This is a genomic window from Micromonospora sp. NPDC051006 (assembly GCF_044456245.1).
Lineage (GTDB): Bacteria > Actinomycetota > Actinomycetes > Mycobacteriales > Micromonosporaceae > Micromonospora.
In genome coordinates, this window is record NZ_JBITFP010000035.1 from 1 (window position 1) to 57,671 (window position 57,671).

General features: G+C 73.3%; 43 protein-coding genes (1 of these 43 running past the window's edge). 20 read left to right on the forward strand and 23 right to left on the reverse strand.

Annotated elements, in window-relative coordinates; all coding sequences use genetic code 11:
* Positions 1–553 precede the first annotated feature (553 nt).
* The 4 genes from ACIBBA_RS31810 to ACIBBA_RS31825 all read right to left on the reverse strand — a co-directional run bounded on the left by ACIBBA_RS31810 (position 554) and on the right by ACIBBA_RS31825 (position 7,253).
* Entirely contained in the window at positions 554–1,261 is a 708-nt protein-coding gene (locus ACIBBA_RS31810; protein ID WP_396702344.1) for a restriction endonuclease, read from the reverse strand.
* Between the two features lie 178 nt (positions 1,262–1,439).
* Positions 1,440–4,544: an NACHT domain-containing protein gene (locus tag ACIBBA_RS31815; RefSeq protein WP_396702346.1), complete on the reverse strand. Its 3,105-nt coding sequence runs from the start codon at positions 4,542–4,544 to the stop codon at positions 1,440–1,442.
* Positions 4,545–4,677: 133 nt separating this feature from the next.
* Positions 4,678–6,303, reverse strand: a complete 1,626-nt coding sequence (locus tag ACIBBA_RS31820) for an ABC transporter permease (protein WP_396702348.1) — start codon at positions 6,301–6,303, stop codon at positions 4,678–4,680.
* Complete coding sequence (locus ACIBBA_RS31825) at positions 6,300–7,253, reverse strand: ATP-binding cassette domain-containing protein (RefSeq protein ID WP_396702350.1); 954 nt, start codon at positions 7,251–7,253, stop codon at positions 6,300–6,302. Before ACIBBA_RS31825 ends, ACIBBA_RS31820 begins: the two co-directional genes overlap by 4 nt.
* Before the next feature lie 112 nt (positions 7,254–7,365).
* Between ACIBBA_RS31825 and ACIBBA_RS31830 the strand changes: the two genes are divergently transcribed.
* Entirely contained in the window at positions 7,366–8,121 is a 756-nt protein-coding gene (locus tag ACIBBA_RS31830) for a TetR family transcriptional regulator (RefSeq protein WP_396702352.1), read from the forward strand.
* 93 nt (positions 8,122–8,214) lie between these two features.
* Here ACIBBA_RS31830 and ACIBBA_RS31835 read toward each other — a convergent pair whose 3' ends face one another.
* Positions 8,215–8,679: a MarR family winged helix-turn-helix transcriptional regulator gene (locus tag ACIBBA_RS31835; RefSeq protein ID WP_396702354.1), complete on the reverse strand. Its 465-nt coding sequence runs from the start codon at positions 8,677–8,679 to the stop codon at positions 8,215–8,217.
* 131 nt (positions 8,680–8,810) lie between these two features.
* Between ACIBBA_RS31835 and ACIBBA_RS31840 the strand changes: the two genes are divergently transcribed.
* Positions 8,811–9,371, forward strand: a complete 561-nt coding sequence (locus tag ACIBBA_RS31840) for an NADPH-dependent FMN reductase (RefSeq protein WP_396702356.1) — start codon at positions 8,811–8,813, stop codon at positions 9,369–9,371.
* Positions 9,372–9,508: 137 nt separating this feature from the next.
* Here the strand turns inward: ACIBBA_RS31840 and ACIBBA_RS31845 are convergent, their stop codons facing one another.
* Entirely contained in the window at positions 9,509–11,302 is a 1,794-nt protein-coding gene (locus ACIBBA_RS31845; RefSeq protein ID WP_396702358.1) for an ABC transporter ATP-binding protein, read from the reverse strand.
* An 84-nt stretch (positions 11,303–11,386) separates the two neighbouring features.
* On the opposite strand from ACIBBA_RS31845, the gene ACIBBA_RS31850 reads away from it, so the two are divergent.
* Both ACIBBA_RS31850 and ACIBBA_RS31855 read left to right on the forward strand, forming a co-directional pair.
* Entirely contained in the window at positions 11,387–11,809 is a 423-nt protein-coding gene (locus ACIBBA_RS31850) for a MarR family winged helix-turn-helix transcriptional regulator (RefSeq protein WP_396702360.1), read from the forward strand.
* A gap of 151 nt (positions 11,810–11,960) precedes the next feature.
* Positions 11,961–13,745, forward strand: a complete 1,785-nt coding sequence (locus ACIBBA_RS31855) for an N-acetylglutaminylglutamine amidotransferase (RefSeq protein ID WP_396702362.1) — start codon at positions 11,961–11,963, stop codon at positions 13,743–13,745.
* Between the two features lie 36 nt (positions 13,746–13,781).
* Here ACIBBA_RS31855 and ACIBBA_RS31860 read toward each other — a convergent pair whose 3' ends face one another.
* The 3 genes from ACIBBA_RS31860 to ACIBBA_RS31870 form a co-directional block, all read right to left on the reverse strand.
* On the reverse strand, positions 13,782–14,912 hold the full coding sequence (locus ACIBBA_RS31860) for a glutamate--cysteine ligase (RefSeq protein WP_396702364.1): 1,131 nt from the start codon (positions 14,910–14,912) through the stop codon (positions 13,782–13,784).
* 110 nt (positions 14,913–15,022) lie between these two features.
* Positions 15,023–16,240, reverse strand: a complete 1,218-nt coding sequence (locus tag ACIBBA_RS31865; protein WP_396702366.1) for an RNA polymerase sigma factor — start codon at positions 16,238–16,240, stop codon at positions 15,023–15,025.
* A gap of 3 nt (positions 16,241–16,243) precedes the next feature.
* Positions 16,244–16,588: a YciI family protein gene (locus tag ACIBBA_RS31870; protein WP_396702368.1), complete on the reverse strand. Its 345-nt coding sequence runs from the start codon at positions 16,586–16,588 to the stop codon at positions 16,244–16,246.
* Positions 16,589–16,849: 261 nt separating this feature from the next.
* Here ACIBBA_RS31870 and fxsA point away from each other — a divergent pair, with 261 nt between their 5' ends.
* From fxsA to ACIBBA_RS31885, 3 genes are read left to right on the forward strand one after another with little or no spacing between them, the layout of a single operon-like run.
* Positions 16,850–17,056: an FxSxx-COOH cyclophane-containing RiPP peptide gene (fxsA, locus tag ACIBBA_RS31875; protein ID WP_396702370.1), complete on the forward strand. Its 207-nt coding sequence runs from the start codon at positions 16,850–16,852 to the stop codon at positions 17,054–17,056.
* 2 nt (positions 17,057–17,058) lie between these two features.
* Complete coding sequence (locus tag ACIBBA_RS31880; protein ID WP_396702372.1) at positions 17,059–18,450, forward strand: FxsB family cyclophane-forming radical SAM/SPASM peptide maturase; 1,392 nt, start codon at positions 17,059–17,061, stop codon at positions 18,448–18,450.
* A 3-nt stretch (positions 18,451–18,453) separates the two neighbouring features.
* Entirely contained in the window at positions 18,454–20,193 is a 1,740-nt protein-coding gene (locus ACIBBA_RS31885; RefSeq protein WP_396702374.1) for an aKG-HExxH-type peptide beta-hydroxylase, read from the forward strand.
* A 37-nt stretch (positions 20,194–20,230) separates the two neighbouring features.
* On the opposite strand, the gene fxsT is transcribed toward ACIBBA_RS31885, so the two are convergent.
* The 4 genes from fxsT to ACIBBA_RS31905 all read right to left on the reverse strand — a co-directional run bounded on the left by fxsT (position 20,231) and on the right by ACIBBA_RS31905 (position 29,942).
* Positions 20,231–24,142 (reverse strand): FxSxx-COOH system tetratricopeptide repeat protein, encoded by a 3,912-nt coding sequence (gene fxsT, locus ACIBBA_RS31890; protein WP_396702376.1) that lies wholly within the window; start codon positions 24,140–24,142, stop codon positions 20,231–20,233.
* Between the two features lie 12 nt (positions 24,143–24,154).
* Complete coding sequence (locus ACIBBA_RS31895; protein WP_396702378.1) at positions 24,155–25,393, reverse strand: TIR-like protein FxsC; 1,239 nt, start codon at positions 25,391–25,393, stop codon at positions 24,155–24,157.
* 225 nt (positions 25,394–25,618) lie between these two features.
* Entirely contained in the window at positions 25,619–28,255 is a 2,637-nt protein-coding gene (locus ACIBBA_RS31900; RefSeq protein WP_396702380.1) for a discoidin domain-containing protein, read from the reverse strand.
* Between the two features lie 487 nt (positions 28,256–28,742).
* Positions 28,743–29,942, reverse strand: a complete 1,200-nt coding sequence (locus ACIBBA_RS31905; protein WP_396702382.1) for an ROK family protein — start codon at positions 29,940–29,942, stop codon at positions 28,743–28,745.
* A gap of 239 nt (positions 29,943–30,181) precedes the next feature.
* On the opposite strand from ACIBBA_RS31905, the gene ACIBBA_RS31910 reads away from it, so the two are divergent.
* From ACIBBA_RS31910 to ACIBBA_RS31925, 4 genes are all read left to right on the forward strand, one after another.
* Positions 30,182–31,480 carry an ABC transporter substrate-binding protein gene (locus ACIBBA_RS31910; RefSeq protein WP_396702384.1) on the forward strand — a complete coding sequence of 433 codons (1,299 nt, stop codon included), beginning with the start codon at positions 30,182–30,184 and terminating at the stop codon, positions 31,478–31,480.
* Between the two features lie 73 nt (positions 31,481–31,553).
* Complete coding sequence (locus tag ACIBBA_RS31915) at positions 31,554–32,543, forward strand: sugar ABC transporter permease (protein ID WP_350870042.1); 990 nt, start codon at positions 31,554–31,556, stop codon at positions 32,541–32,543.
* Positions 32,536–33,375 (forward strand): carbohydrate ABC transporter permease, encoded by an 840-nt coding sequence (locus ACIBBA_RS31920; RefSeq protein ID WP_396702386.1) that lies wholly within the window; start codon positions 32,536–32,538, stop codon positions 33,373–33,375. The genes ACIBBA_RS31915 and ACIBBA_RS31920 overlap by 8 nt, the downstream gene beginning before the upstream one ends.
* 29 nt (positions 33,376–33,404) lie before the next feature.
* Complete coding sequence (locus ACIBBA_RS31925; RefSeq protein WP_396702388.1) at positions 33,405–34,781, forward strand: GH1 family beta-glucosidase; 1,377 nt, start codon at positions 33,405–33,407, stop codon at positions 34,779–34,781.
* A 78-nt stretch (positions 34,782–34,859) separates the two neighbouring features.
* Here the strand turns inward: ACIBBA_RS31925 and ACIBBA_RS31930 are convergent, their stop codons facing one another.
* From ACIBBA_RS31930 to ACIBBA_RS31940, 3 genes are all read right to left on the reverse strand, one after another.
* Positions 34,860–37,244: an FtsX-like permease family protein gene (locus ACIBBA_RS31930; RefSeq protein WP_396702390.1), complete on the reverse strand. Its 2,385-nt coding sequence runs from the start codon at positions 37,242–37,244 to the stop codon at positions 34,860–34,862.
* 71 nt (positions 37,245–37,315) lie between these two features.
* Positions 37,316–38,041: an ABC transporter ATP-binding protein gene (locus ACIBBA_RS31935; protein WP_396702392.1), complete on the reverse strand. Its 726-nt coding sequence runs from the start codon at positions 38,039–38,041 to the stop codon at positions 37,316–37,318.
* A complete protein-coding gene (locus ACIBBA_RS31940; RefSeq protein ID WP_396702394.1) occupies positions 38,038–38,667 on the reverse strand; it encodes a PadR family transcriptional regulator in 630 nt (209 codons plus the stop codon). The genes ACIBBA_RS31935 and ACIBBA_RS31940 overlap by 4 nt, the downstream gene beginning before the upstream one ends.
* Before the next feature lie 146 nt (positions 38,668–38,813).
* Here ACIBBA_RS31940 and ACIBBA_RS31945 point away from each other — a divergent pair, with 146 nt between their 5' ends.
* Positions 38,814–39,500, forward strand: coding sequence for a TMEM175 family protein (locus tag ACIBBA_RS31945; protein WP_396702396.1), 687 nt, complete (start codon positions 38,814–38,816; stop codon positions 39,498–39,500).
* A 166-nt stretch (positions 39,501–39,666) separates the two neighbouring features.
* Positions 39,667–40,899, forward strand: a complete 1,233-nt coding sequence (locus ACIBBA_RS31950) for a family 16 glycosylhydrolase (protein ID WP_396702398.1) — start codon at positions 39,667–39,669, stop codon at positions 40,897–40,899.
* A gap of 49 nt (positions 40,900–40,948) precedes the next feature.
* Here ACIBBA_RS31950 and ACIBBA_RS31955 read toward each other — a convergent pair whose 3' ends face one another.
* Entirely contained in the window at positions 40,949–41,575 is a 627-nt protein-coding gene (locus tag ACIBBA_RS31955) for an NTP transferase domain-containing protein (RefSeq protein ID WP_396702400.1), read from the reverse strand.
* A 71-nt stretch (positions 41,576–41,646) separates the two neighbouring features.
* Here ACIBBA_RS31955 and ACIBBA_RS31960 point away from each other — a divergent pair, with 71 nt between their 5' ends.
* The 6 genes from ACIBBA_RS31960 (at position 41,647) to ACIBBA_RS31985 (ending at position 47,071) form a co-directional block, all read left to right on the forward strand.
* Positions 41,647–42,198: a 2Fe-2S iron-sulfur cluster-binding protein gene (locus ACIBBA_RS31960; RefSeq protein ID WP_396702403.1), complete on the forward strand. Its 552-nt coding sequence runs from the start codon at positions 41,647–41,649 to the stop codon at positions 42,196–42,198.
* Positions 42,195–43,184 carry an FAD binding domain-containing protein gene (locus ACIBBA_RS31965; RefSeq protein WP_396702405.1) on the forward strand — a complete coding sequence of 330 codons (990 nt, stop codon included), beginning with the start codon at positions 42,195–42,197 and terminating at the stop codon, positions 43,182–43,184. The genes ACIBBA_RS31960 and ACIBBA_RS31965 overlap by 4 nt, the downstream gene beginning before the upstream one ends.
* A complete protein-coding gene (locus tag ACIBBA_RS31970; RefSeq protein ID WP_396702407.1) occupies positions 43,181–45,277 on the forward strand; it encodes a xanthine dehydrogenase family protein molybdopterin-binding subunit in 2,097 nt (698 codons plus the stop codon). Before ACIBBA_RS31965 ends, ACIBBA_RS31970 begins: the two co-directional genes overlap by 4 nt.
* Positions 45,278–45,305: 28 nt before the next feature.
* Positions 45,306–45,677 (forward strand): metalloregulator ArsR/SmtB family transcription factor, encoded by a 372-nt coding sequence (locus tag ACIBBA_RS31975; protein ID WP_350870064.1) that lies wholly within the window; start codon positions 45,306–45,308, stop codon positions 45,675–45,677.
* A complete protein-coding gene (locus ACIBBA_RS31980; protein WP_396702425.1) occupies positions 45,677–46,315 on the forward strand; it encodes an SRPBCC family protein in 639 nt (212 codons plus the stop codon). Before ACIBBA_RS31975 ends, ACIBBA_RS31980 begins: the two co-directional genes overlap by 1 nt.
* A gap of 240 nt (positions 46,316–46,555) precedes the next feature.
* Positions 46,556–47,071 (forward strand): NUDIX domain-containing protein, encoded by a 516-nt coding sequence (locus tag ACIBBA_RS31985; protein ID WP_396702410.1) that lies wholly within the window; start codon positions 46,556–46,558, stop codon positions 47,069–47,071.
* A gap of 92 nt (positions 47,072–47,163) precedes the next feature.
* Here the strand turns inward: ACIBBA_RS31985 and ACIBBA_RS31990 are convergent, their stop codons facing one another.
* The 6 genes from ACIBBA_RS31990 to ACIBBA_RS32015 all read right to left on the reverse strand — a co-directional run bounded on the left by ACIBBA_RS31990 (position 47,164) and on the right by ACIBBA_RS32015 (position 55,344).
* Positions 47,164–48,459, reverse strand: coding sequence for a putative sulfate exporter family transporter (locus ACIBBA_RS31990; RefSeq protein WP_396702412.1), 1,296 nt, complete (start codon positions 48,457–48,459; stop codon positions 47,164–47,166).
* On the reverse strand, positions 48,459–48,605 hold the full coding sequence (locus tag ACIBBA_RS31995; protein ID WP_396702414.1) for a hypothetical protein: 147 nt from the start codon (positions 48,603–48,605) through the stop codon (positions 48,459–48,461). Before ACIBBA_RS31995 ends, ACIBBA_RS31990 begins: the two co-directional genes overlap by 1 nt.
* Before the next feature lie 411 nt (positions 48,606–49,016).
* Positions 49,017–50,066: an aldo/keto reductase gene (locus ACIBBA_RS32000; protein WP_396702416.1), complete on the reverse strand. Its 1,050-nt coding sequence runs from the start codon at positions 50,064–50,066 to the stop codon at positions 49,017–49,019.
* A 114-nt stretch (positions 50,067–50,180) separates the two neighbouring features.
* Positions 50,181–52,136, reverse strand: a complete 1,956-nt coding sequence (locus tag ACIBBA_RS32005) for an ABC transporter ATP-binding protein (protein WP_396702427.1) — start codon at positions 52,134–52,136, stop codon at positions 50,181–50,183.
* Positions 52,137–52,249: 113 nt separating this feature from the next.
* Positions 52,250–53,689: an ATP-binding protein gene (locus tag ACIBBA_RS32010; protein WP_396702418.1), complete on the reverse strand. Its 1,440-nt coding sequence runs from the start codon at positions 53,687–53,689 to the stop codon at positions 52,250–52,252.
* Positions 53,686–55,344: an FAD-dependent oxidoreductase gene (locus ACIBBA_RS32015; RefSeq protein ID WP_396702420.1), complete on the reverse strand. Its 1,659-nt coding sequence runs from the start codon at positions 55,342–55,344 to the stop codon at positions 53,686–53,688. Before ACIBBA_RS32015 ends, ACIBBA_RS32010 begins: the two co-directional genes overlap by 4 nt.
* A 180-nt stretch (positions 55,345–55,524) precedes the next feature.
* Between ACIBBA_RS32015 and ACIBBA_RS32020 the strand changes: the two genes are divergently transcribed.
* On the forward strand, positions 55,525–57,671 hold the 5' portion of the coding sequence (locus ACIBBA_RS32020) for a hypothetical protein (RefSeq protein ID WP_396702422.1). Its footprint extends 85 nt past the window's final position; 2,147 of the gene's 2,232 nt are visible here — the first part of the coding sequence; it begins with the start codon at positions 55,525–55,527; its stop codon lies off the right edge, out of view.

Sequence of the window (57,671 nt, forward strand, 5' to 3'; positions counted from 1 at the left end):
CGGGTAGTCAACCAACCCGAGCGGCCGGTCATTCCCGGCGGGGTTGGTCCCCGGGGCCGGCGGCGAGGCCGCGCGGCACACCATGTTCAACGACCGGGCCCCGCCCATGATTCCGCCCCCCGGGTGGTCCCGACCACGGGACAGCGCGCGCCGAACCCGGAGACCGCACCCAACCGGGCAGTCCACGAACCGGGCACCCGGCGCAATCGGGATCCGGGCGACGACCGGGCGACCTGGTGGGCGTCAGGATGACCGACTCCAAGACGCCGAAACGGGGGTATCCGGCTCGCGGCGATACCGCCATGTCAGCGAACTGGAGTCGATCATCCGGCCCGCCCCTCACCCGCCACCCCTTGATCGACTCGGGCTCGTCGAAGTCGCGGTATCCGGGCACCGGGACACCCCGACACCACGGAACCCGAGTGGATCAGCCGCCGGCACGGGCGCGAAAGTCGGACATATCTTCCGGCAGGTCAAGGTCTACGGTCGGGTGACGTGGGCCGGCACCGGTAACGGTGGAGGCGGGGCCCGGTGGACCGTTCCCCCTTGTCCGCTAGGGCGAACCCGTCGGCGGGCGCCGGGTCCATGCCCAGGTCTCCAGCGCGGTCCGGTCAACCAGCGTAATGTCCAGTTGCCGGGCGATCCGGACGCCGTCGCCCGCCGTGAAATGGCTGTTCGTCACCAGCATGCAGATCTCGCCGCCGTGGATGTCCCGGCAGGTACCGGCGAACCGCTGGATCGCGGCACTCCCGACCCGATTGTTGAGGCTCTGCCGCTTGCACTGGACGACGACCCGGCGGCCGTCGGGAGCGATCGCCGTGATGTCGGCTCCCCGGTCGCCGGAGCCGCCGCGCACCCGCACACCTCGGAAACCCGACGCGGCCAGGAGCCGGGCGAACCACTGCTCGAACTCCGGCCCACTCATTCCGTCGGTGACCGCGATCAGCCGATCCCGCTGGGCCTGCTCGGCCCGCTGGCGGGCCCGCTGCTTCGACACCGTGATGAGCACGGCGACAGCCGCCGCCCCGACGACGAGTGCCAGCCCGCCGACAAGGTACGGGTGCCGCCGTACGAAGTCCACGACCACGCTGACCAGCACCAGGACAACCACCACTGCCAGCGCGATCCCCCAGCCGTTGGCCGAGTCGCGGCTGGCCCCGCCCCGGCGCGTCGATCTCCAGACGACGCGGCGGCGACGCTTCCGGAAGTGCGCCCGCACCCGGGCACCGTTCTTCCTGGTGTGCGACCGCACGTACGGCATCAGCCACCTCCGCAGACCGAGGAAGCCTCAGTGTGGCGTTCGCATCCGACACGGAACCGCGACAACGACCGATGCTGTCGGCTTCCCGTCACCAGTGGACATCGGCCGGACATGCAGTGATCTGCACAGTCCCGCAGCTGAGGCCGTACTTCTGGCGGCACTTCAACCGCCGCGGTCGCTAGCCGGCGTGCCACATCGGCGCGCTGCGGTTGGCCGTCTTGACGACGACGGCCGGCTCGGCGAGGGCGGCGGCGAGCCGCCGGGAGGCGGCCACCGCGAGCGGGCCCAGTGTCGGGTGGCCGATCACGGCGTGGCACGCCTGCAATCCGATCTCGGCCAGCTCGCGCCGGTTCAGCTCGATCCGCCAAGGGTGGTCCCGCCGCTCGGCTGCCGCGGCACGGATTCGACGGTGCAGTTCGGCCTGCTCGTCGCTGGTCTGCCGCATCGCCTCCACCGACCAGCGCCAGGCCTCGGCGAAGACGAGCAGGTCGGTCCGGTCGGGCGGCTGGTCGAGGAGCAGCAGCTCCTCGTGGCAGACGCGCAGGGCGGCGGCCGGCTCCCCGCCGTCGAGGAGCAGCCGGGCGAGCAGTCCCGCGCCGATCGTCGCCGGTTCGCCGAGGTCCTGCGCGGCGGCCGCCCGCAGTCGGTCCAGCCGGGCTCGCGCCCGGCCGGTGTCGCCGCATGCGTGATCGAGCACGGCCAGGAACTCCTCGATGCCGGGCTGCGCCCGCCCGGGCCCGGTGCCAAGCCCTGAAGCGCGAGCGGCCGCGCCGACGCCGTCCGCCAGGCGGCGCAGTTCCTCAGCGGCGGCACGCAGCTGCGTCATCGGCGCGCCGGCCGCGATCAGCCGAGCGACGACGTCCCGCTGCTCGGCCAGCGATGCCGGCACGACGGGCGGCGGGAGCGGGGCCAGCAGGTTCGCCAGGCGACGCCACTCGCCGGCGGCAGCGCCGGCCAGCAGCGCGCGACGCAGCGCCGCCACGGTGAGGTCGTCGGCGTACCCGATGCTCGACGCCCGGGTCTGCGTGACGTCGGCGAAGATGCCAAGCGCCTCCGTCCAGTAGCCGGCCCGGGCCAGTTCGACACCGAACTCCTCCCGCAGCCGGCTTCCCCGCCGCCCGGCCGCCGACCCCGCGGCGAGCCGGCTCTGCATCCGGCTGTGCCGGAACCGGTAGGCGCCGGCGGCGTCGCGCAGCAGTCCGACCGTTTCGGCGTACGCCAGGAAGCCGAGCAGCCGGTGCGGCGTGTGGCCACGGATCGCGAGGGTGGCCCGGGTCAGGGCGAAGCGCAGCCACGCCCCGCCGCCACGCCGGTGCAGCCACCAGCCGAGCCCGAGCCCCGTTCCGGCATAGACCAGTGCCGGCAGCGGTGGCACGGCGGGCAGCACCCCGGTGAGCCGCAGCGCCGCGACGACGACGAGCAGCCGGAGGAGGGCATTGGCGACGCTGGACAGCGCGGAGGCGACGCTGGCGGCGCGATCCGCGTCGACGGTTTCGACCACGCTGGTGGCACCGAGTTCGGCCGCGGGCGCGGCGACGTCGACCCGCAGCCCGGCCCGGACCGCGTCGTAGGCCCACCACAGCAGCCCGACCAGCACGGCAGCCCGGACCGGGTCGGACCACGAGGGCAGTCCCGGAACCCGGTCGAGCAGCGCGACGAGCTGCGCGGAGGGGGTGACCGTCGAGAACAGGGCGAGCGTCACGAAGGCCCAGAACGCGCCGCCGACCAGGCCGGTGAGCAGCCCGGTGCGCAGCGCCCGGAGCCCGCCGACGAACGCCACCCGGCGTGGCATCTCCCGGCCGGCCCGGCCCGCGCCGCGCACCAGCGACACCGCAGTGGCCAGTAGGAACGCCATGACGGTGAAGCCGACCGTCTCGTGGGCCAGACCCTCGAGGAGGTCCCGGGTCGCCGGATCGGTGACCTGGGCGGCGGTCGCGGTGAGGGCGTCGCGGGAGAGCGTCAGCGCCAGGCACACCGCCACCGCGGTTCGCAGGCCGGCGGCGAGCGCCCAGAACGGGCCCGGCTGTGCGGTCGCCAACTGCCACCAGCGGAACTCCCGGGCGTCCAGCGACTCCAGGTGCGCGGCGAGGAAGGCGAGGTACCGCCGCGCGGTCTCCGGCTCCCAGCGCCACAACCCCTGCCCACCGCCGCGGGACCGCAGGGCGGCGTCCACGGCCCTGGTGAGCAGGTCGTCCTCGACCGAGCGGCGTCCCCGCTCCCGGGCCAGCGGCACGAGGTCGCGAGGGTCGGTGCCCGGCTGGTCGAAGGCGCTGCGGGCCAATGCCACCATCAGCGGCGTGGCGAGCGCGGCGGTCAGCTCCGGGTCGTCACCGAGCGTGGTGGCGACGGTGGACCAGTTGCCCACTTGGTGCAGCGGAGCGGCATCGACCAGGTAGTCGGCGACCTCGGTGGGCGAGGGGGGTTCGAGCACCACCACGGCGGCGCCGCGCAGCTTCTCCCCCTGGCTCAGGTAGCGCTCGTAGACGGTGGTCCGGCAGGTGAGGACGAAGCGCTGCGTCGGCAGCGCGTTGAGTTCGTCGAGGCAGGCGATCAGGCGCTCCTCGGGCACCTCGTCCAGCCCGTCGAGGACCGGGACGACCAGATCGGTCACGACCAGGTCGCGCAGCACGGCGTCGCGGCTCGGGTGGTCGGCCGCGAGCTGCGGATACCGCCGGCCGATCCGGTCGACGAGCCAGTCGCGGAAGCCCTCCCGGTCGGGGTCCCAAGAGTCCGCCGGCACCAGCACCGGGATCGGCGCGTCCGGCTCGCGGTGCAGGGGCAGCTCCCGGGCCAGCCGCAGCGCGATGATCGACTTTCCGGAGCCGGCCGGCCCCAACAGCAGCAGCCGCCCGGAGGGTACGGCCTGGTAGCAGCTCCACAGTGTTCCGTCGCGGCCGGCTAGGTCCAACGGAACGGCGTCGCTGGACCGGCCGATGGCTCGCCACGAGGGGAGGAACCGGTCGGGGGCGTTGCGCCACCGCACCGGCAGCGGGTACGGCTCGTCGACGGCGCGCAGCAGCGCCTCGTCGGTCGGGTCGCGACGGATCAGCTCGGCCAGCTCGTCGGCGGCCGCCCGCCGGTGCGCGGCCGCCGCGGCGAGGCTGGCCGGCCCGGCGTGGAAGACCTGATCCAGCAGGACGTAGACGGCGATGACCCCGGCCACCACGCCCCAGGTCCAGTTGACCTTCTCGAAGTCGTACCGCAGCCACACCCACGCGGTGCCGCCCGCGGCCAGCGCGGCCACGACGGCCAGCAGTCCCCACTTCCACACTCGACGCCGCACCGCACGATTGTGATCGACTCCGGCGGCGAGGGACACCCCGCAGGAAGTCGCGCAGCTTCAGGGAAGTAGTGGCCTCGGCGGGCCGGGAAGGGGACTACTTCCCTGAAGTTGCGGCAACCACAGCCCCCGAGCTTCAGCTCGGGACGTCGCGGTGGCGGAAGGCGGCAACGCCGGCGGTGAGGAACGCCGCCGCGACCCCGACGAGCAGCACCAGCGGCAGGACCGCCGGGTCGACCGCGGGCACGGGCGGGACGTGCGTGTACGGCGAGAGGTTCAGCGCGGCCTGCGGCAGCTCCAGCACCGCGCCGAGCTGCCCGAGGAGCAGGAAGACCAGCAGCGCCGTCCAGGAGAGCACCACCGACCACCGGGGCAGCAGGCCGAAGAGGGCGGTCACCACCCCGGCCACCACGAGCAGGGCCGGCAGGCGCAGCAGGGCGGCGCCGGCCAGTGCGACGGCCTCGCCGAGCGGGTCACCGGTGACCAGGCCGTAGCCGAGCCCGGTGGTCAGCCCGGCGAGCAGCAGCAGGGCGAGCGCGCCGATCGTCGCCGCGAGCACCTGGGTGCCGAGCCAGCGGCTCCGGCTCACCGCGGTGGCCAGGGCGGCCTCCAGCACCCCGTCGGACTCGTCGCCGCGCACCCGCAGCAGGGCCTGCACCACGTACGCCCCGATGGTCAGCGCGAAGAGCCCGAGCATCGCGGTCAGGTACGCGTCGATCAGGTTGGCGCCGCCGCCCATCGCGTTGATCGCCTCGGCGGCGGCCGGGTTCTGCTCCATCATGGCGTTGAACTCGTCGCCGGCGACGCCCATGGAGAGGCCGAGCACGGCCACCCCGACGGCCCAGCCGAGCAGCGTGCCGCGCTGCATGCGCCAGGCCAGGCCGGCGGGGCTGAGCAGCCGCGCGGTGGCGCTCGCCGGGCCGCGGCGGGGGGCGACCAGCCCGGCGCCCTGGTCCCGCCGCTCGGCGAGGGCGTACGCCGTGGCCACGCCGGCGATCAGCAGCGCGACGGGCAGAGCGAGCACCCACCACCGTTCTCCTTCGAAGGCGCGTACCTGGTTGCCCCAGCCGAGCGGGGAGAGCCAGGACGGCCAGGCGCTCGCCACCCGGGTGCCGTCGGCGCTCTGCTCGCCGAGCACGTCGCCGGCGGCGCGCAGCACGAAGGCGAGGCCGACGGCGGCGGCGGCGAGCGCGTTGGCGCCCCGGGAGGTGACCGAGAGCTGCGCGGTGACTGCGGCGATCGCCGTGAAGGCCACCCCGACGCCACCGACGGCGGCGGCCGCCGCGACGGAGCCGGCCAGCGGCAGGCCGGCGCCGGCGAAGGCGAGCGCCAGCAGCGCCGCCGCCAGGACGTTCGCGGCGACGACGACCAGCAGCGCGGCGGTCAGCGGCGCGTACCGGCCGACCACCGACGCGCCGAGCAGCTCCGCCCGGCCGGTCTCCTCGTCCTGGCGGGTGTGCCGGGTGACCGCGAAGGTGCTCAGCAGCGCGACGATCAGGGCCAGCGTCACGTACGTCTCGGCGACCACCACCGCGCCGAGGTCGGTGCCGGCGATCGGGCCGTTGAAGGCGCGGGCGACCAGGCTGGACGCGGACGTGGTGGCGTAACCCTGCCGGGCCGCCTCGTCGGGGTAGACGCCGGCCACGCTGCCGGCGAGGGCGTAGCCGAGCAGCGGGGTGCCGAGGATCCAGATCGCGAGGCGGACCCGGTCGCGGCGCAGCACGAGCCGGGCCAGCCGGCGGGTGCCGGTGAGCGCGGTCATCGGACGCCGGCCCGCGACGCTTCGGCCGGCCGGCCGCCGTCGGCGCCGTGCTGGTCGCTGCCGGCGGCGTGCTGGTCGCCGTAGTGGCGCAGGAACAGCTGCTCCAGGGTGGGCGGTGTGCTGGTCAGCGCGCGGACGCCGAAGCGGATGAGCTGGCCGAGCAGTTCGTCGAGGTGCGCCGGCTCGACCTCCAGGTGGGTGCGCCCGTCGACCTCGCGTACGTCGTGCACGCCGGGCAGCGTCTCCAGACCGGTGACCGGGCGGGCCGTCTCGACGGTCACCGCGGTGCGGGTGAGATGGCGCAGCTCGGCGAGGCTGCCGGACTCGACGGTGCGGCCCTCGCGGATGATGCTGACCCGGTCGCAGAGCGCCTCGACCTCGGCGAGCACGTGGCTGGAGAGCAGCACGGTGGCGCCGGCCTGCTTGATCCGCCGGACCTCGTCCTGGAACACCGCCTCCATCAGCGGGTCGAGGCCGGAGGTCGGCTCGTCGAGCACGTACAGCTCGACGCCGGAGGAGAAGGCGGCGACGATGGCGACCTTCTGCCGGTTGCCCTTGGAGTAGGTGCGGCACCTGCGGGTGGGGTCGAGGTCGAAGCGTTCGAGCAGTTCGTCGCGGCGGCGCCGGTCGAGACCGCCGCGCAGCTCGCCGAGCAGGTCGATCGCCTCGCCGCCGGTGAGGTTCGGCCAGAGGTTGACGTCGCCCGGCACGTACGCCAGCCGGCGGTGCAGGCGCACCGCGTCGCGCCACGGGTCGGCGCCGAGCACCTGCGCCGTGCCGGAGTCGCGGCGCAGCAGCCCGAGCAGGACGCGGATGGTGGTGGACTTCCCGGCCCCGTTGGGCCCGAGGAAGCCGTGCACCTCCCCCGCCTCGACCCACAGGTCGAGCCCGTCGAGTGCCCGGATGGTGCCGAAGGTCTTGACCAGGTTGTCGATCGAGATGACGGGCATGTGCCCCTCCTGCCGTGTGAACGCTTCGACCGTCCCCACTGTACTGACCGATGGAAAGTCGGCTCAACGGTGATTCCGCCCACCGGTCAGGACGGCGGTTAGGCTGGCCGGCATGACCGCCGAGCCCGCGGACGACACCCGCACCCGGATCCTGCGCGCCGCGCTCGACCTCTTCGCCGAGCACGGCTACCAGCGCACCTCGCTGCGCCAGATCGGCGAGCGGCTGCGGCTGACCAAGGCGGCGGTTCTCTACCACTTCCCGGCCAAGGAGCACCTGCTCTCGGCGCTGGTCGAGCCGCTGCTGGCCGACCTGGAAGCGCTGCTGGACGTGGCGGGAGAGCAGCCGACCGAGCAGGCCCGCTGGACGGTGCTGGAGGGCTGGGTGGACACCATGCTGGCCCACCGTCGCCCGCTCGGCATGCTCTTCCACGACATCGCCCTGATCACCCGCGGCGACACGTACCACCGGCTGATGGGTATCGCGATGCGGGCGAACGACCTGATCGCCGGGCCGAACGCCGGGCGGCGGGAGCGGGTCCGGGCGGTGCAGGCGGTCGCCACGTGCAGCGACCCGGTGGTCTTCTTCAACGACGTCCCCGACGAGGTGCTCCGCGCCGACATGCTCGACGGCGTACGCCGGCTGCTGACGGCGCCGGGGCCGGGCGCGGGCGTCGGGGCCGGGGTCGGTGACGTCGGCGCGGACGCCGGGCCGGCGGAGCGGCGGCGGCCCGGCCGGCCGCGGGCGCTGGGGCGCGAGCAGGTCGATGCGGCCCGGCGGATGCACGCGGCCGGCACGCACTCGGTGGACGCCATCGCCGCGACGCTGGGCGTCTCGCGGGCTACCGTCTACCGGCACCTCGAGCCGTGATTAATGAGACGGTTTTAGCGACAGTTTCGAGACGGTTTGTGTGACGACCGCGGGCCTCCGGACGCCCGCTCGGCACGGGTGGGTGCCGTCGGCTCAGTCGGCCTTGCCGACCCGCTCGAACGCGCGGGCCAGCTGGACGAGGTCGATGCCCTCGAAGTGGTCGAGGAACCGCCGCCGCACCGCGGCCAGGTGACTCGGCCAGGACTCCTCCACCCGGGCGAAGCCGGCGTCGGTGAGTACGGCGTTCCAGCCGCGGGCGTCCTGTTCGCTGCGGACCCGCTCGACCAGGCCCTGCGTCTCCAGTCGGATGACGGTGCGGGTCATGCCGCTGAGCGACAGCTGGCAGGCCGCCGCCAGCTCGCTCATCCGCAGCTGGCGATCGGGGGCCTCGGAGAGCACCCGCAGGGCGGTGTACTCGGTGAGGGGCAGCTGGCGGTCGCCCACCATGTCGGCGTCGATGAGCCGGGGCAGGGCGTACATCACCTGACCCAGGGCGCGGACGAGCTTCTCCTCGTCGGGGTTGAGGGGCCGCAGCGGTTCCGCGGTGGGGCTGGACATGCATCCATCCTAGTTGCTTGAGCGATCAACTGTGTGACCCCAAACATACCCCCGAAATTTGTTTGACCAAGCAAGGTGTGGCTAGCTTCGACGGGCCAGGCAAGGGACTTCTCTGGAAGGGCACCACACACATGACCAGGATCGGGATCATCCTCGGCAGCACCCGCCCGGGGCGTAACGGCGAGGCCGTCGCCCGCTGGGTTCTCGAGATCGCCAAGCAGCGCTCGGACGCCGAGTTCGAGCTGATCGACCTGCTCGACTACCAGCTGCCGCACCTCGACGAGGCGTACCCGCCCTCGATGGGCCAGTACACCCAGCCGCACACGCTGCGCTGGGCCAACACCATCGCGTCGTTCGACGGGTTCGTGATGGTCACCCCCGAGTACAACCACTCGACCTCGGGCGCCCTCAAGAACGCCATCGACTTCCTCTACGCCGAGTGGAACAACAAGGCCGTCGGCTTCGTCAGCTACGGCTCGGTCGGTGGCGCCCGGGCGGTCGAGCACCTGCGCCTGATCTCCGGCGAGCTCCAGATGGCCGACGTGCGGTCCCAGGTCGCGCTGTCGCTCTTCACCGACTTCGAGAACTTCAGCGTCTTCAAGCCGGGCCCGTTCCAGCAGGACGCGCTGAACACCACGCTCGACCAGGTCGTGGCCTGGAGCACCGCGCTCGCCCCGCTGCGCAACCGCTGAGGCGCAACCCCGAACTGAGCGGAATGATGGCCGCGGGGCTTCCCCGCGGCCATCATTCATTCCGGCGTCCGAGCCCGGCGGGCGGTCGAGTCGTGGTGCTCCACGCCGTCGAGGCAGCCGGGGCGGCGCCACGAAGCTCAGGCGGCCAGGGTCGCGTAGCGACCGTTGCGGTCGATCAGGTTGTCGTGGGTGCCGCACTCGGCGATCCGGCCGTGGTCGAGCACCGCGATCTGGTCGGCGCCGCGCACGGTGGAGAGCCGGTGCGCGATGGTGACGGTGGTCCGCCCCTCGGCGAGCGCGTCGAACGCCCGCTGCACGGCCCGTTCGGTCTCGGTGTCCAGGGCGCTGGTCGCCTCGTCGAGGATCAGCACCCGCGGATCGCGCAGCAGCGTACGGGCGATGGCCAACCGCTGCTGCTCGCCGCCGGAGAACCGGTGCCCGCGCGAGCCGACCATCGTGTCGTAGCCGTCGGGCAGACCGGCGATCAGGTCGTGGATCTGCGCGGCGCGCGCGGCGGCCTCGATCTCGGCGTCGGTGGCGTCCGGCCGGGCGTAGCGCAGATTCTCTCGCACGGTGGTGTGCAGCAGGTAGGTCTCCTGACTGACCACGCCGACGATCGCGGCCAGGTCGGCCAGGGACAGGTCGCGCAGGTCGACTCCGTCGACGGTGATCCGGCCACTGTCCGGATCGTGCAGCCGGCTGACCAGCGCGGCGAGGGTGCTCTTGCCGGAGCCGGTCTCGCCGACCAGGGCCAGGCTGCTGCCGGCGGGCACGTCCAGGCTCACCCCGGCGACCGCGGCGGTGTCACTGCCCGGGTAGCTGAAGGTGACCTCCTCCAGGCGCAGGTGGCCGCGCACGCGGCGGGGGTCGAGCCGGACCGGGTCGCTCGGGTCGGCCACCTCGATCGGCAGGTCCAGGTACTCGAAGATCCGGGCGAAGAGCGCGAGCGAGGCGGTCAGCGAGACGCCCACGTTGAGCAGGCCCATCAGCGGACGGAACAGCCCGTTCTGCAGGGCGGTGAAGGCGACCAGGGTGCCGATGCTGAGCGTGCCGGCGGTGCCGGGCAGGCCGGCGCTGAGGTAGATGACCGCCGGAATGGCGGCGAAGAGGATGCTCATCGAGGCCATCCGCCAGCGTCCGGCCAGCTCGCTGCGCAGCTCCAGGTCGACCAGGCGGGCGGAGGAGCTGGTGAACCGCTCGATCAGGGCCGGACCGGTGCCCAACGTCTTGGCCAGCCGTACGCCGCTGATCGACAGTCCCTCCTCCACGGTGACGTTGAGGTCGGCGAGTTCGCGCTGGCGTCGGGCGGTGATGTCCCGGCGCAGGCGGGCCACCCGGCGGGTCAGCCAGATCGCCGGCGGCAGGATGACCAGGGAGACCAGGGAGAGCCGCCAGGACAGCGCCACCATGGCGGCGGCGGTCGCGACCACCGTGGTCAGGTTGGCCGCGACGGCGGTGGCGGTGGAGGTGACCACCGACTGCATGCCGCCGATGTCGTTGGTGATGCGGGACTGCACCTCGCCGGTGCGGGTGCGGGTGAAGAAGCCCAGCGACTGGCGCTGGAGGTGGGTGAAGACGTCGGTGCGCAGCCGGTGCATGACCTCTTGGCCGACCCGGGTCGAGATCCAGGTCTGCACCACGCCGAGCACGGCGGTCACCGCCGCCACCGCGACCATGCCGAGGACCAGCCAGACCAGCAGGGTCACGTCACGCGCCGGCAGGGCCTGGTCGATCACGTGCCGGAGCAGGAACGGCGAGGCCATCGCGACGATCGAGGAGGCCACGATGATCGCGGTGACCGCGCCCAGCGCGCCTCGGTGCGGGGAGAACAGCCCGGCCACGCGACGCAGCGAGACCTGCCGGGCCTGCGCCTTCTCGTCGGCACTGACGGTACGGGGGCCGCGGTCGCGGCCGTGGGGGGTGGGCTCCAAGAGGGGTACCTGCCTTCGTCGGGGGCATTGCTGAGGTTACCTCATCATGAGGGAACAACCGTATCTGCTGCTACGGTATTCCCCGTGATCGAGGCGGACGGCGACGACGAGACCCTGGCCGAAGCCTTCTGGGGGGTGGCCCGCCGACTGCGCCACCGCACCCGGGAGTCGCTGGAGCCGTGGGACGTCACCCCCAGCCAGGCCCGCGCGCTCGGCGTCCTGGCCCGGCACGGCGTGCTGCGGCCCGGCTCGCTCGCCGAGCACCTGCGCATCGCTGCCCGCTCGGCCACCGAGGTGGTCGACGACCTGCAGGCCCGGGGTCTGGTGGAGCGCCGACCCGATCCGAACGACCGGCGCGCCACCCTGGTCGCGCTCACCGCAGAGGGCGCCCGGACGGCCTCGGCCATCCGGGACGCCCGGCATGCCGAGGCGGACCGGTTCTTCGCCGACCTCGACCCGGCCGACCGGGAACAGCTCGCCCGGATCCTGCGTACTCTGCGCGGCTGAGCCGCCGCGGCACCGACCCGCACGCCGCGGCGTCGGGTTTGCGCAACCCCGCTGCGGGTAGCCGAGCCGCCCGTCCGATCGACGGGACCGGTGCGTGACGGGAGGGAACCGCGGTGCCTGTGCTGACCCCTGTGACCCACCGGCGGCGCTGATGTGCGGCGTCACCGGCGAGGCCCGGTTCGACGGGTCGACCCCGGACGCCGCGGCGGTGACCCGGATGACCGAGGCGATGCGATCGCGGGGCCCGGACGGCGAAGGGCTGTGGAATGACGGCTGGATCACCCTCGGGCACCGCCGGCTGACCATCATCGACCTCTCCGAGGCCGGCGCCCAGCCGATGGTCCGCGCGGACCTGGGGCTCGCGCTGGTCTTCAACGGCTGCATCTACAACTACCCGCAGCTGCGCGAGGAGCTACGGGAGGCCGGCTACACCTTCCACTCCACCAGCGACACCGAGGTGATCCTGGTGGCCTACGCCGAGTGGGGTGAACGCTTCGTCGACCACCTGGTCGGCATGTTCGCGTTCGCGCTGGTCGACCAGGCCCGGCGGCGGCTGGTGCTGGCCCGGGACCGGCTCGGCATCAAGCCGCTCTACCTCGCCGAGTCCCCCGGCCGGCTCCGGTTCGCCTCCAGCCTGCCGGCGCTGCTGCGCGCCGGTGACGTGGACACCGGCATCGACCCGGTGGCCCTGCACCACTACCTCTCCTGGCACTCGATCGTGCCGGCGCCCCAGACCATCCTGCGTGGGATACGCAAGCTGCCGCCCGCCACGATGCGGATCGTCGGGGCCGACGGGCGCAGCCGCGACGAGGTGTACTGGCAGCCGGAGTACGTCCGGGAGCCGGCCCACGCCGGCCGGGACGCCCGCGAATGGCAGGCGGCCGTCGGGGACGCGCTGCGCACCGCCGTACGCCGACGGCTGGTCGCCGACGTCCCGGTCGGCGTGCTGCTCTCCGGCGGGCTGGACTCCAGCCTGATCGTGGCGCTGCTCGCCGAGGCCGGGCAGCGGCACCTGCGCACGTTCAGCATCGGCTTCGACAGCCGCGGCGACGAGTCCGGCGACGAGTTCCACTACTCGGACCTCGTCGCGCGGGCCTTCGACACCGACCACCAACGCATCCGGCTGGCCGACGACGACCTGGTGCCGGCGGTACGCCGGACCGTGCTGGCCATGACCGAGCCGATGGGCAGCCACGACGTGGTCGCCTTCCACCTGCTCTCCGAGCAGGTGGCCCAGCACGTCAAGGTGGCCCAGTCCGGGCAGGGCGCCGACGAGGTCTTCGCCGGCTACGGCTACCACCAGCCGCTGGCCCGGGTGGCCCGCGAGGCCGCCGCGGCGGAGTTCGCCGACGCGTTCTTCGACCGGGACCACGCCGAGCTGAACCAGGTCGTCGGCCCGGCGTACGCGCTGGAGCACGACGCCAGCCGGGAGCTGCTCGACGCGCACCTGGCCGCCCCGGGAGCGCAGACCGCGCTCGACGCGGTGCTGCGGCTGGACACCCACCTGATGCTCCCCGACGACCCGGTCAAGCGGGTGGACAGCATGAGCATGGCCTGGGGGTTGGAGGTGCGCACCCCCTTCCTGGACCAGGACCTGGTGGCCCTGGCCGCGCAGTGCCCGCCGGAGCACAAGGTGAGCCAGGGCGGCAAGGGGGTGCTCAAGGAGGTGGCCCGGGAGGTGCTGCCGGCCGAGGTGATCGACCGGCGAAAGGGCTACTTCCCGGTGCCGGCGCTGCGCAACGTGGACGGTCCAGTGCGCGAGCTGGTCGCCGAGGCGTTGCAGGCGCCGGCGGCCCGCGAGCGTGGCCTGTTCCGCCAGGAGTACGTCGCGCACCTGCTCGCCGAGCCGGACCGGGCCGCGGCGGCGGCCGGTAGCAACAAACTCTGGCAGCTCGGCCTGCTGGAGATCTGGCTCCAGGCACACGGCATCCGCTGACTGACCGGCCGGCGTGCCGGGGCGACGAGGCGTGCGTCAGCCGCGGGTCTGGGCGGCGAGGTCGGCGAGGACGGCGCGCAGGTCGCCGGTGCGCTCGAGGATGCGGCGTTGCCGGGTCGCGCCGGTGCCCTCGTCCCGCAGCCGGGCCAGCTGGGCGACCACGTACACCAGGTCGCCGTGGCGGACCAGCGCGGGGGTGACGGTGGCGAAGAGCTCGTCGACCAGCGCCCAGGCCGGCCGGGCGCCGCCGGCGCGCAGGTCGATCAGGTCACCGTCCAGGCCGTCGTGGGCGGCCCGCCAGTGCGCGGCGGAGACCAGGCAGTCGCGCACGGGCGGGGCGAGGATCCCGGCCCGCACGTCGTCGAGCACCGTGGCGACCAGCGCGCGCACCAGCGCGGCGACGAGCACGGTGTCGTCGACGGTCGGGCAGACGTCACCGACCCGGATCTCCACCGTCGGATAGGCCGCGGACGGCCGGGCGTACCAGTAGACCATCGCGGCGTCGAGCATGATGCCGGCGGCGATCAGCTCGTCCACCGTGCGGTCGTAGTCGGTGGCGGAGGCGAAGTACGGGGTGGGGCCGATGCTCGGCCAGCGCTCGAGCTGCATCCCCCGCCAGCTGGCGTGCCCGGTGTCGGCGCCGTCGTGCAGCGGCGAGTTGGTGGTGATCGCCTGCACCACCGGCAGCCAGGGCCGCAGGTGGTTGCAGACCTGCACGGCCAGTTCGCGGTCGGGCACTCCGACGTGCACGTGACAGCCGCAGACCGCGGGGTCGTGCGCCACGGGCCCGTATCGGCGGGACATGGCGTGGTACCGCGGTTTGTCCGGCACCGTCCGGTGCGGCTCGCGCAGCGGCGTCGCGCCGACCGCGACCAGCCGGGCCCCGGCCGCCTCGGCCGCGTCGGCGGCGGAGCGGCGCAGGGCCACCAGCTGGGCGCGCAGTTCGGCCAGGTCGGCGGTGACCGGGGTGACCATCTCGACCATGCTGTGCCGGAACTCCTGCCGGCTCTGGTCCCGGGCCGGGCCGGGCAGCGCGGTCAGCACCCGGTCGGCGACCGGCAGGTTCTCGCCCGTCTCGGGGTCGAGCAGCAGGAACTCCTCCTCCACGCCGAGGGTCAGCGTGGTCAGGTCGGGCACCGCGGTGGCGACTGTCGGCCGGTAGGTCATCTGCGTCGGCGTCCGTTTCGTCGGGCGGCGCCCCGGGCGCCGCACTCCGGCGCCACCCGCGTTCCCGCCGCCCCGACCGGCAAACGCCGCCGCGATCGGGCCGGGCCGGATCAGCCCAGCCGCCGCGCCCGGGCCGTCAGGAAGGCCCGCTCGGCCGCGTTCAGCGTCGCGGCGGCGGCCGTCCGGTACGCGGCGGCGGCCTCCGCGAACCGACCGAGCCGGACCAGCAGGTCGGCGCGGACCGCGTGGAACACGTGATAGTCGGCCAGGTCCAGCGGCTCCACGGCGGCCAGCGCCGCCGCCGGGCCGGCCACCTCGGCCAGCGCCACCGCCCGGTTCAGCGCCACCACCGGCCCGGCGTCGAGCGCCGTCAACTGGTCGTACAGCTGGAGGATCTGACCCCAGTCGGTCTCCGCGAGCCGCGCCGCGTCGCTGTGCACCGCGGCGATCGCGGCCTGGATCTGGTACGGGCCGGGCCGGTCGCGCCGCAGACAGCGGCGGACCAGTGCCTGCCCCTCGACGACCAGCTCGCGGTCCCAGCGGCCGCGGTCCTGCTCCGGCAGCGGCACCAGGTTGCCCTCGTCGGTGGTACGCGCGCCGCGCCGCGCCTCGGTCAGCAGCATCAGGGCGAGCAGCCCGAGCGCCTCGGGCTCGTCCGGCATCAGCTCGACCAGCAGCCGGGCCAGCCGGATCGCCTCCGCGCACAGCTCGTCGCGAACCAGCCGCCGCCCCGAGCTGGCGGTGTGCCCCTCGGTGAAGATCAGATAGAGCACGGCGAGCACGGTGTGCAGCCGCTCCGGCAGGTCGGCGTCGCGCGGCACCCGGTACGGGATCCGGGCCGCCCGGATCTTGGCCTTGGCCCGGACCAGGCGCTGCGCCATGGTGGACTCGGGCACCAGGAAGGCGCGGGCGATCTCGGCGGTGCTCAACCCGCCGAGCAGCCGCAGGGTCAACGCCACCCGGGCCGCCGGGGCGAGCGCCGGGTGGCAGCAGGTGAAGATCAGACGCAGCCGGTCGTCGCGCACCGGTCCCTCCTCGACGGGCGTGGTCGGGGCGTGCAGGAGGGCCGCCTGGGTGTGCCGTTCGGCCCGGGACGCCTCCCGGCGCAGCCGGTCGATGGCCCGGTTGCGGGCCGTGGTGATGATCCAGCCCGCCGGGCTGGGCGGCAGCCCGGTCCGCGGCCACCGCCGCACCGCCACGGTGAACGCCTCCTGGACCGCCTCCTCGGCGAGGTCGAGGTCGCCGAGGAGGCGGGTCAGCACGGCGACCGCCCGGCCGTACTCGGCGCGGAACACCGCCGCCACGTCCGCCGGCTCGCGGTCACCCACAGCTCAGCCCTGGAACGGGCGCACCTCGATGGGCAGGGTGGTGGCCCGCGCGTACCGCCGGCCCCACTCCAGCGCCGCGTCGAGATCCGGCACGTCGATGATGGTGAACCCGCCGAGGTACTCCTTGCCCTCGACGAACGGCCCGTCCGTGACGAACACCTCGCCGCCGCGCGGGCGAAGCACGGTGGCCGTCTCCGGCGCGTGCAGGCCCTGACCGAAAACCCACGACCCGGCGGCCGCCAGCTCCTCACGGATCACCCCGAGCTCGCGCATCACCCCGTCCAGGAACTCCGGGTCGGGCAGCCCGTCGCCCACGGGCTCGTAGATGCTGAGCAGGTACTGCGCCATGTCTTCCTCCTCGCACGGCGGCCGGCCCTCGCCGACCTCTCATCCTCCACACGAACGCCGCCGGCCGGAATCGACAGGCCCGGCCCGGGAATTTCCGGCCGTTGGTGAGATCGACACCGCGGCGGGCCGGCCGCGCCGGCACAGCGGATGACCGTGCGGGCGCGGGTCGGTGGGGCTGCGGTGTCGAGCCGTCCGGGCCGGCTCCGATGGTGTAGAAAGGCGGAGTGAGCGCAGCGCTGACCCAGGTGCGGAGCACCGACCGTGGAACGGTCCACGGTGGCTGACCACGACCAGCTGCCCGCGCCGGTGAGCCCCGGCACCGCGCTGGTGCAGCTCGGCGACGTGCCCCTCGCCGATCTGCTGGCCGGTGCCGGTGACGGCGTGCTCGCCCACGTGCTGGGCACCCTCGTCACCGGTGACGACCCGGGCCGACCCGGCGACGTGTCGGCGTTCGAGTCGAGCTTCTGACCATGCCCGCCGACGCGCTGCCGTCGGCCACCCGGCCCGGCCCTGACCGTGCCGCCCACACGCCGGCAGGCTCCGACGTGGGCCCGGCGCCCCGGGTACGCCAGCTCGTGCTCAAGCTGCACAGCCGCTGCAACCTCGCGTGCGACCACTGCTACGTCTACCGCAACGCCGACCAGGGGTGGCGGGAACGACCCCGGGTGATCGGGCCGGGCACCGTCGACCGGGTCGCCGACCGGCTGGCCGCGCACGTCGCGCGGCACCGCACCGAGCGGGTCCGGGTCGTGCTGCACGGCGGGGAGCCGCTGCTGGCCGGGCCGACGGTGATCGACCGGACGGTACGGACGTTGCGCACCGCGATGCCCGCCGGCACCAGCCTGGACGTCGGGGTGCAGACCAACGGGCTGTTGCTCGACGAGACCTTCCTCGACCTCTTCCGCACCCACCGGGTCGACGTCGGGGTGAGCCTGGACGGCGATCCGGCCGCCAACGACCGGCACCGCCGGCACGCCGACGGGCGGGGCAGTCACGCCGAGGTGGCGACGGCGCTGCGGCTGCTGGCCCGCCCCGAGCATCGAGCCCGCTACGCGGGGCTGCTCTGCACGGTCGACCTGGCCAACGATCCGGTCCGGGTCTACGAGGCGCTGCTGGAGTTCGCCCCGCCCCGGCTGGACCTGCTGCTGCCGCACGGCAACTGGTCGCAGCCCCCACCGGGGCGCCGCCCGGGCGGCACGGACGCCCCGTACGGCGAGTGGCTGATCGCCGTCTTCGACCGCTGGTACCGCGAGACGCCCCGGCGCACCGGCATTCGGCTGTTCGAGTCGCTGATCGCGCTGGTGCTCGGCGGTCGCAGCGGTACGCAGGCGCTCGGCGGGGCGGAGCCGGACGTCATGACGATCGAGACCGACGGCACCATCGAGGGCACCGACACGCTGAAGACCACCGCCGAGGAGTCGATGCGCACCGGCTACGACGTCTTCCGGCACTCCTTCGACGAGGCGCTGCGGCATCCGTCGCTGGCCGGCCGACCGACCGGCCCGGCCGCGCTCGCCGCGACCTGCCGGGCCTGCCCGGTGGTCAGCGCCTGCGGCGGCGGCCTCTACGCGCACCGCTTCCGCGCCGGCGCCGGCTTCGCCCACCCGTCGGTCTACTGCCCGGACCTGTACCGGCTGATCCGGCACGTGCGCTCCGTGGTCGCCGCCGACGTCGACGCGCTGCACCGGCGGATCGCGCCGCCCGTCCTCACCCCGGCGAGCGGCGCGGCGGGCAATGGCCCGCCGACGGCCGGCGGCACGTCGGGCAGGGCGCGGCCGGACGGCGGCACGCCGGGCAGGGCGCAGACGCCCGGTGGCACGCCGGACACTGCGCGGCCGGCGCGGGTGCCGGCCGGGCGGTAGCCGGTGGCCGTGCTCTCGCCCGGGCAGCTGGCCGGGCTGGCCGCCGGCCACGGCGACACGACCACCCTCGACGTGCTGCGCGGTGGGCAGCTCGGCCGGCGCCGGCTGCTGACCGTCGCCGCCGCCCGGGCCGCCGTCGACCAGCCGCTGGTCAGGCTGAGCCTGGCCCTGCTCACCCAGGCCGAAGAGACCGACCCGGCCGCGGTGGCCGAGGTGCTGGCCCACCCGCCGGCCGCCGGCTGGGCCCGCGCGGCGCTCGGCGGCAGCGCGGACGCCGGCTACCTGGCCACGCTCTCCGCCGCGGCAGCCGTCCGGGCCGGGCTGACCTTCGAACTGGCCCTGTCCTGCCCGGACGGCACACTGCTGCTGCCCACCCTCGGCGCGGCGGCCGGCCTCGTCCCCGGCGTCGTGTGCCTCCGCGGCACGGCGGACAGCCTGTCGGTCCGCGCCGACGCCGCAACCCGAGCCGAACGCGACCCGGTTCGCGACGTCGAGCTGGTCGCGGCGGCCGGCAGCCGGAGCGTCCGGGTCGACGTGGACGGCGAGTGGTCGCCCGCCCGGCGGATTCCCCTCGGCGGGGCACGCGAGGTGCTCCTCGACGACCAGGATCCGTGGCGGCAGCAGTACCACCGGCCGTCGGCGTCCCGACTGGACGACGCGGCGGCGGGCCGGCTGACCCGGTTGACCGGCCAGGCGTGGGAGTGGATCAGTGCCCACCTGCCCGAGCACGCCGACGGGCTCGGCATCCTGCTGCGCTCGCTGGTGCCGCTGGAGCCCCCGCCGTCGGGCAACCCGGTCAGCGCCACCAGCCGGAACGCGCTGGGCGCCATCGCGCTCTCCGTGCCGGCCGACCCGCAGACCCTGGCGCTGCTGCTGGTGCACGAACTCCAGCACACCAAGCTCGGTGCGCTGCTCGACCTGTTGTCGTTGCACGGCACCGGCGGGCCGCCCCGCTACCGGGCACCGTGGCGGCTCGACCCGCGCCCGGTCGGCGCTCTGCTCCAGGGCGCGTACGCGCACCTGGGGGTCGCCGAGGTGTGGCGCTGCCGCCGGCACGAGGGGGTCAGCGCCGCGTTCGAGTACGCGTACTGGCGGGAGCAGACCGCCCGGGCGGTCGGGCAGTTGACCGGCTGCGCCGAGCTGACCGGGGCGGGGCGGGCCTTCGTCGCCGGCATGGCCGCCACCCTGCGCCGGTGGCAGGACCCGGGTGACTCCCCGGTGGACGCTCGGGTCGAGGCGGCCGTGCAGGACGTGGCCGACGGCGGCGCCCTGCGCTGGGGCCTGACCAACCTGACCCCGGACCCCGACGACGTGCACCGGCTGGCCGAGGCCTGGCGGCGGGGCCGCCCCCGGCCGGCGGGCCGGTCGACGGCGACGGTGACGCCCGCTGCCGCCCGGCCGGCGCTGACCACCGGCAGCGGCCCGGAGGCAGCGGTCCGGCGTCGGCTGCTCGGCCCGTCCGGCGATCCGTCCGAGTCGGACCCGACCGACCAGGCGTACGCCGCGGGCCAGCCGGCGGACGCGCTGCCCGGCTACCGCAAACGGTTGACCGCCGACCCCGGGGACGTGGACGCCTGGGTGGGGCTGGCCCTTGCCGCCCGGCGCGGCGGGCAGCCGGCAGCGGCCCGGGCCCTGACCAGCCGGCCCGATCTGGTCCGCGCGCTCTGCCGGGCGCTGCCCGACGCCGACCCGCTCGCCCTGGCCGCCTGGCTAGCCGGAACCACCGTGCCCGACGCCGGTTGACCGCAGTTCCCCGGCACGCCCGACGTGGCAACCCGGGTCAGAGCAGGGCCGGTTCGATGTAGGCGTTGGAGCGCTCACGCTGCCGGGCCTGCACCACCCGCGGATTGTCCCCGCCGAAGGCCTGCACCAACTGCCCGTACGCGTCGTCGTAGAGGGCCCGGCCGGCGTCCGCCTCGCTCTCACTGGCCAGCCGGCTCAGCGCCAGGTTGACCGAGGCGGAGAGGGTGTCCGGGTGGTCGGCGCCGAGCGCCCGGGTCAGCTCCACGTAGGCGGTGGTGTCGAGCAACAGGGCGGACTCCCGGTCGCCGAGGGCGAACAGGTCGTTGGCCAGGTTGAGGGTGGCCAGCAGGGTGTGCGGGTGCCGCTCGCCGAGGCTGGCCAGCAGCTCGTCGCGGACCCGCTCGGCGAGCTCCCGGGCCTGGAGGTGGTCGCCCTGCTTGCGCAGCAGGACAGCGAGGTTGTTCAGGCAGGCGAGGGTGATCGCGTGTGTCTCGCCGAGCACCTCGTTGTAGCCGTCGCGCAGCCGCCGGGCCATCCGCACGGCGGTCTGGTTGTCACCCACCGCCGACCAGGTGGTGGACAGCGCCATCTCCGCGGACAGGGTGTCGGCGTGGTCACCGCCGAGGGTGCGCTGGTAGCGCACCACCGTCCGCTCGATCAGCCGGTGCGCGTCGGCGAACCGGCCGAGCTGGCGCAGGGTGAGCGCCAGGTCCTTGGCGGTACGCAGGGTCTCCGGATGGTCGGGGCCGATGACCTTCTGCTGGACGGCGTAGGTGCGGTGCAGCACGGAGTGCGAGCGCCACAACTCGCCGGTGTCCCGCAGCCCTCGGCCGTAGTTGCTGGCCGAGGCGAGGGTGGACGGGTCCTCCTCGCCGAACCGGTCCCGCCGGCGCTCGTGGATGTGCTGGTCGAGCTGTACGGCGCCGCGGAAGTCCCCGACCAGCCGCAGCGACACCGCCAGGTTGTTCTCCGCGGTGAGGGTGCGGCCGCTGTCCTCGCCGAAGCTGCGGATGCTCAGCTCGAGCGTGAGCCGGTCCCGCGCCTCCGCGTCGTGGTAGCGACCCTGGGCGCGCAGGTCCGCGCCGAGGCTGCGGGCGGTCATCAGGGTGTAGAGGTGGTCCTCGCCGAAGATCCGCCGCTGCCGCTCGTAGACGTCCTGGTCGATGGCGTACGCCAGGTCGAAGTGGCTCTGCGCGCGCAGCACGTTGGCCAGGTGGAACCGCATCCGCAGGGTGGTCGGATCGTCCTCGTCGGTGTCGCGCCAGTGGGCCAGCGCGTCCTCGGCGAGCGCCCGGCTGGTCTCGTAGTCGCCGCGGCGGTAGAGGTAGCGCACGGTGTCGGCGACCAGTTGGCGGGCCTCGTCGGCGGTCGAGGCGTGCAGCCCGGACGGGCGGACGTGCGGCCACAGCTCGGCGTACCGCTGCCAGTTCGCCGGCTTGTCCGGGTCGCGCGGGCTGGCCGCGGCGAGCAGCAGCTGGGCCTGCAACCGGGCCTCCTCCGGGTCGTCGAGCTGGTCCTGGATGACCAACTGGACCAGCCGGTGGATGCGCACGGTGTTGTTCTCCGCGTCAACCTGGGCCAGCCCGTAGCGGCCCAGCTCGCCGGTGACCAGGCCCTGCAGGATCGGGTCGGTCAGTGTCGGGTCGAACGGCGCCATGAAGGCGGCGAACCGTTCGCCGGTGAGCATGGCGACCGGGATCGGCTCCGGCGCGTAGAAGGAGCAGAGTTCCAGCAGGCGCGCGGCGGCCGGCTTCTCCTGTCGCAGCTGCCCGAGGGTGACCAGCCAGGTCGCGGCCAGCGCCTTGGAGTAACCGGCGGACTGTCGCCCCTCCAGGATGCGCAGCAGGCCGGGGGTGTCCAGCGAGGCGAGGTACTGCTCGACCGGCAGCGCGGTGGCCCGCAGGTACGCCGCGCCCTGCTCGACCGCGAGCGGCAGGTCGCCGAGCTTCTCGGCCACCTGGGTGGCCTCGTCGTCGGTGAGGCCGCGTACCCGGTCGCGCAGCAGCTGCACGCTCTCCGCCCGGTCGAAGACGGTCAGCTCGGTCGCGGTGGCGTGCTCGCTCCAGCTCTGGTCGCGGGTGGTGAGCAGCACGTGCCCCGGGCCCTGCGGGATCAGCGCGCGGGTGGCCCGGGTCGGTTCGTCGGCATTGTCGAGCACAATCAGCCAGCGCCGGTCGGCGCCGCCCCGGCGCAGCGCGTCGAGCACCCGCCGGACCGCCTCGCCCCCACCGCCCACGCTCAGGCCCATCGCCTCGGCGAGGTCGGCCAGGCCGCCACGGATCCGCTCCTCGCTGTCGGCCGGGATCCACCAGACCAGGTCGTAGTCGCGGGCGAAGCGCAGCGCGTACTCGGCGGCGAGCTGGGTCTTGCCGACCCCGCCGAGACCGTGGATGACCTGCATGCCGGCGTCGGGCGACGCGGTCAACCGGTCGCGCAGCGCCTCGAGCTGCCCGGACCGGCCGACGAACGGGGTGCCGTGCTGGCGGACGTTCCACACCGGGGGGAACACCACCGGGAAGCGCCCGACCGGGCGACCGCCGCCGGCGACCACCGGCGCGCCGGCCACCTCCAGCAGCCGGGCCCGCGCCGTCGCGGGGTCCACGTCGGTCAGGTCGACCGGCGCCCGATCGCTGTACGGCGCGGCCAGCCGCGCCTCGTCCACCCGCAGCGGCACCAGCACCCCACCGCCGGTGATCTGATCCCGGCTGGCGGCGAGTTTCCAGGTGTCGGCGGCGAGTGGGGTGGCGGCGAAGTGCCGGGTGAGCACGGCGAGCACCCGACTGGCGGCGCCGACCGCGCGGTCCAGCTCGGCCCGGCCGCCGGCACCCAGCGGCACGTCCAGCGCGCGCCGGTCGACTCGCAGCCCGGCCTCCTCCAACTGGTCGCCGATCCACTCCGCCCAGAGCCGGTCGGCCGCGGCGTAGCCGACCAGCACGCTCTGCTCGGCGCTGAGCCGGGAGCGTTCGAACTCGGCCAGCTGGCGGCGCCGGTCCTCCTCCGGCATCGGCTCCAGCCGGGTCACCCGCCCGCTGGTGACCACCGAGGTGAGCTGCTCGTACGCGGCGAGCAGGGTGCCGCCCTGCTCGGGGCGGTCACCGAACGCGGCGAGGATCTCCTCGTAGGCGTAGAAGGTCCGGTAGGGCACCTCGATGGTGTTCCAGTAGCGTGCGGCGGCGGCGTCGGAGAGGTGGTCGAGGAACGACGCGAACTCGGCCCGGAGCAGGTCGCGCCCGGTCTCCAGCTTGCGCAGCTCGGCGTCCTCCACCCGCATCGGCACCGGCAGCAGCAGCGGCGGATCCTCCGGCCGTTGCGACCGGATCGAGCGGGCCACCGCCGCCGCGCCGCGGATGCTCTGGGTGGACATGGTGAAGCAGTTGACCACGATGTCGGGCAGCTGCACGGTGCAGATGCCGGCCACGTCGCTCAGCCCGGTGCGGCTGTCGACCAGGACGACGTCGTACTCGGTGCGCATCTGGGCGCGGACGGCGTCGATGAAGGCCGCGCCGCCCTGCCGCTCGTAGAAGTTGGCCCAGTCGAAGGTGCTCACCAGCCGCGAGTACGCCGAGTCCTGCTGGCCGGCGGCCACGAAGTCGATCACACCGCCGTGGCTGAACTCCCAGTTCAGCGAGACCGCCCGCCGCTGGATCTTCGCGTGCCCGGCGAGCAGCTCCTGGGAGTCCTCGTCCCGGTTGCGCTGCATGGTGGCGACCGAGTAATCCCAGATCATCTCGATCACACCGGGGGTGGCCCGCAGCTCCTTGTCCCTCAGGAACGGGTGGAAGTAGCGGTGCAGACCGGGCGACTCGAGATCCCAGTCGACCACCAGCACCTGCAGACCCTGACTGGCCAGGATCCAGGCCATGTTGGCCAGCGCCATCGTCCGCCCGGTGCCACCCTTGTACGAGTAGAACGTGACGATCTGGCCGCGTGCCGCCTCGTTTCCCGCCATGGCCTGCCTCCCCTAGGGACCTTCGAGGATCGGGCGTTGCCCGGGGCCGTCGGAGGGCGGCTCCTGGTAGACCGTGCCCGTGCGGTAGATCCGGCCCTGCGCCACCACCAGCACGTCCTCCAGCTCCTCCTGGAACCGCGCCGAGCTGGGGATCTCCGTGCGCCACACCTCCCGGTCGTTGCGCAGCACGTGGTGCGGCAGGATCCGGGCCAGGGTGTCCCACATCCGCCGGTTGCCACCGGCGGCGTCGTCGTCGGCCGCCGTCCAGGGCACCAGCACCGGCGCGACCGAGTCGACCTCGCGGTCGTGGCTCATCAGGGTGAGCTGGTAGCGGGGCAGGTCGGCGGACCAGACGTCTACCACGAGCACGACGATCTGGTTGTGCTCACGGGCCCACTCCCGCACCGCGGCGAGGTCGGTGGCGTCCTCGACCGTCCAGCCGTAGCGTTTGGTGGTGGCGATGGCGCCGGCCCAGCTGCCGATCGGCACCGGGAGCTCCGGTTGGTAGGGCCGCCAGTCCCGGGCCACCGCGCCGTAGCGGTCCTCCGCGCCGGGACGGGTGCCGACCAGCTCCGCCGAGCTGCCGGCGGCGAGCACGAAGTGGACGTGCCGGACGCTCGTCGCCCGCGGGGTGTGGCTGGCCGGGAGCGGGCCGGCCTCCGCCCGGGGCTGCGCCGGCTCGTCGAAGGCGCTGGTCACCTTCGCCAGCACCGGTCGCTGCGCGGGCCGGTGCAGGGTGTGCGCCCTGGCGGTACGCACGATGTGCTTGGCCAGCGCGTCGACGAAGTCGTGGTATTTGTCGTGGTGACGGTGGCGCTGCTTGAGGGTGAGCAGGCCGTCCTCGGCATAGACGGAGTCGGCCAGGAAGTTGCGGTACTGGAAGCCGGTGATCACCCGCGGCAGGCGGTCGCAGGGGATCCAGCGGATCGGCACCAGCGCCGGTGGGCGTACCTCGAACTGCCGCTCGTGCTCGTCGATGCGGTCGGCGAAGACCCGGAACTCCCGTCCACAGTAGTCGCTGACCACGTAGTGCGGTGAGGTGAGCGCGATCAGGCAGGCGCTGCTGGAGAGCGCGTCGGCCAGCTCCTGCGACCAGGTGGTGCCGAGCGGCATCTGACCGTCGATGAACCCGGCCTCGTCCCAACCGACGCCGGCCAGGCCGGCGACGGCGTCGCGGAGGTGGTTGAAGAAGTCCTGCACGTGACCGTTGCGGTTGTCGTCTTGGGCGTAGCTCAGGAAGAAGAGTGGCACGCCCGCCTCCGCTCACGGGTTCCACGACCGGTACGCACAGTATAGGACCGTCGATGCCCGCACACCTGCCTGGCGATCATCGTCGGCGCACCGGCGCAGTCGCGTACCCGACGCTTGCCGGCCGAGCGGCGCGGCCGGCCGGCCCTGCGTCGGGCCGGGCGCCGGACGCACGGCCGACGGGCCCGGCCGCGACGCCCGGCCGGACCCGTCGGTTCGGTGCGCTGGTTACGGGTAGGTGGTCAGATACACCTGCTGGTTGGCGGCGTTCGCCGTCCCGCCGGTGTTGTTGATCACCCGGTTGATGGTGCCGACACCGCCGAGCGACACGGTCACCATGTTGGTGAACCGCACGTTCGGATTGGTCGGCACCTCGAAGGCCCGGTCGGCGACCACCGCCGGGTTGACGTTGAAGTAGCAGTAGCTGCCGGTGCCCCAGGCCTGGTGACTGGTCACCCCGTCGGCCACCTTGTACGCGGCGTAGCCCCGGGTCGCGCCGTTCATCCAGGCCGCCTGGTTCGGCGGGTCGTACGGCATCTCGTTCTGGTAGAAGTACGTCCGGCCGCCGTTGCCGTTCCAGACGGTCTGGTACTTCTGGTAGTGCTCGACGAAGAGGCCGTACATGGTCACGTTGTCGCCGTTGACGGTCAGGCCGGTGTCGGCGGTGTTCAGCGTCCACCCGGTGGGTACGCCGGCGGCGGCGTGGTCGGCCCGCCACAGCCACATGTGGTCGCCGATCACGTTGTCGCTGTTGACGGTCAGCGTGTTGGTGGCCTTGCCGACGTGCGGCCCGCCGATGCGGAAGAACACGTCGTGCAGCGAGGTCGGGTTCGCGGCGTGGCTCGCCGCCGAGCCGGCCGGGCCGACCTCCATCAGCACCGGCGAGTTCGTCGTACCGGCCTCGAACATAATGCCGGCCACCTTCACTCCGTCCACGTCGGCCACCCGCATGCCCACGCTGCCGTTGTCGGCCTGGATGGTGGCCAGGCCGAGGCCGAGGATCACGGTGTCGGGGCGGTTGACCTGGATCGGCTCGGTGACGCGGTGCACGCCGGGGGTGAAGAGCAGGTGCTTGCCCTGGGCCAGGGCCGCGTTGATGGTGGCCGCGCTGGTGCCCTGCTGCACCACGTAGAACTGTGACAGCGAGATGGACGAGCCGGCCGGGGTCTTGCCGTACCAGCTGGTGCCGGTGGAGTTGGTGCGCAGCGCGGGTACGAAGACCCGGTACTCACCGGTGCCGTCGACGTAGAGGAATGGCTTCTCCCGCACCTGCGGGGTCTGCGCGATGACGGTGTGCGACGGGTTGGGGAAGCTCGGTGGCGGCGCACCGGTCACGCCCTGGAAGACCATGTTCCACACCGAGCCGGTCCAGCCGTTGCCGAACTCGCTGTTGCGCGAGTACCACTGCTGCTGCGAGCCGGAGACGACCAGGCCGTCGATGCGGGTGTCGGCCATCAGGCCGCCGCTGGACCAGCCGTCGCCGCCGTTCCAGAGCTGGATCTGGTTCTGCGCACCGCGCAGGTGCATCCGGCGGTACGGCGCGGCCTGCGACACCGCCCACCGCTCCACGCTCACCCCGGCGGGCAGGGTGACCGACAGGTTCTCGGCGGCGCGCCAGAAGTTCTGGGTGGCGTTGCCGCCCATCCAGAACGCCTCGACCCGGACGTGCCCGTTGAGGTTCACGTCGTCCGGGCTCATGCCGAGCCCGGCGACCTGGGTGAAGAAGCCGAGGTTGACGTCGGCGGTGTAGGTGCCCGGCTTGAAGAGCACCGCGTAGCGCTGCGGGCCGAACTGGTTCTGCTCCTGCTGGGCGAAGAGGGTGTTCAGCCGGCTCTGGATGGTCGACGTCGGGGTGCTCGGGTCGAAGACGAAGGTGTTCGGCCCGAGGTTCGGGTTGCGCGGGTCGGTCGGTGGCACCGGGTCCACGGTCCCGCCGCCGGTGGTGTTCACCTGAAACTCCCAGAGCGAGTAGCCGTACGCGGTGCCCCGGGCCGTGCCGTTCATCCGGATGTACCGGCCGCTGCCGCTGACGTCGAGGGTCTGCGTGCCGCCGGTGCCGGTGGTGGTGCTGTAGATCGTCGTCCAGGCGGAGCCGTCGGCGGAGGTCTGCACCTGGAACGCGCGGGCGTAGGCGGCCTCCCAGTTCAGCACCACCCGGCAGATCGACTGGGTGCTGCCCAGGTCGACCCGGAGCCACTGCGGGTCGCTGGCCACGCTGGCCCAGCGGGTGCCGGTGTTGCCGTCCACCGCCGCCGAGGCCGCCAGCGCGGCGCTCTCGGTGGAGGAGGCGGTGGCAGGCCGGCCCTGGGCGGCGTTGGTGCTGCCGCAGGTCGGGGTGGTGCCGCCGGTCTCGCCGTAGACCTGGAACTCCCAGAGCGAGTAGCCGTAGGCGCTGCCCCGGGCGGTGCCGTTCATCCGCACGTAGCGGCCGGCGCCGGTGACGCTGATGTTCTGCGTGCCGCCGACGCCGGTGGTGGTCGACCAGATGGTGGTCCAGCTGGCCCCGTCGTCGGAGGTCTGCAGCTGGAACGCGCGGGCGTAGGCGCCCTCCCAGACCAGGGTCACCTGGCTGAGGGTGGCCCGGGCGCCCAGGTCGACCTGGAGCCACTGCGGGTCACTGAACGCGCTGGACCAGCGGGTGCCGGTGTTGCCGTCCACCGCGGCGGCGGCCGGGGTGCCGGCGTTCTCGGTGGACGACGCGGTGGCCGGGCGGCCCTGCGACAGCAGCGTCGGGGCGGCCTGTGCCGGCGCCGCGACGGCCGGGCTGAGCGCAGCGACCAGGGCCACGGTCAACCCGATGAGCAGGCGCCGGACCGCGGGGCGTCGGCGCCTTGCCGAGCGTACGGATATTGCGGGTGATGTCATGACTTTGCCTGTCGATAGGGGGCTGCGGACGCCGGGCGCGACGGGAAGGGGTTCGAGCACGACCACGGGGCGCCGGGTGGTGCCGCCGGGGGCGGTGCCGCGGGTCGGAGAGCGCTCTCGTAGGAGTGTTACGGCGGGGTTGCGGCGTCGTCAAGACATCGATCTATAACACTGTTATTTATCCCGAAGGTCGGTCATGGACGGTCCGTCCCGTCGTACCGCGCCTTCCACCGGCGGGCGACCTCGCGGGACCACGGGGTCGCCGGAGCTGTCGAACTGCTCCAGATATCCTGCCCCTGCCCCTGCCCCCTGCCCGTCCGCTCCCGCTTCCTCCGACGCACGGCAACGAACACCACCGCGGCCGAGCTCGCCGACCTCACCGGCGCGGTGGGCGAAGAGGCAGGCGGGGATGTTCATATCTGGAGCAGTTCGACAGCGGGCGACGACGCCCTCGCCCACCTCGGACCCGACGGCGATGACACCGCGGTCAGCGGCGCACGCCGCCGTCGCCGAGGAACCGGGCGATGGGCAGGGTGGCTGCGCCGAGCGCGACCGCGTCCACGCCGAGCCGGCACAACTCGATCGAGGCCTGCTCGTACGGCTGGCGCAGCGCCTGCCGGCCGGCGGCCTCGCGGACCGCGGGCAGCAGCTCACCGAGAGCCATCGCCGTCCAGCCGCCCAGCACCACCCGCTCCGGGTTGAACAGGTTGATCAGGTTGGCCACCCCGGCGCCCAGGTAGGCGGCCGTCTCGTCGAGCACCCGACGGGCGGTGGCCGACGTCGCCGCGGCGTCGAGCAGGGCGGCCACCTGGGACTCCTCGTCCTCGCCGGGCACCGGGCGGCCCCGGCGCGCCTCCCGGTAACGCTCGATGATCGCCTCCGCGCCGACGTACGCCTCCAGGCAGCCACGGGCGCCGCACCGGCACGGTCGGCCGCCGTAGACCAGGGTGGTGTGCCCCCACTCCCCCGCGCTGCTGGACGCGCCCCGGTAGGTGACGCCGCCGGCCACCACGGCCGCCCCGACCCCCGAGCCGACCAGGGCGAAGACCGCGTGCCGGGTGCCCCGGCCGGCACCGAACCACATCTCGGCCTGGCCGAGCGTCTTGGCGCCGTTGTCGATGTGCAGCGGCAGGTCGGTCCCGGCGCTGATCAACCGCTCCAGCGGCACCCGGTCCCAGCCGAGGGCCTGCGCGTGCACCACCGCCTGCGCGCCCTGCTCGACCACTCCGGAGACCCCGATCCCGACGCCGAGCACGTCGGCCGGGGCGACACCGGCCTCGCCGGTCACCGCGTCGATCCCGGCCAGCACGTGCCCGGCGACCACGGCCGGCTCGGTCCGGGCCGGGTCGAGCGGGTACTCCACGCTGGCCAACAGGGTCATCACGAAGTCGAAGAGCTCGACCCGGACCCGGGTCTCCCCCACGTCCACCCCGATCACGAACGCGAACCGGGGCGCGACCCGCAGCATCATGCTGGGCCGACCGCCATCGGATTCGGCGGCGCCGGCCTCGACGACCAGCCCCTCCTCGATCAGGTCGCCCACCACGTTGCTCACGGCCGGCTGGCTCAGGCCCGTGCTGCGGACCAGGTCCTGCCGGGTCAGCGGACCGTCGAGGAAGAGCTTGGTCAGCAGGGCGGACCGGTTGCGCAGCCGGACGCTCCGGTTGGTGGCTCGCGCCAGCTCCACTCGTCACCTCGATCCCGTCGGTCGTCCGAGGCACTGTAACCGCCCCGTGCTTGACGACCCACTGGACAACTACTTTAATGACGACATTCATTAAGCCGTGATATAACTCCCGGGAAACGCCGGTGGACTCCCGCCGACGCCACCCGGAACTCCGTCCGCCCCGGCCGGCCACCCCGTCGCCCCCACCCCTTCGACGGCAGCGCCGGCGGACCTCCACCACTGCACCGGAAGGGCTGATCGTGTCGACGAGACGACACCTCGGGATATTCGCCGCCGCCGTCCTGGCGGCCACCACGCTGAGCGCGTGCGGCGGCTCCGGCGACGACGCCGGCTCCGCCAAGACGCTTACCTACTGGGCCAGCAACCAGGGCGCCAGCCTGGAGGCCGACAAGGCCACCCTCCAGCCGGAGCTGGACAAGTTCGAGAAGCAGACCGGCATCAAGGTCAACCTTGAGGTGGTCCCCTGGTCGGACCTGCTCAACCGGCTGCTCGCCGCCGCCACCTCGGGCCAGGGCCCGGACGTGGTGAACATCGGCAACACCTGGTCGGCATCGCTGCAGGCCACCGGCGCGCTGGTCGAGTTCGACGACGCCACCCTGCAGGCCGTCGGTGGCAAGGACCGGATCGTGCCCGCCGCGCTCGCCGCCGCCGGTGCCCCCGGCAAGCCGCCGGCCGCCGTGCCGCTCTACAGCATGGCGTACAGCCTGTACTACAACAAGAAGGCGTTCGCCGACGCCGGCATCACGGCGCCGCCGACCACCTGGGAGCAGCTCGCCGAGTACGGCAAGAAGCTGACCACCGGCGGCAAGTGGGGCCTGGCGATCGAGGGGGCCAACCCGTCGGAGAACGCCCACCACGCGTTCACCTTCAGCCAGCAGTACGGCGGTGAGTGGTTCGACTCGGCCGGCAAGCCGACCTTCGACACCCCGCAGAACGTCGCGGCGATCAAGCGGTACGTCGACTTCATGGCCGCGGACAAGATCACCAACCCGAGCAACGCCGAGTACGCGCAGAACCAGTCGGTCTCCGACTTCGCCAACGGCAAGGCCGCCATGCTGCTCTGGCAGTCCGCCGGTTCCAACCTGAAGACGCAGAACATGGCCGCCGACGCGTACGGCATCGCGCCGGTGCCGTTCCTGGCCAGCCCGCCGGCCGGCGGCAAGAAGGTCAACAGCATGGTCGCCGGCATCAACATGGCGATCTTCAAGCACACCAAGAACAAGGACGGGTCGCTGAGCTTCGTGAAGTTCATGACCAGCGACGAGGAGCAGACCATCCTCAACAAGACGTACGGCTCGCTGCCCGCGGTGAAGACCGCCGGCTCCGACCCGGCGTTCACCGCCCCGGAGCAGAAGGTGATCCAGGAGACCCTGGGCACCACCGCCGCCCCGCTGCCCCAGGTGCCGGACGAGAGCACGTTCGAGACCCTCGTCGGCACCGCCATCAAGGAGCTCTTCGCCGACGCGGCCGGCGGCAAGCCGGTCACCGAGGAGTCCGTGAAGAAGAAGCTGACCGACGCGCAGCAGAAGATGCGCTGACCTGGCGTCATCGGTGGCCGCGGCCGGGCGCTCGACCGGCCCGGCCGCGGCCACCACCTTCGAAAGGACCCTGATGGCAACCAGCACCACCGCGCCGGGCGCGGCTCGCCGGCGCGAACCCGGGGCCGCGACACCGCCCGACCGGCCCCGGCGGCCCCGCCGCCCCCGGCGCTCGCTCCTGCCGTACCTGCTGCTCGCCCCGGCCATCGTGCTGGAACTCGCCATCCACGTGATCCCGATGGTCGTCGGGGTCTGGATGAGCATGCTGGAGCTGACCCAGTTCCAGATCCGCAACTGGTCCACCGCCCCGTTCGTCGGGCTGGAGAACTACCGGGCGACGCTCGACTTCAACAGCGCCGCCGGCCGCGAGCTGCTGCACTCGTTCTGGATCACGCTGGTCTACACCCTGCTGTCGGTGGGGCTGGCCTGGCTGCTCGGGATGGCCGGCGCGGTCGTCCTGCAACGGCCGTTCCGGGGCCGGGCGATCCTGCGGGCGCTCTTCCTCACCCCGTACGCGCTGCCGGTCTACACCGCCGTCATCACCTGGAGCTTCCTGCTCCAGCGCGACACCGGCCTGGTCAACCACGTCCTGGTCGACCAGCTCGGGCTGCTGAACGAGCGCCCGTTCTGGCTGATCGGCGACAACAGCTTCTGGTCGCTGCTGGTGGTGTCGGTCTGGCGGAACTGGCCGTTCGCGTTCCTCTGCCTGATGGCCGGGCTGCAGAACGTCCCGGGCGAGATGTACGAGGCGGCGGCGATCGACGGCGCCGGGTTCTGGCGGCGGCTGCGCTCGGTCACCCTGCCGATGCTGCGGCCGGTCAACCTGGTCCTGCTGCTGGTGCTCTTCCTCTGGACGTTCAACGACTTCAACACCCCGTACGTGCTCTTCGGCGGCTCCGCCCCGGAGCAGGCCGACCTGATCTCCATCCACATCTACCGCAGCTCCTTCAAGACCTGGGACTTCGGGTCGGGCTCGGCGATGTCGGTGGCGCTGCTGCTGTTCCTGCTGGTCGTCTCGGCCGGCTACCTGCTGATCACGAACCGCCGGAGGGACCATGCGTGAGACCGCCGGTGAGCGCTGGGGCCGGCGGATCGTGCTGACCCTGCTCACCCTCTTCGTCGTCATCCCGCTCTACGTGATGGTCACCTCGGCGGCCAAGCCGTTGCAGGACGTGCAGAACGGCTTCACCTGGTGGCCGAGCCGGCCGACGTTGCAGCCGTTCATCGACATGTGGAGCACGGTGCCGCTGGCCCGCTATCTGGTGAACAGCCTGATCGTGTCGAGCATCGCCGCGGTCTGCTCGGTGGCGGTGGCGATCTTCGCCGCGTTCGCGGTGAGCCGCTACCGGTTCCGCGGCCGCGGGATCTTCTCGGTGACCGTGCTCTCCACCCAGATGTTCCCCGGCATCCTCTTCCTGCTGCCGCTCTTCCTCATCTACGTCAACCTCGGCAACGCCACCGGGATCGAGCTGTACGCCAGCCGTACCGGGCTGGTCATCACGTACCTGACCTTCTCGCTGCCGTTCTCGATCTGGATGCTGGTCGGCTACTTCGACTCCATCCCCCGTGGGCTGGACGAGGCGGCCCAGGTCGACGGCGCCGGCCCGTTCCGGACCCTGTTCCGGGTGATCCTGCCGGCCGCCGTCCCGGGCGTCGTCGCGGTCACCGTGTACGCCTTCATGACCGCCTGGGGCGAGGTGCTCTTCGCCTCGGTGATGACCGACGAGGGCAGCCGCACCCTCGCGGTCGGCCTGCAGGGCTACTCCACCCAGTTCAACGTCTACTGGAACCAGGTGATGGCTGCCTCGCTGGTGGTCAGCGTGCCCGTCGTCGCCGGCTTCCTGGCGCTGCAGCGCTACTTCGTCGCCGGCCTGACCGCCGGCGCGGTCAAGTGAGCAATTCCACCGCTAAGGAGAACCAACCCGTGCCGGACCTGTCCAAGCTGCCGCCCGACTTCCTCTGGGGTGTCGCCACCGCGGCGTACCAGATCGAGGGTGCCGTCGACGCCGACGGGCGATCGCCGTCCATCTGGGACACCTTCTCGGCGATCCCCGGCAACGTCGACAACGGCGACACCGGCGCGGTCGCCTGCGACCACTACCACCGCTGGCCGGAGGACATGACGCTGCTGCGCCGCCTCGGGGTCGACGCGTACCGGTTCTCGGTGGCCTGGCCGCGGGTGCTGCCCCAGGGCGTCGGCCAGGTGAACGCCGCCGGGCTCGACTTCTACGACCGGCTGGTCGACCGCCTGCTGGCCGACGGCATCCGGCCGTTCGTCACGCTCTACCACTGGGACCTGCCGCAGGCCCTGCAGGACGCGGGCGGCTGGCCGCAGCGCTCCACCGCCGAGGCGTTCGCCGACTACGCCGCGGTCGTCGCCGCCCGCCTCGGCGACCGGGTCAGCGACTGGAACACGGTCAACGAGCCGCTCTGCGTCTCCTGGATCGGACACCTGGAGGGCCGGATGGCCCCCGGCGACCGGGATCTCACCCGGGCGGTACACACCTCGCACCACACGCTGCTCGGACACGGGCTGGCCACCCAGGCGGTGCGGGCCAACGCGACCCTACCCGCCTCGGTCGGGTTGGTGCTCAACCTCAGCCCGATCGAGCCGGCGTCGGACCGGCCGGAGGACGTGGCGGCGGCCCGGCGGATGGACGGTCACGTCAACCGCTGGTGGCTGGACCCGGTGCACGGTCGCGGCTACCCCGCCGACATGGTCGAGACGTACGGCGTCGAGCCGCCGGTGCGCGGCGACGACCTGGCGGTAATCGCCACGCCCACCGACTTCCTCGGGGTGAACTACTACTTCCGCCAGGTGGTGACCGACGATCCGGCCGGTCCGCCGCCGCACGCCCGGCAGGTGCCGGTGCCCGGCTCGGTGGAGACGGCGATGGGCTGGGAGATGTACCCCGCCGGGCTGGAGCAACTGCTGGTCGCGGTCAGCGAGGAGTACCGGCCCGGGAAGATCATTGTCACCGAGAGCGGCTCCGCGTGGCATGACGAGGTCACCGCGGAGGGCGCCGTGGAGGACAAGGAGCGCACCGACCACCTGGAGCAGCACCTGGCCGCCTGCGCCGCCGCGGTCGCCCGGGGAGTCCCGCTCGCCGGCTACTTCGTCTGGTCGCTGCTCGACAACTTCGAGTGGGCGTACGGCTACGACAAGCGCTTCGGCCTGGTGCACGTGGACTACGCCACCCAGCGGCGGACGGTCAAGGCCAGCGGCTACCGCTACGCCGAGCTGATCCGTGCCCACCAGCGGCTCTCCGGTGCGACCGGAGCCGCCGCGCCGGTGGCCTGAGAGCGGGCCGACGGGGCCCGGGATCCCTGGGTGCCGCGCCGGGCGGCACCCAGGGCCCGAACCCGCTCGTCGGACGGCTCAGTCCAGGACGCGACGGGCGAACGACGCCGGCAGGCGGCCGGCGAGCAGCCAACCGGCGGCGGCGGCCAGCAGCGGCAGCCCGCCGGTCGTCGCGGCGAGATGCGCGACGGGCACCGAGCCGAGCGGGTCAAGGTCGCGATGCAGCGCGCCGACCATGGCCAGGTAGGCACCGGCCACCCCCAGGACGGCACCGAGCAGGGCGAGCGCGCCGGCCGTGGTGGCGGTCAACGTGCGGCGTACCCGCCGCGGCGCGCCGGTCGCGGTCAGGGTCCGCAGGTCGGCCGCCGCCTCACCCCGGATCAGCCCGACGGTCGTCGCCAGGACACCGAGAGCGAGCAGCACCCCGACCGCCGTCGCGCCCGTCCGCAGCGCCGTCAGCGACGACTGTTCCCGGCGCGACTCGACGGTGAGCCCGACCCCGGCGGCCAGGTCCTGCGCCGCGGCCAACTCCCCCTCCGTCAGCGGGTGGTCGGTCGCCAGGAACCAGCCGACCCGCGCGGGCTGCCAGCCGTGCCGGTCGAGCGCGCCGGTGGTGATGAGCGAAGCCGGCATCGAGGAGTAGTCGAGCGCGGGCAGCGTCCGAACCGTCGGCCGGACCCCGCGGGCGGGGATGTTCACCAGTTCGAGCTGCCCGGTGCGGGTGGTGAGCACGTCGACGTCGGCACCGACCGCCGCGGCGTCCAAGCCGTGCAGCCCCAGCAGCCCGGGATTCGCGACATAGAGCGGGTGTGACGTGGTCGAGCCGCCGGGCGGGGCCGGGGCACCGATCTCGACGGCCGGGTGGCCGGTCGGTCCCCCCTCCTGACCGGGATCGGTGTAGTCAGCCACCACCGCCATGTCCAGCGGGATGACGGTGGACGCGCCGATGGCCGCCGCGATCGTGCCGGTGCCGGCGTCGAGGCCAGCGAGCTGCGCCGGGGTGCGTTCCGGGATCACCGGGACGGGCTGGCCGATCCGGATCAGCAGCTGACTCTCGGCGAGATTGCCCAGCCCGGCCGCCTCGCGAGCGCGGTGCTCCGCGGCGGCGGAGCCCACCACGACCGCCGCGGAAATGCCGACCGCAAGGCTGATCGCGGCGAGCGCCACACCACTACGCGCCCGGTACCGGACCAGATCGGCCAGGGCGAGCCGGGACGCTACCGGCAGGCGGCCGCGCAGCGCGGCCAACGCCGGGATGGCCAGCGGGCCGACGAAGAGGACGCCGAGCGCGGTGCAGACGCTGCCGGCGACCACGAGCGGCGGGTTCGACCCGTTGGAGAGCACGAGCGCGGTGAGGCCCGCCGCGAGCAACACCGGCGCGGCCAGGGCTGTCCGCCGTGCCGGCGGCGGCGTCGGTGGCCGGGCCGACAGGGCACTCATGATCGGCGTACGGGCGACCGCCCGCGCCGGCCACCACGCGGCGGCGGTCGCGGCGGCCACGGCCAGCAGCATGCCCGCCCCGATCGTCGCCCAGGGCAGGTCCAACCGGTCGATCCGGTGCCCGGCGGCGGTCTCCACGAACCCGGCCGTGAACAGCCAGGCGACGATACCGCCGGCGGTGCCGCAGATCGCCGCGACCGCGCCCACGGCGGCGCCGTTGGCGAGCACCACCAGCCGCAGGTGCCGGCGGGTCGCGCCCATCGCCGCCAGCATGCCGAGCTGGCGCAGTCGGCGCTGCGCGAGCACCACGAACCCGGCGGCGGCCACGAGCGACACCAGCAACAGGCCGACGGCGGCGAGCGCGAGCGCCGCGACGGTGAGCGCGGTCCGGCCCGCGGCTGGCCGGGACTCCCGCACCACGGGTCCGTCGATGGTCTGCCGGAAGGCGTCGAGTCTGCTCCGGTCGCCCGCGACGAGCACGGTGACGGACTGCGGTGCGTCGGCGTGCGCCACGTCGGTGAGGGCGAACTCGTCGGCGAGGTTCTCCGGGTTCTCCACCACGCCGACGACGAGGTGGTCGCGGTCGCCGAGCCGCACCCGGGCGCCGATCTCGGCGCGCAGGGCCCGCGACACCCCATCGGTCACCGCCACCTCGCCGGCCGCGTCCGGGTAACGCCCCTGCCGCAGGTCGAGCATCGGTCCGCCGTACGCGCCGGCCGGGTCCTGCGCCCGGACGTCGACCGGGTCGAACCGGCCCGGCACCTGCACGTGTCGGTGTCCGATCACGTCGATGGTGCCGAACCACTCCCGGGCGGCGGCGATGCGGGCGCCGGTGGCCGGGTCGTCGCCGGAGAACCGCATGAGCTGGTCGGCTCGGCCGAAGGCCGCGTCGCTCGACGCCGCCAGGTTCCAGGTCGCCGCGGCGCCGAAGGTGGTGCCGACGACGGCGACAGTGATCAGGGTGATGGCCAGCAGTTGCTGGCGCCACTCCCGGCGGAACAGCCGTACCGCCCAGCGAATCACCGCGCGACGGGCCGGGAACCCGCCACCAGCGGGCCTGGCCGACGGGGCTCGGGGCGTCCTCAGCGAAGGGGTCACGACGTCGCGTCCGGGGTGAGCAGAGCGTCGGGGCTGGCCGGCGGTGCGGTCTGGTCGACCACCCGACCGTCGCGAATGAAGATCACCCGGTCCGCCCACGAGGCGAGCTGGGCGTCGTGGGTCACCATCACCCCGGCGATTCCCCGCTTGCACGCCGCGCGGAGCATCCGCATGACGCCCTCGCCGCTGGCCGCGTCGAGGGCGCCGGTCGGCTCGTCGGCGAGCAGCAGCCGGCGGTCGCCCACCACGGCCCGGGCTATCGCCACCCGCTGACGTTCACCGCCGGAGAGATCGTCCGGAAAGTGGGCGGCCCGATCAGTCAGCCCCAGTTCCGCCAGCACCCGCAGCGCGGCGGCCCGCGCCGGACGTGCGGCCAGGCCGTCGAGCTCGAGCGGCAGGGCCACGTTCTCGACGGCGGAGAGGCCGGCGAGCAGGTTCAGGTCCTGGAAGACGAAGCCGAGCGAGCGGCGACGAAGCCCGGCGGTGGCGTCCGCGGAGAGCGTCGACAGGTCGGACCCGCAGATCGTCACCTGACCGGAGCTGGGCTCCTCCAGGGTTCCGGCGATGGTCAGCAGGGTGCTCTTGCCCGAGCCGCTCGGGCCCATGACGGCGACCAGCTCACCGGCGTCGACGTCGAGGTCGACGGCGCGTAGGGCATGCACGGGGGCGGTGGGGTGGCCGTACACCTTGGACACCTGCCGCAGGCTGAGCACCGGGCTCATCGTCGGGCTCCCGCCGCGCGGGCCTGGCCGGGCGAGTGGGTGGCACGTTTCCCGGCGGCTGCGCCGGCGGCACCCTCGGCGTCCGGCGTGGGGCCAGCGGCGACGGGCGTGGGCGGCAGGTTGCGCAGGCGGGCGTCGGCCGCGTCGAGCCAGCGGACGACCGCCTCGAGCCGGAACAGTTCGGCGTCGACGACCAGACCGAGGCCGAGGTCCTCGGGCTCCGCGTCGGCCTTGAGGTGGGTGTAGCGCTGCATCTCCTCGACGGTCCGCCGGCGGTGGGCCTGCAGGATCTCGTGCACGTCCACCTTGGGCAGCCGCATCGCCACCTGCACCTTTATGACGAGTTCGTCGCGGGGTGGTGGCCCGGCCTGCGGGGGTGTGCGTAGCCAACTGTGCAGCTCCCGCTCGCCGTCGGCGGTGAGCCGGTAGCGCTTCTGCGCGCCGTCACGTTCGGCGTCGTCGGACTCGACGTGTCCCTCACGCTCCAGGCGTTGCAGGGTGGTGTAGACCTGTCCGACGTTCAGCGGCCAGACCTCGCCGGTGCGCGCCTCGAACTCCTGGCGGAGCTGCAGACCGTACTTCGGTGCCTCGGTGAGCAGCGCCAACATGGCGTGGCGGATGCTCACCTTCCCTCACTCCGAGTTAGCATACTCGGTATAATACACAGTATCCTGTGCCCACGCGCCCCATCTGTTCGACACCGGTGTGGCGACGCGCCGTCCGAATCGGACAATGCACCACCCGTGGCCGTCGCGGCGGATAGCCTGCCGCCATGGCCGCAGCGAAGGAGCCCGGGCCGCCTGACGGCGGGCTCGGGATGTCCGAGACCGACCGGGTGAAGGCGTTCAGCGACGGGGTGTTCGCCATCGTCATCACGTTGCTGGTGCTGGAGCTGCGGGTACCGGAATACCACCACGGCGACCTGCTGGCCGCGCTCGGCCACGAGGGCCCGTCCTACCTGGCGTTCGTGGTCTCCTTCGCCTACATCGGAGTGATCTGGCTCAACCACCACGCGCTGCTGCGACTGATCCGCGGGACCACCCTGGCGCTCAACTGGATCAACCTCGGCATCCTCTTCGGCGCGGTGATCATCCCGTTCCCCACGGCGGTGCTGGCCTCCGCGTTCGCCGAAGGCGACACCGCCGACCAGCGGGCGGCCGTCGCGCTGTACGCCGCGTCGGCGGCCCTGATGTCCGCGCCCTGGCTGCTCTTCTTCGGCTATCTGCACCGCCACCCGGCGCTGCTGGCGTCCGGCGTCGACGTCGCGCACGCCCGCGCGCAGCGCGCCCGCCCGATCACCGGGCTGCTCCTCTACGGGCTGGCCGGCCTGCTCGGCTGGTTCGTCGATCCCGTGCTCGGACTGGTCGGCATCATCGTCATGATCGCCTATCACGCGCTCACCAGCGAGGGCCTGCGCGCCGGCCCGCTCGGGCGACTCGTCGGTGGGCGGCGCCGCTAGACCCGGCGACCCGGGAGGCCGGAGAGCGCTCTCTTGACACCGTTCAAACCGGTGAATAGATTGTTGAACGTCAATCTCCCCGGTGTCTTCACAGTTTCTCATCCGGTTGGTACGCCGAGGCGGGGCCGAGGTCCGGGGACAATCCGAGACCGCAGGGAGGCTTCCCGTGCGCAGAATTCGCGCCATCGCCGCGCTCGCCATCGCCGGCGTGGGGCTCAGCGTCGCGCTCACCGCGACCACCGAGGCCCCCGCCGCGGCCGCGCCCGGCGCGGTGACCTGGTCCGACGACTTCAACGGCGCGGCCGGCTCAGCGCCGGACGCCAGCAAGTGGCGCTACGACATCGGTGGCGGCGGCTGGGGCAACAACGAGCTGCAGTACTACACCAACAGCACCCGCAACGCGGCGCTGGACGGTAACGGCAATCTAGTGATCACCGCACGGCGGGAGAACCCGAGCAACTTCTCCTGCTGGTACGGCAGCTGCCAGTACACCTCGGCCCGGCTGCTCACCTCGGGCACGTTCGCCCAGGCGTACGGGCGGTTCGAGGCGCGCATCAAGATTCCCCGAGGACAGGGGATCTGGCCGGCCTTCTGGATGCTCGGCACCAGCAGCAACAACTGGCCCGACCGGGGCGAGATCGACATCATGGAGAACGTCGGCTACGAGCCGTCCACCGTGCACGGCACGCTGCACGGGCCGGGTTACTCGGGCGGCAACGCGGTCGGCGCCCAGACCTCGCTGCCCGGCGGCCAGGCGCTCGCCGACGCGTTCCACACCTACACCATCGACTGGGCGCCGGACTCGATCACCTGGTACCTCGACGGCGTGCAGTACTCCCGCAAGACCCCGGCCGACCTGCGCGGCAACCGCTGGGTCTTCGACCACCCGTTCTTCATGATCATGAACGTCGCGGTCGGCGGTAACTGGCCCGGCTCGCCCGACGGGAGCACGGTCTTCCCGCAGACGATGACGGTCGACTACGTCCGGGTGCAGGCCTGGGACACCGGCGGCGGAGGCGGCACCGGCGCGCCGATCGTCGGCATCGGCAACAAGTGTGTCGACGTGGCCGGGGCCAACAGCGCCAACGGCACCGCGGTGCAGCTCTGGACCTGCAACGGCACCGCCGCGCAGCGCTGGACCTGGGCCGGCGACGGTTCGGTGCGGGCACTGGGCAAGTGCCTCGACGTGGCCAGCGGCGGTACCGCGAACGGGACCAGGGTCCAGCTCTGGGACTGCAACGGCAGCGGGGCGCAGCGCTGGGTCTTCTCCGCCGCCGGTGACATCGTCAATCCCCAGGCCAACAAGTGCCTCGACGCCACCGGAATGAGCTCCGCCGACGGCACCCGCCTCCAGATCTGGGACTGCACCGGCAGCGCCAACCAGAAGTGGCGCCGCTGACCCCCTCCCCATCCCGGTTGATCATGCAGTTGTGGTGCCTGACCCAGCCTCATTCGCGGCTTTCGGTAGGCACCACGACTGCATGATCGCCGGGGAGGGCGGTGGCGCGCGCCAGGTCGTGCGGAGTGTCCAGGTCGAGGGGGTGGCCGGCGTCGTCGCAGGGCACCCGGACGACCAGGTCGGGGCGGGCCCGTAGCAGGTCGCGCGCGCCCCGGTCGCCGGTGGCGTAACGGTCCAGCAGCGGCCAGCTGGCGCGGCCCAGCAGCACGGGGTGCCCGGGCCGGCCGGCGTAGGTGGCCGTCGCGACGGTGGCGCCGGCGGCGTGCGCGGCCCGGACCCGTCGTACCGCGGCCGGGCTGAGCAGCGGCTGGTCGACCAGTACCACCACGGCGGCGGCCACCCACTCGGGCATCGAGGCCAGGCCGCCGCGCAGGGAGAGGCCCATCCCCCGCTGCCAGTCGGGGTTGTGGACCAGCTCGACATCGGGCAGCGCCGGCAGTTCGTCGGCGCCGGCGCCCACCACCACGTGTACCGGCGCGCAGCCACCAGCCCGCAGCAGCCGCACCGCCCGTCGCACCAGCGGCTCGCCGCGGTACTCGACCAGCGCCTTCGGGCGACCGAACCGGCGGCCGGCCCCGGCCGCGAGCAGCAGACCCGCGACACTCTCGTCCCGCACCCGGCCTCCCCCTTCCGGGAACGTCATGCCGGATTTCTCCCGCTTAGACCCGGTAAAGCTACTATGAACCGGTGCAGGAGGGGACCGGGAACGCCGCGACGGCCGACGACGAGCGCTCGTCCCGGGTCGCCCTCACCGTCAACGGCACCCGGCGCGAGCTGACCCTGGACAATCGCACCACGCTGCTCGACGCGCTGCGCGAGAAGCTGGGCCTGATCGGCGCGAAGAAAGGCTGCGACCACGGTCAGTGCGGCTCCTGCACGGTGCTGCTCGACGGCCGGCGGGTGAAGAGCTGCCTGATCTTCGCGGTCACCCTGGACGGCTGCTCGGTGCTCACCGTGGAGGGGCTGGCCGGTCCGAACGGGCTCTCCCCGTTGCAGGAGGCATTCATCGCGCAGGACGCGTTCCAGTGTGGCTACTGCACGCCCGGGCAGCTCTGCTCGGCCCGCGGAATGCTCGACGAGGTCGCCGAGAACTGGCCGAGCGCGGTCAGCGACGACCTCACCGGGCCGGTACGGCTGACCGAGGCGGAGGTCCGCGAACGGATGAGCGGCAACCTGTGCCGGTGCGCGGCGTACCCGCACATCGTCGCCGCGGTGATCGAGTCGGCGGCGTCCCGGTGAGGGCGTTCCGCTACCGCCGGCCGGCCGACGTGGCCGAGGCCGTGGCGCTGCTCGGCGCGGACCCGGAGGCGGCCTATCTGGCCGGCGGGACCAACCTGGTGGACCTCATGAAGCTCGGCGTGCAGCGACCCGACCTGCTGGTCGACGTGGGCCGGCTGCCGCTCGACGGAATCGAGGAACTGCCCGACGGCGGGCTGCGCGTCGGCGCGACCGCCCGCAACAGCGACCTGGCCGCGCATCCGGTGGTCCGCCGGGACTACCCGGTGCTCGCCCGCGCGCTGCTCGCCGCCGCCTCCGGCCAGCTGCGCAACATGGCGACCACCGGCGGCAACCTGTTGCAGCGCACCCGGTGCGTCTACTTCCAGGACACCGCCAAGGCGTGCAACAAGCGCGAGCCCGGCACCGGTTGCGCGGCCCGGCAGGGGCAGAACCGCGACCTGGCCATCCTGGACTGGTCCGAGCAGTGCGTGGCCACCCATCCGTCGGACCTGGCGGTCGCGCTCGCCGCGCTGGACGCGGTCGTCGAGGTCGTCGAGGTCGGCGGAGCACGTGAGGTGCCGGTCACCGAGCTACACCGGTCACCGGGTGAGCACCCCGAACGGGAGACGACCCTCCCCCGCGGCGCGCTGATCACCGGCGTCCGGATCCCGCCGCTGCCGGCCGCGCGCCGCTCGGCGTACCTCAAGGTGCGCGACCGGGCCTCGTTCGCCTTCGCCGTCGGCTCGGTGGCCGCGGTGCTCGAGCTGGACGCCGGCGTGGTGCGCGACGTACGACTGGCCTACGGCGCGGTGGCGCACCGGCCCTGGCGGGCCTACCGGGCCGAGGCGGAACTGCGCGGCCGCCCGTTCACGCCGGAGCTGGCCGCCCTGGCCGCCGACGCCGAGCTGAACGCGGCCCGTCCGTTGCGGCACAACGCGTTCAAGGTGCCGCTGGTGCGCGCCATCACCGTCCGCGCGCTGACCGAGCTGGCCGAGGCGGGCGCATGAGCACCGGCGCCGTAGGCCAGCCGCATCCCCGCCTGGAGGGCCCGGAGAAGGTCACCGGCACCGCGCGGTACGCCGTCGAGTACCCGGTGGACGACGTGACGTACGGGTGGGCCGTGCCGGCGGCCGCGGTGCGCGGCCGGATCACCCGGATAGACCCGGACCCGGCCCTCGCCGTGCCCGGCGTGCTCGCGGTGCTGCACCACGGCAACGCGCCCCGGCTCGCGCCGGACGTGGACTCGGAGCTGTACCTGCTCCAGGATCCGGTCGTGCACTACCGTGGCCAGCTGATCGCGGTGGTCATGGCGGAGAGCATCGAGGCGGCCCGGGAAGGGGCCCGGCTGGTCCGGATCGAGTACGACACCGAGCCGCACAGCACGGTCCTCACCGCCGATCACCCCGGCCTGTACCGCCCGGACAAGGTCAACCCGAACTATCCGACGGACACCGCCGAGGGGGACTTCGACGCCCGGTTCGCCGCCGCCGAGGTGCAGGTGGACGCGACCTACCGGACGCCGGCGTACCACAACAACCCGATGGAGCCGCACGCCACCACGGCGCAGTGGCGCGACGGGCACCTGCTGGTGCACGACTCCAACCAGGGCTCGACGCCCGTGCAGGTCTCGCTGTCCGAGCTGTTCCGGATCCCCAGGGAGTCGGTCCGGGTGGTCAACGAACACGTCGGCGGCGGGTTCGGCAGCAAGGGATCCCCGAAGGCCGCCGTGGTGCTCGCCGCGATGGCCGCCCAGCACGTCGGCCGGCCGGTACGGCTCGCCCTGACCCGCCAGCAGATCTTCGGACCGGTCGGCTACCGCACCCCGACCATCCAGCGGGTCCGGCTCGGCGCGGACGCCGACGGCCGGATCGCCGCAATCTGCCACGACGCGATCAGCCAGACCTCGATGATCACCGAATTCGCCGAGCAGACCGCGGTCTACACCCGCAGCATGTACGCCGGTCCGCACCGGCGCACCACCCACCGCCTGGTGCGGCTGGACGTGCCGACGCCGTTCTGGATGCGGGCACCGGGCGAGTGCCCGGGGGCGTACGCCCTGGAGTCGGCGATGGACGAGCTGGCCACGGCGTGCGGGGTGGACCCGGTCGAGCTGCGGATTCGCAACGATCCGGCGGTCGACCCGGACCAGGGCCACCCGTTCAGCAGCCGTAACCTCGTCGCCTGCCTCATCGAGGGCGCCCGCCGGTTCGGCTGGGCCGAGCGCAACCCGCGACCGTGCGCCCGGCGCGAGGGCCGGTGGATGATCGGCACCGGCGTGGCCGGCTCCAGCTACCCGGCCCGGGCGCGGGCCGCCGCCGCCACCGCCACCGCCCTTCCCGGCGGCGATCACCTGGTCAGGATCAACGCCGCCGACATCGGCACCGGCGCCCGGACGGCCCTGTGGCAGGTGGCCGCGGACGCGCTCGGCGTCCCGCCGGAGCGGGTCCGGATCCTCGTCGGCGACAGCGATCTGCCGCCCGCCGGCGTCGCCGGCGGCTCGATGGGGACCTCGTCGTGGAGCTGGGCAGTGGTACGCGCCTGCCAGGGGTTGCGCGACCAGCTCGCGCACCACTCGGGCGAGCTGCCGGCCGACGGGCTGACCGTCGAGGCGAGCACCGCGGACGAGGTGAGGGCCCAGCGGCCCCTGGCCCGCTACGCCTATGGCGCACAGTTCGCCGAGGTCCGAGTGGACGCGGACACCGGCGAGGTCCGGGTAAGCCGACTGTTGGGGGTCTTCGCCGCCGGCCAGGTGGTGAACCCGACGACCGCGCGGAGCCAGCTCATCGGCGGCATGACCATGGGCCTGTCCATGGCGCTGCACGAGGAGGGTGTGCTCGACGAGCGGTACGGCGACTGGGTCAACCACGACCTGGCCACGTACCACATCACCGGCTGCGCGGACGTCGAGCGGATCGAGGCGTACTGGGTGCCGGAGGAGGACTCGGAGCTGAACCCGTCCGGGGTGAAGGGCATCGGCGAGATCGGGATCGTCGGCACGGCGGCGGCGATCGCCAACGCGGTACGGCACGCGACCGGTGTCCGAGTACGCAACCTGCCGATCCGCCTCGACAAGCTGCTCGGTGCTTCACGCTTGGCTTAATTAAGCTCCGACTGATATAACTGTTCGGGTGCACGCCTTCGATGTGCTGGGTGACCCCGTGCGGCGCCGGATCCTCGAACTGCTCGCCGAGGGCGAGACGACCGCCGGCGCCCTCAGCGCGGTGGTCCAGCGCGAGTTCGGCATCTCCCAACCGGCCGTCTCGCAGCACCTCAAGGTGCTGCGGGACAACGGTTTCGCCACCGTCCGACCGGAGGGGACACGGCGGCTCTACGCGGTCGACCCGCGGCCGCTACGCGACGTCGACCAGTGGCTCGACCACTTCCGCCGGTTCTGGGCCCCGCCGTTGGCCGCACTGGCCACCGAACTCGCCCGCGGCAAGCGCGAACGGCGACTCCGCGAGCAATCCACCGACTCCACCGAAGAACAGGGAGAACGATGATGGACGTGACCGAGCAGATCAACGGCGTCCGCCGCCAGGTCGGCAGCCGCACCCTGGAGGCCGGCGAGGCCCGCGTGAGCACGCTCAGCCAGACGTACGACGCGCCACTCGAGGACGTCTGGGACGCCTGCACCAACGCCGAACGCATCCCCCGCTGGTTCATGCCGATCTCCGGTGACCTGCGGCTGAACGGCCGCTACGAGTTGCAGGGCAACGCCAGCGGCACCGTCGAGCGGTGCGACCCGCCCAACAGCTTCGCCGCCACCTGGGAGTTCGGCGGCGAGGTGAGCTGGATCGAGGTCCGGTTCACCGCGCTCGACGGCGACCGGACGCGTTTCGAACTCGACCACATCGCGCACGTGGACGACGACCGGTGGGCCCAGTTCGGCCCGGGCGCGGTCGGCGTCGGCTGGGACCTGGCCCTGCTCGGCCTCGCCTCGTACCTGGCCGGGGACGGCTCCGGGGTCTCGCCGGAGGAGGCCGAGGCCTGGTCGGTCTCGGACGAGGGGCGGCGGTTCATCACGGCCAGCAGCGAGCTCTGGGGCGAGGCGAGCGTCGCCGCCGGCACCGATCCGGAGGCCGCCCGCGGCGCCACCGACCGCACCACCGCCTTCTACACCGGCGTCCCGGCCGCCTGACCCGGCGCGCCCGAGCGGCGGGACTCGGCCCGGCGCCGCGGTGCGCCGCGCGTTGATCGACTCGGGCTCCCGGAGGTCGGGCCGTCCGGGCCACACGATGGCCCGACTTCCGGAAAGCCGAGTCGACCTTGGGCGCGCGCCGACTGTCCGACCCGGAGAGCACGGCGGTAGTGCCCACGTCGGCCGGCGAGATGACCGGGAACGGCGGCGCGGGACGGGGCGCGGGTAACGTGCTGCGGCATGACCGGCGCGCCGTACTCCCACTGCTCGTTCTGCGGGTCCGCGTACCCGGCGGCGGCCGGCTGGCCGCGGGTCTGCCCGGTCTGTGGGCAGACGGTCTGGCGCAATCCGCTGCCGGTCGCGGTGGCGGTTCTGCCGGTGCGCACCGCCGCCGGCCTCGGCGTGGTGGTCGTCCGCCGGGACATCGAGCCGGCCCGGGGCCAGCTCGCCCTCCCCGGCGGCTTCATCGAGTACGGCGAGGAGTGGAACGAGGCGCTGGTCCGGGAGCTGCGCGAGGAGACCGGCCTGCTCGCCGCGGCGGAGGACGCGACGCTCTTCGCGGTGCACGGCGCGCCCGCCGGCGGCACCATGATGGTCTTCGGCGTGCTGCCCGAGCAGCGCGCCGAGCAGTTGCCGCCGTCGGCGCCCACCGAGGAGGCGACCGAGTGGCTGGTGCTCACCGAGCCGACCGAGCTCGCCTTCGACACGCACACCCGGGTGCTGGCTGACTTCCTCGCCGCCCAGACCGCCGGCTGACCGTCGAGCCCGGCGGGCCGTGCGGGCCGTGCGGGCGGGCCCGGAGCCGCCGGGCGCCCGGGGAGGCGTGCGGCCCCGGGCGCCCGGCGGGATCAGGCGGCGAAGTCGCGGAACAGCAGCGAAGCCAGGCCGAGCGCGAGCAGGAGATTGAACACGGTTGCGCTGGCGAAGACGGCCACCGGCCGCCAGCCGGCCTCCCGCAGCGCGGTCACCCGCACCTCGAGGCCGATGCTCACGAAGGCCAGGATCAGGAACCACACCCGCAGGTCGTTGACGACCGCGATGGTGGCCTTGCCGTCCGAGCCGGCCGCGTCGAGGTACCAGGTGGCGATCACCGACGCGGCGATGAACCCGAGCACGAACTTCGGGAACCGGTGCCACAGCTCGACCAGCTTCGGCCGGGCCGCACCAGCGCGACGCTCGACCCGCAGGGTGAAGTACGCGGTGAGGGCCACCGCCACCACGCCCATCAGCGCGTTCTGGGTGACCTTGACGATGCTGGCGATCTGCAGCGCCTCCTCGCCGGCGAGCGCCCCGGCCGCGGTCACCGCCGCCGTGGTGTCGATGTTGCCGCCGATCCAGGCACCGGCCACCGCCGGCTCCAGCCCGAGCACGTCGGCCAGCCAGGGCAGGATGAAGATCGACGGCAGGGCGAAGACGATGACCAGGCTGGCGGCGTAGGCCAACTGCTCCCGCCGGGCGCGCACCGCCCCGGCGGCGGCGATCGCGGCGCTGACCCCGCAGATCGACACGGCGGAGGCCAGCAACGCGCGCAGCTTGTCGTCCAGCCCGAGCCGGCCGGCGAGCCACCAGGTGAACAGGAACACCCCGCTGATCAGCAGAACCGCCTGGGCGATCGCGGGGCCGGCGGCACTGGCGATGACCGCGAGGTTGATCGAGGCGCCGAGCAGGACGAGGCCGGTCTTGATGAAGAACTCGGTGCGGAACGCGGCGGCGATCCGGTCGCGCAGCCCGGACAGCGTGACCGCCGCGTTGCCGAGCAGACCGAGCACGATGGCGTAGACCGGATACTCGATCGCCGCGGCGATGTCCTCCAGCGCGGTGCCCTCGGCGAAGACGGGCACGTTCTGTTCCAGGTAGCGGGTCAGCGCTGCCAGGGCGAGAACGATCAGCAGGCCGAGCCCTGTCCAGGCCCAGAACGCGCCGGAGCGGGGGCCGGCCGGAACGAGCGGCGGGCCGGTCGGGTCGGGCCGGGTCTCGGTGGCCTGGTCCGTCGGATCGAGCCGGGTCGCGGCGGTCGGGTCGGTCGCGCCGGGGCGGGCCTCGGCGGCCGGGTCGGTCGTGGGGGTGACGGTCGCGTCGACCGCCACGGGGTCGCGATCGGTCGGGGCGCTCGGGTCCGTGGCGCGGGTGGCGTCGGTGCTCATCAGGGCACCAGCCCGGTGGGGATGACGCCGAGCAGGACCAGCCCGAGCAGGAGCAGGCCGAGGAGGGTGGCCGCCCAGTCCTCGTTGAGGGCGAAGCGGCTCTCGGACACGGTGGGCGGTGCGGACGATGGATCGTCGAGGCTCATGAAGTGTTCCTTCGCGATGCGGCAGCGCAGGCGGCAGGGAGGCGAGAGGCGGTGGGCACGGGCAAGCCGTGGACGTGGCCGGCTCGGGCGGGACCGGGCCGGGCCCGGTTCGGCCGGCGCAGGTCGGCCGGCGGCTCGGCGTCGAGCCGGGCGGCGCGGGATCTTCTTGATGCAGGGCCGACGCGGCCTGTGGTGTCAGGCCGGCCGACGGCCGGAGCCGGTACAGAGCCCGGAGGCGACCCGCATCAGGTCGACGACCCGGCGGGAGATGAGCAGCAGACCGATCGGCACGCGCCCATATTCCTATCTAGCCCATAGGAATACAAGGATCGTCCATCATCCGGACGGCGGGCGAAGAGTGCGAGGGGCGGGCGGCGTACGCCACCCGCCCCGATCGTTGCGGCGAACCTGTCAGGCCGCGGCGCGCTCGGCAGCCGGGCGCCGGCGCATTACCGGATCGGTCAACGCCGGTGGACGCCAGACGCCGTCCGGGGCGTAGAGGTTCTCCCCGGGCGGCACGATCTCGTCGATCCGGTCGAGCGCCGCGTCGTCGAGGGTGAGCGTGGCGCCGGCGAGCAGCCCGTCGAGCTGGGCCATGGTGCGCGGTCCGATGATCACCGAGGTGACCGCCGGATGCGCGGCGGGAAAGGCCACCGCCAGCTCGGGCAGCGTGCAGCCCAGCCGCTCGGCCAGACCGGACAGTTCCTCGACCGCCCGGTACTTGGCGGCGTTGCCCGGGATGGCCGGGTCGAAGCGGGCCGGCGTGAGGGCGGCCCGCCCACTGGTCATGTCGACCGGCCGGCCGTCGCGGAAGCGTCCGGAGAGGAAGCCTGACGCGAGCGGACTCCAGGTCAGAACGCCCATGCCGTAGCGTCGGCTGACCGGGAGCACGTCCGCCTCGACGCCCCGGGCCAGCAACGAGTACGGCGGTTGCTCGGTGCGGAAGCGGCCGAGCGCGCGCCGCTCGGAGACGTGCTGCGCCTCGACGATCTCCTCCGCCGGGAAGGTCGAGCAGCCGAAGGCGCGGATGGTGCCGGCGCGGACCAGGTCGGTGAGGGCGCCGAGGGTCTCCTCGACGTCGGTGGTGTGATCCGGGCGGTGGACCTGGTAGAGGTCGATCCAGTCGGTGCCCAGCCGGCGCAGGCTGTCCTGGACGGCGCGCATGATCCAGCGTCGGGAGTTGCCGCGGCGGTTGCGCCCCTCCCCCATCGGGAAGTGCACCTTGGTGGCGAGCACCACGTCGTCCCGGCGCCCGCGCAGCGCCTTCCCGACGATCATTTCGGACTCGCCGGCGGAGTACATGTCCGCGGTGTCCACGAGGTTGATCCCGCGGTCGAGGGCGGCGTGGATGATCCGGACACACTCGTCGTGGTCGGGGTTACCGACCGCGCCGAACATCATCGTGCCGAGCGCGTGGACGCTCACCTCGATGCCGGTGCCGCCGAGAACGCGGTAACGCATGCCTGTGCTCCCTGCCGTCGATCGCACCGCGGCGAACCCGCTGCGGTGCGCCCACGCTAGGAGTTCGCGTGCACTGGAAGTCAACGCCGGACCGGTGCCGCCGGGTCGGACGGGTCAGCGCGGCACACCCGGCTCGCCCTCGGGCGAACCGGCGAGGTAGCCGCTGGCCTGCAGTTCGAAGAGCTCGCGGTAGAGGCCACCGGCCGCCATCAGCTCGTCGTGGCTGCCCTGCTGGAGAAGGCGGCCCTGGTCCATCACGAAGATCCGGTCGGCGTGCCGGACGTTCGCGAGCCGGTGCGTGATCAGGACGACCGCCCGTTCCGGCCGGCGGCGCAGGTGTTGGAAGAGCGCGTGCTCGGCCCGGGCGTCCAGCGCCGCCGAGGGCTCGTCGCAGATCAGCAGGGCGGCGTCGCGGTAGAGCCCACGCGCGGCCACCAGCCGCTGCCACTGCCCACCGGAGAGGTCCTGGCCGTTCTTGAACTCCCGGTCGAGCAGGGTGTCGTAGCCGTACGGCAGCCCGGCGATCATCTCGTGCGCGGCGGCGGAGCGGGCGGCGTCCTGGACGGTCGGTCCCGGCCGCCCCGGCTCCCGGTCGTGCCGTCCGATGCGGATGTTCTGCCCCGCCGTGAACGGGAACTTCCACCACTCCTGGGTCATCACCGCGACGTGCGCGCCGAGCAGCCGGGGATCCAACTCGGCGGCGTCGACCCCGTCCCAGCGCACGGCCCCGGCGGTCGGCCGGTAGAGGCCGGCGATGAGCTTGGCCAGCGTGGTCTTGCCCGAGCCGTTCTCGCCGACCAGCGCGACCACCTCGCCCCGGCGCACGGTGAGGCTGACCTCGTCCACGGCCGGCCGGTCGGTGTCCGGATAGCGCAGGCTCACCCGGTCGAGCGTGATCGCGTCGAACCCGTCGACCCGGCCCTCGCCGACGGCCGTGACGCGACCCCGGGCCCGCTCCAGGAAGTCGCGGTAGTCCTGGTAGTAGAGGGCGTCCTCGTAGAGCGAGTTGGTGGCGAGGACCGCGACGCCGAGACTGGTGCGCGCGGACTGGAGGGCGAGCAGCGCGGTGGCCGCCGCGGCGAGCGCCACCAACCCACCGAGCAGCAGCGCGCCGAGGACGGCGTAGAGGCCGAAGGTGGCCAGCCCGGCGATGCTCGCCCCGATCACCCGGGTGCCGGTCTGCGACCGGACCAGCCGCAGGTGGGCCCGGGTCTCGACGGCCATCATCGCCCGGTACTCGGAGAGCAGAAAGTCGCGCATCTGGTAGACGCGCACCTCGGCGGCGGTGTGCCGGTTGGCCATCAGGTGGGCGAGCATCCCCATCCGCCGGTGTCGGTTGATGCGGGCCAGCATGGCGAGGTACTGCCGGCGGGCCATCCGGACCGCGGTGACCGCCTGCGGCACCGCGGCGAGCAGCAGGCAGGGCAGCAGCACCGGCTGGATCACCGCCACCGCCGCGGCGGTGGCGAGCAGACCGACCACGCCCGTCACCAGGTTGACGGTGTGGTCCACGATGTACGCCGCCTCGGTCATCCCCCGTTCGCGGGCCCGGTCCATCTCCTCGGCGAACCCGGCGTCGTCGAAGGCGGCCAGGTCGACGGCGGTGGTGGTCTCGAAGAGACGAAGCTCCACCGCGTAGTTGATCTGCGGGGTGAGCCGGGCCTGCGCCCAGCCCGCCGCGATCAGCAGGCCACCACGGGCGAAGACGGCGACCGCGGCCACCAGCAGGGCCGGCAGCGCGGCCCGGACCCGGTCCGGGGTCGGGCCGACGGCGAACAGCTCACGCAGCACGTTGGTGGTGGCGAGCAGGCCGAACGTGGTGAGCACCCCGGCGGCGACGTTCAGCCCGATCGAGGCGACCGTGTCCCGTCGACTGGCCGCCCAGGCCAGCGCCACCGCCTCGCGTACCAGCCGGGGCAGCCGACGGGCCACCGCCCAGAAGCTGGTGTGCGCGAACTCGCTGGCGTGGTGCATCCATGCGTAGTCCTCCAGCTCCGGGAGGACACCTGCGGCGTCGTCGGCCGACCGCTGGGGCGGGGGATCGCCGGACGGGGGACGCTGACGGGCCATCGACTCCACGGCGCCTCCTCTGGCGGCGGTATCGCCGGGAGCCTACGGTCCGCGACCGCGTCGTGTCTGCCTGTCATCGGCGTGTCGAACGACTGTGCCAACCGCGTGTCCGGTCAGGGCGCGGGCGGGTGCTCCGCGGTGAGCGGCAGCAGCACCCGGAAGGTGGTGTTGCCGGGCACGCTCTCCACCCGGATGTCGCCGTGGTGCTTGCGGACCACGATCCGGTACGAGATGTCCAGCCCGAGCCCGGTGCCGGAGCCGACCGGCTTGGTGGTGAAGAACGGCTCGAAGATGCGCGGGCGGACCTCCGGCGGGATGCCGGACCCGGTGTCGACGACCTCGACCGTGAGCTGGTCGCCGGAGCGTCCGGTCCGGACGGTCAGAGTGCCCTTCTCCCCCATCGCGCCGAGCGCGTTGTCGATCAGATTGGTCCAGACCTGGTTCAGCTCCGCCGCGTACGCCGGCACCGGCGGAAGGTCGCGGTCGTACTCCCGGACCAGCTTGACCCCGGCGGGGATCTTGGCCTTGAACATCACCAGCGTCGCGTCGAGCAGATCGTGCACGTCGACCACCTGGAACGGCGCCCGGTCCAGCTGGGAGTACTGCTTGGCCGCACCGACCAGGCCGGAGATCCGGGTGACCGCGTCGCCGATCTCCCGCATCAGCAGTTCGGTCTCCACCGTGTAGGTGAGCCAGCGCACGGCCGCCTCCAGGTCGGCCGGGCCGACATGGGCCTTCACCCGGGCCAGCCAGTCGATGTCGGCACCGCCGCCGACCAGGGTCGGCGCCAGGTCCCAGGCGCCGCCCACGCCGTGCTCGTCCAGCCAGTCGGTGAGCGCGTCCTCGGCGTCGGCGGCGGCCATCGGGCTCAGCTTCGGCGCGGCGGCCACCCGGGCCACCGCCTCCTCCTGCAGCTCGACCAGAGCCTGCAGGCCCCGCCCGTCCAGCCGGCCATCGGCGATCATGGCGAGCTTGTGCCGCATGCCGGCCACCCGGTCCCGCAGCACCGAGGTGGCCCGCACCGCCGCCGCGGCGGGATTGTTCAGCTCGTGGGTCAGCCCCGCCGAAAGCGAACCGAGGGCGAGCAGCCGCTCCCGTTCACCGACGATGGTCTGGCTGGCCCGCATGCCGACGAAGAGCCCCTCCAGCAGGTGCATCGCCATCGGGAACCAGGAGCGGACGGCCTCGGCGAAGCTCTCCGCCGGCAGCACGAAGAACTCCGAGTCGACGACCGCCCGCAGCGTGTTGCGGTAGAGCTGTTCGCTCTCGTCGTCCAGGTAGGCCTGGGTGGCCCCGCCGTACACCCCGCGCTGCTCGGTGCGGGTCACCTCCACCTCGTCGCCACCGACCAGGCGGGTCATCGTCACCACGCCGTGCAGCAGCACGAAGAAGCAGGTCGCCGCCTCGCCCTCGGCGTAGACGACGGTGCCGCCGGCGCGCTGCTCCACCCGGCCGTGCTCGGCCAGCCAGGCCAACTGGTCGTCGTCGAGGGATTCGAACAGGAAGAGGGTCCGCAGCTGCTCCGGGCCCAGCCGGTCGGTCGGGGTGTTCACTGCGCCTCCAGGTAACGGTGCACGAGCGAGACGGCCATCGCGCCCTCGCCGACGGCGGACGCGACCCGCTTGACCGACTCGGCCCGCACGTCTCCGGCGGCGAAGACCCCCGGCAGGCTCGTCTCGAGGTGGTACGGGTCGCGCGTCAGCGACCAGCCCGGCGGCCGCTGCCCGCCGGTGACCAGGTCGGGGCCGGTGACGATGAAACCGCGCGAGTCGCGCACCAGCACGCCGTCCAGCCAGTCGGTGCGCGGCTCCGCCCCGATGAAGATGAACAGCCAGGAGGTGTCGACGGTGCGCTGCTCGCCGGTGCGGGTGTCACAGAGGGTGAGGCGTTCCAGGTGGTCCCCGCCCGCGCCGGCGGCCACCCGGGTGTGCGGGTGCACGGTGATCCGGTCGATCCGGTCCAGCTGGTCGATCAGGTAGCGCGACATCGAGGCGGTGAGGTCCGCACCGCGGATCAGCAGGTGCACGCGGGCGGCGTACCGGGAGAAGTGCACCGCGGCCTGGCCGGCCGAGTTGGCCCCGCCCACGATGTAGACGTCCTGGTCGACGCAGCTCGGCGCCTCGGTGGCGGCGGAGCCGTAGAAGACCCCGCGGCCGGTGAGCTCGGCCAGGCCGGGCGCGTCGAGCACGCGGTAGGAGACCCCGGTGGCCAGGACCACGGTGTGCGCGGCGATCTCGGTGCCGTCGCCGAAGCGCAGCAGTCGGGCCCCGCCGCCCTCGGTCAGGCCGACCACCTCCCGGGTCGTCAGCATCTCCGCGCCGAACTTCAACGCCTGCCGGCGGGCCCGGTCGGTGAGCTGTGCGCCGGAGACACCGTCGGGAAAGCCCAGGTAGTTCTCGATCCGGCTGCTCTGCCCGGCCTGACCGCCGGTGGCCCGGCGCTCCACCAGCACCGTGCGCAGACCCTCGGACGCGCCGTACACCGCCGAGCCGAGGCCCGCCGGCCCGGCGCCGACCACCACCAGGTCGTAGAAGTCGGTGGTCGGTTCGACGGTGAGGCCGACCACGCTGGCCAGCTCGGCCGGGGTGGGGCCGACCAGGGTCTTGCCGTCGGCGGTCACCACCAGGGGCACCTCGTCCTCGGTGGCGCCGGCCGCGGCCAGCAGCCGCGCCCCCTCCGGGTCGTCGGTGAGCAGCCAGCGGTACGGGATCAGGTTGCGGGCCAGGAAGTCGCGGACCTTGAACGACGGCGCGGACCAGCGGTGCCCGACCACCCGGATCTCGCTCAGCGCCGCGTCCGGGGTGGCCGCCCACGTCTCCAGCAGACCGTCCACGACCGGATAGAGCTTCTCCTCCGGAGGGTGCCAGGGCTTGAGCAGGTAGTGGTCGAGGTCCACCACGTTGATCGCCTCGATCGCGGCGTCCGTGTCGGCGTACGCGGTGAGCAGCACCCGGCGGGCGGCCGGGAAGAGGTCCATCGCCGCCTCGAGGAACTCGATACCGGTCATGTCGGGCATCCGGTAGTCGGCCAGCAACAGCGCCACCCGCTCACCGCGCAGCTTGATCTCGCGCAGCGCCTCCAGTGCCTCCGGGCCCGACCCGGCCCGGACGATCCGGTAGCGCTCGCCGTAGTGGCGACGGAGGTCGCGGGCCACCGCCCGGGAGACCACCGGGTCGTCGTCGATGGTCAGGATCACCGGGTTCGCCATGGCGCCCATGAAACCACTCCCGCCGCCGGGAACGCACCTGTCCCCCCGCCTGCGGCGTCGGGCCGGGGCAGCCGCGACGGTTGGGCCGCGCCGGGGCGGGTAACCGGGGCCGGGCACCGGCCGGGCACCGGCCGGGCCGGGCGAGGCGGTGCCGGTTGCCGTAGACACCTCGGGGGGCCGATGTCGGAGACGCCAGCGTCGTCGACCGGGCCGGCGACGTCCGGCGAGGTCGTCGAGCTACGCGTGCACGGCGTCTCCGGTGCGGATGCCGCCCAGGTGCTGGACCGGCCGCACGCGCACCAGGTGGCCGGAGACCGTAACGGTGGCTTCTTCCGGCCGCGTCCCGGCTACCCGGACAGCACCGGCCCGGACGGGCTGATCCCGGAGGTGTACCGCTGGAGCGACCTGCCGTCAGGGACCGCGGTACGCACCCTGTCGCTGGTGTTCCTGCTGCCGTTCATGCTCTGCAACGTCGCGGTCTGGATGGGGCCGAAGCGGGGCCGGGCGCACCTCGCGATGAAGGTGCTCTGCCGGGTGCTCGGGCTCACCCTGACCGCGCTCTACGTGCTCACCGTCGTCGGAGTCGCGCTGGACATGGTCGGCTGGCGCTGCATGTCCAGCCCGACCTGTCTCTCCGGCCGCGACTGGCTGTCCTGGCTCGGTGGACAACGGATGGGTCTGCGCCTGGCGGTGCTCGCCCTGGTGCCCGCGGCGGCCATCGGCGTGGTCTGGTGGCTCGGGGCTCTGCCCGGCCGGCCGTTCGCCGCGTTCCGCCCGTCCACGGCAGCCGGGTACAACGTGCACCAGCTCGGCGCGGTCGGCCAGTGGGATGCGGGCCCGTTCGTCGGCCGGCTGCGGTCGATCCACGTCGCGGCCGCGTTCGCGACCTTGGACGCGAGCCTGCTGGCCGCCCGGGCCGGCTCGGCGGCGTCCGTCGCCTGGCTCGTGCTGACCATCCTCGTCGGGGTCGTCCTCGGGGCCTGCGTGGCGCTGGTCAGCGCGCACCCGATGATCGACCGGCCGGGCACCGACTCGGTCACGGACCGGCTGACCCGGGGCCTGCGGACCGTCGCCGGCGTGTTGACCGTGGTGGTGGTGTTGTTCATCCTGCTCGACCCGTCGCCGTGGCCGCAGGCCACCGGGCTGCCCCGCTACGGCGCGACGATGGCCTGGATCTTCGTGGCCCAGACGGCGCTGCTGGGCGCCATCGGCCTGGTCGCGCTGCGCCAGCCCCGTCGGCGCGGCCAGTCGGTGCGCGGGCCGGGCGCGCCGGCGGTCGCCGCCGTGGCCACCGGGCTGGCGGTGGCGTTCTCCTCCGAGCTGATCTACCGGGTGTCGGACCTGCTCGACCGCGACAAACCCACCGCCGACCACCTCGTCACCAGCCCGCCGCTGGCGTTCAAGTGGACGATCTTCGGGTTCCTGATGGCGGTGGCCGGCACCGTGGCGGTCGGCTTCGTGGCCACCGTCTTGTCCCGCCCGGCCCGGATGCGGGTCGCGGCCGACATCGTCGCCCGCGACTTCCCGGACGCGCCACCGGAGGCGGCGCCCCGGCTGCGGCAGGTCGAGCGGACGATCGCCAAGGCCCGGTTCACCGAGCGGCTGGAGCCGCTCACCGTGACCTACGCCTGCCTCATCGCGCTGGGTCTGGTGACCAGCGTCTTCGGGGTGATGGGGCGCTACCCGGCGGAGGTCGCGCACCGCTTCGTCAGGATCCCCGGCGAGCTGGTGAACTTCTTCATCGGGCTGGGCAGCTACGTGATCGCGGCGGTCATCCTCGGACTGGTGGTCGGGGGCATCTTCGCCTACCGGACCGCCGAGTTCCGCCGCTACGTCGGCGTCATCTGGGACCTGGGCACCTTCTGGCCCCGCGCGGCCCATCCGTTCGCGCCGCCCTGCTACGCCGAACGGGCCGTGCCGGAGCTGGCCCGGCGGATCACCCACCTGGTTCGGCAGGGGGACCGGGTGCTGCTCTCCGGGCACAGTCACGGGTCGGTGCTGCTCGCCGCGACCGTGCTGCAACTGCCGGACGGGGTCGGCGACCGGGTCGCCCTGCTCACCTACGGCTCGCCGCTGCGCCGGCTCTACGCCCACCTCTTCCCGGCGTACGTCAACGACGAGGTGCTGCGGGAGGTGGGACGGCGGGTCGGCTGGCGATGGATCAACATCTGGCGGGACACCGACCAGATCGGCGGGTGGATCTTCTCCCCGCACCGGGGCGGCGAGCCGGCCCCGCCCGACGACCCGGCGGCTCGGGTCGACCGGCGGCAGATCGACCCGAGCGACGTGGTGGTGCCACCGGGTGAGAGCGTGCCGCCGCCGATCCT

Excerpts from the sequence above, each read along its gene's own strand:
- ACIBBA_RS31810 (WP_396702344.1), bottom strand. The coding sequence starts at position 1,261 with ATGCCGTACGTGCGGTCGCACACCAGGAAGAACGGTGCCCGGGTGCGG.
- ACIBBA_RS31820 (WP_396702348.1), bottom strand. The coding sequence starts at position 6,303 with ATGACCGCGCTCACCGGCACCCGCCGGCTGGCCCGGCTCGTGCTGCGC.
- ACIBBA_RS31825 (WP_396702350.1), bottom strand. The coding sequence starts at position 7,253 with ATGCCCGTCATCTCGATCGACAACCTGGTCAAGACCTTCGGCACCATC.
- ACIBBA_RS31830 (WP_396702352.1), top strand. The coding sequence starts at position 7,366 with ATGACCGCCGAGCCCGCGGACGACACCCGCACCCGGATCCTGCGCGCC.
- ACIBBA_RS31835 (WP_396702354.1), bottom strand. The coding sequence starts at position 8,679 with ATGTCCAGCCCCACCGCGGAACCGCTGCGGCCCCTCAACCCCGACGAG.
- ACIBBA_RS31840 (WP_396702356.1), top strand. The coding sequence starts at position 8,811 with ATGACCAGGATCGGGATCATCCTCGGCAGCACCCGCCCGGGGCGTAAC.
- ACIBBA_RS31855 (WP_396702362.1), top strand. The coding sequence starts at position 11,961 with ATGTGCGGCGTCACCGGCGAGGCCCGGTTCGACGGGTCGACCCCGGAC.
- ACIBBA_RS31860 (WP_396702364.1), bottom strand. The coding sequence starts at position 14,912 with ATGACCTACCGGCCGACAGTCGCCACCGCGGTGCCCGACCTGACCACG.
- ACIBBA_RS31870 (WP_396702368.1), bottom strand. The coding sequence starts at position 16,588 with ATGGCGCAGTACCTGCTCAGCATCTACGAGCCCGTGGGCGACGGGCTG.
- ACIBBA_RS31880 (WP_396702372.1), top strand. The coding sequence starts at position 17,059 with ATGCCCGCCGACGCGCTGCCGTCGGCCACCCGGCCCGGCCCTGACCGT.
- fxsT (WP_396702376.1), bottom strand. The coding sequence starts at position 24,142 with ATGGCGGGAAACGAGGCGGCACGCGGCCAGATCGTCACGTTCTACTCG.
- ACIBBA_RS31900 (WP_396702380.1), bottom strand. The coding sequence starts at position 28,255 with ATGACATCACCCGCAATATCCGTACGCTCGGCAAGGCGCCGACGCCCC.
- ACIBBA_RS31915 (WP_350870042.1), top strand. The coding sequence starts at position 31,554 with ATGGCAACCAGCACCACCGCGCCGGGCGCGGCTCGCCGGCGCGAACCC.
- ACIBBA_RS31920 (WP_396702386.1), top strand. The coding sequence starts at position 32,536 with ATGCGTGAGACCGCCGGTGAGCGCTGGGGCCGGCGGATCGTGCTGACC.
- ACIBBA_RS31935 (WP_396702392.1), bottom strand. The coding sequence starts at position 38,041 with ATGAGCCCGGTGCTCAGCCTGCGGCAGGTGTCCAAGGTGTACGGCCAC.
- ACIBBA_RS31945 (WP_396702396.1), top strand. The coding sequence starts at position 38,814 with ATGGCCGCAGCGAAGGAGCCCGGGCCGCCTGACGGCGGGCTCGGGATG.
- ACIBBA_RS31970 (WP_396702407.1), top strand. The coding sequence starts at position 43,181 with ATGAGCACCGGCGCCGTAGGCCAGCCGCATCCCCGCCTGGAGGGCCCG.
- ACIBBA_RS31980 (WP_396702425.1), top strand. The coding sequence starts at position 45,677 with ATGGACGTGACCGAGCAGATCAACGGCGTCCGCCGCCAGGTCGGCAGC.
- ACIBBA_RS31985 (WP_396702410.1), top strand. The coding sequence starts at position 46,556 with ATGACCGGCGCGCCGTACTCCCACTGCTCGTTCTGCGGGTCCGCGTAC.
- ACIBBA_RS31990 (WP_396702412.1), bottom strand. The coding sequence starts at position 48,459 with ATGAGCACCGACGCCACCCGCGCCACGGACCCGAGCGCCCCGACCGAT.
- ACIBBA_RS31995 (WP_396702414.1), bottom strand. The coding sequence starts at position 48,605 with ATGAGCCTCGACGATCCATCGTCCGCACCGCCCACCGTGTCCGAGAGC.
- ACIBBA_RS32000 (WP_396702416.1), bottom strand. The coding sequence starts at position 50,066 with ATGCGTTACCGCGTTCTCGGCGGCACCGGCATCGAGGTGAGCGTCCAC.
- ACIBBA_RS32005 (WP_396702427.1), bottom strand. The coding sequence starts at position 52,136 with ATGGCCCGTCAGCGTCCCCCGTCCGGCGATCCCCCGCCCCAGCGGTCG.
- ACIBBA_RS32015 (WP_396702420.1), bottom strand. The coding sequence starts at position 55,344 with ATGGCGAACCCGGTGATCCTGACCATCGACGACGACCCGGTGGTCTCC.